Annotated in this window: 51 protein-coding genes and 1 tRNA gene (1 of these 52 cut by a window edge); 36 read left to right on the top strand and 16 right to left on the bottom strand. The window is 69.8% G+C overall.

Annotated features, from left to right (window positions below; all coding sequences use genetic code 11):
- Positions 1 to 154 precede the first annotated feature (154 nt).
- Positions 155 to 949: a creatininase family protein gene (locus tag F6X38_RS02585; protein WP_150967955.1), complete on the top strand. Its 795-nt coding sequence runs from the start codon at positions 155 to 157 to the stop codon at positions 947 to 949.
- 4 nt (positions 950 to 953) lie between these two features.
- Here F6X38_RS02585 and galE read toward each other — a convergent pair whose 3' ends face one another.
- Positions 954 to 1,943 carry a UDP-glucose 4-epimerase GalE gene (gene galE, locus F6X38_RS02580; RefSeq protein ID WP_150967954.1) on the bottom strand — a complete coding sequence of 330 codons (990 nt, stop codon included), beginning with the start codon at positions 1,941 to 1,943 and terminating at the stop codon, positions 954 to 956.
- Positions 1,944 to 2,134: 191 nt separating this feature from the next.
- Here galE and F6X38_RS02575 point away from each other — a divergent pair, with 191 nt between their 5' ends.
- Positions 2,135 to 3,541 carry a mannose-1-phosphate guanylyltransferase/mannose-6-phosphate isomerase gene (locus F6X38_RS02575; RefSeq protein ID WP_281353042.1) on the top strand — a complete coding sequence of 469 codons (1,407 nt, stop codon included), beginning with the start codon at positions 2,135 to 2,137 and terminating at the stop codon, positions 3,539 to 3,541.
- An 83-nt stretch (positions 3,542 to 3,624) separates the two neighbouring features.
- On the opposite strand, the gene F6X38_RS02570 is transcribed toward F6X38_RS02575, so the two are convergent.
- Together F6X38_RS02570 and F6X38_RS02565 are read right to left on the bottom strand one after the other, a co-directional pair.
- Complete coding sequence (locus F6X38_RS02570) at positions 3,625 to 3,903, bottom strand: hypothetical protein (RefSeq protein ID WP_150967953.1); 279 nt, start codon at positions 3,901 to 3,903, stop codon at positions 3,625 to 3,627.
- A 164-nt stretch (positions 3,904 to 4,067) separates the two neighbouring features.
- Positions 4,068 to 4,400, bottom strand: a complete 333-nt coding sequence (locus tag F6X38_RS02565) for a hypothetical protein (RefSeq protein ID WP_150967952.1) — start codon at positions 4,398 to 4,400, stop codon at positions 4,068 to 4,070.
- 199 nt (positions 4,401 to 4,599) lie between these two features.
- Here F6X38_RS02565 and F6X38_RS23610 point away from each other — a divergent pair, with 199 nt between their 5' ends.
- From F6X38_RS23610 to F6X38_RS02505, 13 genes are all read left to right on the top strand, one after another.
- Positions 4,600 to 4,743, top strand: coding sequence for a hypothetical protein (locus F6X38_RS23610; RefSeq protein ID WP_202617915.1), 144 nt, complete (start codon positions 4,600 to 4,602; stop codon positions 4,741 to 4,743).
- 315 nt (positions 4,744 to 5,058) lie between these two features.
- Positions 5,059 to 5,715, top strand: coding sequence for a cytochrome c3 family protein (locus F6X38_RS02560; RefSeq protein ID WP_150967951.1), 657 nt, complete (start codon positions 5,059 to 5,061; stop codon positions 5,713 to 5,715).
- On the top strand, positions 5,703 to 8,558 hold the full coding sequence (locus tag F6X38_RS02555; RefSeq protein WP_246191147.1) for a 4Fe-4S dicluster domain-containing protein: 2,856 nt from the start codon (positions 5,703 to 5,705) through the stop codon (positions 8,556 to 8,558). The genes F6X38_RS02560 and F6X38_RS02555 overlap by 13 nt, the downstream gene beginning before the upstream one ends.
- Positions 8,555 to 9,898, top strand: coding sequence for an NrfD/PsrC family molybdoenzyme membrane anchor subunit (gene nrfD / locus F6X38_RS02550; protein ID WP_150967950.1), 1,344 nt, complete (start codon positions 8,555 to 8,557; stop codon positions 9,896 to 9,898). The genes F6X38_RS02555 and nrfD overlap by 4 nt, the downstream gene beginning before the upstream one ends.
- Positions 9,895 to 10,422: a DUF3341 domain-containing protein gene (locus F6X38_RS02545; RefSeq protein WP_150967949.1), complete on the top strand. Its 528-nt coding sequence runs from the start codon at positions 9,895 to 9,897 to the stop codon at positions 10,420 to 10,422. Before nrfD ends, F6X38_RS02545 begins: the two co-directional genes overlap by 4 nt.
- Positions 10,419 to 10,934 carry a c-type cytochrome gene (locus F6X38_RS02540; RefSeq protein ID WP_150967948.1) on the top strand — a complete coding sequence of 172 codons (516 nt, stop codon included), beginning with the start codon at positions 10,419 to 10,421 and terminating at the stop codon, positions 10,932 to 10,934. Before F6X38_RS02545 ends, F6X38_RS02540 begins: the two co-directional genes overlap by 4 nt.
- A complete protein-coding gene (locus tag F6X38_RS02535; RefSeq protein WP_150967947.1) occupies positions 10,931 to 11,977 on the top strand; it encodes a hypothetical protein in 1,047 nt (348 codons plus the stop codon). The genes F6X38_RS02540 and F6X38_RS02535 overlap by 4 nt, the downstream gene beginning before the upstream one ends.
- Positions 11,967 to 12,473 (top strand): hypothetical protein, encoded by a 507-nt coding sequence (locus F6X38_RS02530; protein WP_150967946.1) that lies wholly within the window; start codon positions 11,967 to 11,969, stop codon positions 12,471 to 12,473. Before F6X38_RS02535 ends, F6X38_RS02530 begins: the two co-directional genes overlap by 11 nt.
- Positions 12,470 to 13,234: a thioredoxin domain-containing protein gene (locus F6X38_RS02525; protein WP_150967945.1), complete on the top strand. Its 765-nt coding sequence runs from the start codon at positions 12,470 to 12,472 to the stop codon at positions 13,232 to 13,234. The genes F6X38_RS02530 and F6X38_RS02525 overlap by 4 nt, the downstream gene beginning before the upstream one ends.
- Positions 13,231 to 14,199 (top strand): cytochrome c oxidase subunit II, encoded by a 969-nt coding sequence (coxB, locus tag F6X38_RS02520; protein ID WP_150967944.1) that lies wholly within the window; start codon positions 13,231 to 13,233, stop codon positions 14,197 to 14,199. The genes F6X38_RS02525 and coxB overlap by 4 nt, the downstream gene beginning before the upstream one ends.
- On the top strand, positions 14,196 to 15,902 hold the full coding sequence (ctaD, locus tag F6X38_RS02515; protein WP_150967943.1) for a cytochrome c oxidase subunit I: 1,707 nt from the start codon (positions 14,196 to 14,198) through the stop codon (positions 15,900 to 15,902). Before coxB ends, ctaD begins: the two co-directional genes overlap by 4 nt.
- Positions 15,899 to 16,540, top strand: a complete 642-nt coding sequence (locus F6X38_RS02510; RefSeq protein ID WP_246191146.1) for a cytochrome c oxidase subunit 3 — start codon at positions 15,899 to 15,901, stop codon at positions 16,538 to 16,540. Before ctaD ends, F6X38_RS02510 begins: the two co-directional genes overlap by 4 nt.
- On the top strand, positions 16,537 to 16,905 hold the full coding sequence (locus tag F6X38_RS02505; protein ID WP_150967942.1) for an oxidase: 369 nt from the start codon (positions 16,537 to 16,539) through the stop codon (positions 16,903 to 16,905). Before F6X38_RS02510 ends, F6X38_RS02505 begins: the two co-directional genes overlap by 4 nt.
- A 160-nt stretch (positions 16,906 to 17,065) precedes the next feature.
- Here F6X38_RS02505 and F6X38_RS02500 read toward each other — a convergent pair whose 3' ends face one another.
- From F6X38_RS02500 to F6X38_RS02470, 7 genes are all read right to left on the bottom strand, one after another.
- Positions 17,066 to 17,422, bottom strand: a complete 357-nt coding sequence (locus F6X38_RS02500) for a hypothetical protein (RefSeq protein ID WP_343033186.1) — start codon at positions 17,420 to 17,422, stop codon at positions 17,066 to 17,068.
- Positions 17,419 to 17,763: a cupin domain-containing protein gene (locus F6X38_RS02495; RefSeq protein WP_150967941.1), complete on the bottom strand. Its 345-nt coding sequence runs from the start codon at positions 17,761 to 17,763 to the stop codon at positions 17,419 to 17,421. The genes F6X38_RS02500 and F6X38_RS02495 overlap by 4 nt, the downstream gene beginning before the upstream one ends.
- Positions 17,764 to 17,767: 4 nt before the next feature.
- Positions 17,768 to 19,552 carry an ABC transporter ATP-binding protein gene (locus F6X38_RS02490; RefSeq protein ID WP_150967940.1) on the bottom strand — a complete coding sequence of 595 codons (1,785 nt, stop codon included), beginning with the start codon at positions 19,550 to 19,552 and terminating at the stop codon, positions 17,768 to 17,770.
- A gap of 51 nt (positions 19,553 to 19,603) precedes the next feature.
- Positions 19,604 to 19,864: a hypothetical protein gene (locus F6X38_RS02485; RefSeq protein WP_150967939.1), complete on the bottom strand. Its 261-nt coding sequence runs from the start codon at positions 19,862 to 19,864 to the stop codon at positions 19,604 to 19,606.
- Positions 19,865 to 19,969: 105 nt separating this feature from the next.
- Positions 19,970 to 22,213 carry a TonB-dependent siderophore receptor gene (locus F6X38_RS02480; RefSeq protein ID WP_246191145.1) on the bottom strand — a complete coding sequence of 748 codons (2,244 nt, stop codon included), beginning with the start codon at positions 22,211 to 22,213 and terminating at the stop codon, positions 19,970 to 19,972.
- Between the two features lie 697 nt (positions 22,214 to 22,910).
- Positions 22,911 to 22,986 (bottom strand) — tRNA-Ala (locus F6X38_RS02475).
- Positions 22,987 to 23,162: 176 nt separating this feature from the next.
- The gene (locus F6X38_RS02470) at positions 23,163 to 23,591 is read right to left on the bottom strand and encodes a TIGR02300 family protein (protein WP_150967937.1); all 429 of its coding nucleotides are present in this window, start codon (positions 23,589 to 23,591) and stop codon (positions 23,163 to 23,165) included.
- Between the two features lie 242 nt (positions 23,592 to 23,833).
- Between F6X38_RS02470 and aroA the strand changes: the two genes are divergently transcribed.
- From aroA to F6X38_RS02450, 4 genes are all read left to right on the top strand, one after another.
- Complete coding sequence (aroA, locus tag F6X38_RS02465) at positions 23,834 to 25,198, top strand: 3-phosphoshikimate 1-carboxyvinyltransferase (protein WP_150967936.1); 1,365 nt, start codon at positions 23,834 to 23,836, stop codon at positions 25,196 to 25,198.
- Positions 25,199 to 25,634: 436 nt separating this feature from the next.
- Entirely contained in the window at positions 25,635 to 26,312 is a 678-nt protein-coding gene (gene cmk, locus F6X38_RS02460) for a (d)CMP kinase (RefSeq protein ID WP_425482815.1), read from the top strand.
- A gap of 199 nt (positions 26,313 to 26,511) precedes the next feature.
- A complete protein-coding gene (gene rpsA, locus F6X38_RS02455) occupies positions 26,512 to 28,263 on the top strand; it encodes a 30S ribosomal protein S1 (protein ID WP_150967935.1) in 1,752 nt (583 codons plus the stop codon).
- A 142-nt stretch (positions 28,264 to 28,405) separates the two neighbouring features.
- On the top strand, positions 28,406 to 29,539 hold the full coding sequence (locus F6X38_RS02450) for a helix-turn-helix transcriptional regulator (RefSeq protein ID WP_150967934.1): 1,134 nt from the start codon (positions 28,406 to 28,408) through the stop codon (positions 29,537 to 29,539).
- A 124-nt stretch (positions 29,540 to 29,663) separates the two neighbouring features.
- On the opposite strand, the gene F6X38_RS02445 is transcribed toward F6X38_RS02450, so the two are convergent.
- Positions 29,664 to 30,419, bottom strand: a complete 756-nt coding sequence (locus F6X38_RS02445) for an SDR family NAD(P)-dependent oxidoreductase (RefSeq protein ID WP_150967933.1) — start codon at positions 30,417 to 30,419, stop codon at positions 29,664 to 29,666.
- Between the two features lie 130 nt (positions 30,420 to 30,549).
- On the opposite strand from F6X38_RS02445, the gene F6X38_RS02440 reads away from it, so the two are divergent.
- From F6X38_RS02440 to F6X38_RS02410, 7 genes are all read left to right on the top strand, one after another.
- Complete coding sequence (locus F6X38_RS02440; protein ID WP_150967932.1) at positions 30,550 to 30,804, top strand: type II toxin-antitoxin system Phd/YefM family antitoxin; 255 nt, start codon at positions 30,550 to 30,552, stop codon at positions 30,802 to 30,804.
- Positions 30,801 to 31,073, top strand: a complete 273-nt coding sequence (locus F6X38_RS02435; RefSeq protein ID WP_150967931.1) for a Txe/YoeB family addiction module toxin — start codon at positions 30,801 to 30,803, stop codon at positions 31,071 to 31,073. The genes F6X38_RS02440 and F6X38_RS02435 overlap by 4 nt, the downstream gene beginning before the upstream one ends.
- Before the next feature lie 40 nt (positions 31,074 to 31,113).
- Positions 31,114 to 33,549 carry an ATP-dependent helicase HrpB gene (gene hrpB / locus F6X38_RS02430; protein WP_150967930.1) on the top strand — a complete coding sequence of 812 codons (2,436 nt, stop codon included), beginning with the start codon at positions 31,114 to 31,116 and terminating at the stop codon, positions 33,547 to 33,549.
- Between the two features lie 119 nt (positions 33,550 to 33,668).
- Positions 33,669 to 35,081, top strand: coding sequence for an ActS/PrrB/RegB family redox-sensitive histidine kinase (locus F6X38_RS02425; protein WP_150967929.1), 1,413 nt, complete (start codon positions 33,669 to 33,671; stop codon positions 35,079 to 35,081).
- Positions 35,082 to 35,224: 143 nt separating this feature from the next.
- Positions 35,225 to 35,794 (top strand): ActR/PrrA/RegA family redox response regulator transcription factor, encoded by a 570-nt coding sequence (locus tag F6X38_RS02420; RefSeq protein WP_150967991.1) that lies wholly within the window; start codon positions 35,225 to 35,227, stop codon positions 35,792 to 35,794.
- Positions 35,795 to 35,859: 65 nt separating this feature from the next.
- Positions 35,860 to 36,576 carry an HAD hydrolase-like protein gene (locus F6X38_RS02415; protein ID WP_150967928.1) on the top strand — a complete coding sequence of 239 codons (717 nt, stop codon included), beginning with the start codon at positions 35,860 to 35,862 and terminating at the stop codon, positions 36,574 to 36,576.
- A 194-nt stretch (positions 36,577 to 36,770) separates the two neighbouring features.
- Positions 36,771 to 38,963 carry a TonB-dependent siderophore receptor gene (locus F6X38_RS02410; protein WP_246191143.1) on the top strand — a complete coding sequence of 731 codons (2,193 nt, stop codon included), beginning with the start codon at positions 36,771 to 36,773 and terminating at the stop codon, positions 38,961 to 38,963.
- Here the strand turns inward: F6X38_RS02410 and F6X38_RS02405 are convergent.
- Positions 38,951 to 40,102, bottom strand: a complete 1,152-nt coding sequence (locus F6X38_RS02405) for a Gfo/Idh/MocA family protein (protein ID WP_150967927.1) — start codon at positions 40,100 to 40,102, stop codon at positions 38,951 to 38,953. The genes F6X38_RS02410 and F6X38_RS02405 overlap by 13 nt on opposite strands.
- Before the next feature lie 131 nt (positions 40,103 to 40,233).
- On the opposite strand from F6X38_RS02405, the gene F6X38_RS02400 reads away from it, so the two are divergent.
- The 9 genes from F6X38_RS02400 to F6X38_RS02360 are packed head-to-tail and all read left to right on the top strand — an operon-like array spanning position 40,234 to position 48,747.
- Positions 40,234 to 41,568, top strand: a complete 1,335-nt coding sequence (locus F6X38_RS02400) for an ABC transporter substrate-binding protein (RefSeq protein WP_150967926.1) — start codon at positions 40,234 to 40,236, stop codon at positions 41,566 to 41,568.
- Positions 41,568 to 42,500 (top strand): carbohydrate ABC transporter permease, encoded by a 933-nt coding sequence (locus F6X38_RS02395; RefSeq protein WP_150967925.1) that lies wholly within the window; start codon positions 41,568 to 41,570, stop codon positions 42,498 to 42,500. The genes F6X38_RS02400 and F6X38_RS02395 overlap by 1 nt, the downstream gene beginning before the upstream one ends.
- Positions 42,497 to 43,330, top strand: a complete 834-nt coding sequence (locus F6X38_RS02390; protein WP_150967924.1) for a carbohydrate ABC transporter permease — start codon at positions 42,497 to 42,499, stop codon at positions 43,328 to 43,330. The genes F6X38_RS02395 and F6X38_RS02390 overlap by 4 nt, the downstream gene beginning before the upstream one ends.
- On the top strand, positions 43,327 to 44,151 hold the full coding sequence (locus F6X38_RS02385) for a sugar phosphate isomerase/epimerase family protein (protein ID WP_150967923.1): 825 nt from the start codon (positions 43,327 to 43,329) through the stop codon (positions 44,149 to 44,151). The genes F6X38_RS02390 and F6X38_RS02385 overlap by 4 nt, the downstream gene beginning before the upstream one ends.
- 6 nt (positions 44,152 to 44,157) lie before the next feature.
- Complete coding sequence (locus F6X38_RS02380; protein WP_150967922.1) at positions 44,158 to 45,234, top strand: Gfo/Idh/MocA family protein; 1,077 nt, start codon at positions 44,158 to 44,160, stop codon at positions 45,232 to 45,234.
- A complete protein-coding gene (locus F6X38_RS02375; RefSeq protein ID WP_150967921.1) occupies positions 45,235 to 46,062 on the top strand; it encodes an alpha/beta fold hydrolase in 828 nt (275 codons plus the stop codon). It begins immediately after the preceding gene.
- Positions 46,059 to 46,778 carry a ribulose-phosphate 3-epimerase gene (locus F6X38_RS02370; protein ID WP_150967920.1) on the top strand — a complete coding sequence of 240 codons (720 nt, stop codon included), beginning with the start codon at positions 46,059 to 46,061 and terminating at the stop codon, positions 46,776 to 46,778. The genes F6X38_RS02375 and F6X38_RS02370 overlap by 4 nt, the downstream gene beginning before the upstream one ends.
- Positions 46,778 to 47,728, top strand: a complete 951-nt coding sequence (locus tag F6X38_RS02365; RefSeq protein WP_150967919.1) for an ROK family protein — start codon at positions 46,778 to 46,780, stop codon at positions 47,726 to 47,728. The genes F6X38_RS02370 and F6X38_RS02365 overlap by 1 nt, the downstream gene beginning before the upstream one ends.
- Positions 47,725 to 48,747: a LacI family DNA-binding transcriptional regulator gene (locus F6X38_RS02360; RefSeq protein WP_150967918.1), complete on the top strand. Its 1,023-nt coding sequence runs from the start codon at positions 47,725 to 47,727 to the stop codon at positions 48,745 to 48,747. Before F6X38_RS02365 ends, F6X38_RS02360 begins: the two co-directional genes overlap by 4 nt.
- A gap of 169 nt (positions 48,748 to 48,916) precedes the next feature.
- Here the strand turns inward: F6X38_RS02360 and F6X38_RS02355 are convergent, their stop codons facing one another.
- The 4 genes from F6X38_RS02355 to F6X38_RS02340 all read right to left on the bottom strand — a co-directional run bounded on the left by F6X38_RS02355 (position 48,917) and on the right by F6X38_RS02340 (position 53,138).
- Complete coding sequence (locus tag F6X38_RS02355; RefSeq protein ID WP_150967917.1) at positions 48,917 to 49,984, bottom strand: ABC transporter ATP-binding protein; 1,068 nt, start codon at positions 49,982 to 49,984, stop codon at positions 48,917 to 48,919.
- A 19-nt stretch (positions 49,985 to 50,003) separates the two neighbouring features.
- The gene (locus F6X38_RS02350; protein ID WP_150967916.1) at positions 50,004 to 50,864 is read right to left on the bottom strand and encodes a carbohydrate ABC transporter permease; all 861 of its coding nucleotides are present in this window, start codon (positions 50,862 to 50,864) and stop codon (positions 50,004 to 50,006) included.
- On the bottom strand, positions 50,864 to 51,805 hold the full coding sequence (locus tag F6X38_RS02345; protein ID WP_150967915.1) for a carbohydrate ABC transporter permease: 942 nt from the start codon (positions 51,803 to 51,805) through the stop codon (positions 50,864 to 50,866). The genes F6X38_RS02350 and F6X38_RS02345 overlap by 1 nt, the downstream gene beginning before the upstream one ends.
- 70 nt (positions 51,806 to 51,875) lie before the next feature.
- Complete coding sequence (locus tag F6X38_RS02340; RefSeq protein ID WP_246191142.1) at positions 51,876 to 53,138, bottom strand: ABC transporter substrate-binding protein; 1,263 nt, start codon at positions 53,136 to 53,138, stop codon at positions 51,876 to 51,878.
- A 375-nt stretch (positions 53,139 to 53,513) separates the two neighbouring features.
- On the opposite strand from F6X38_RS02340, the gene F6X38_RS02335 reads away from it, so the two are divergent.
- On the top strand, positions 53,514 to 53,778 hold the 5' portion of the coding sequence (locus tag F6X38_RS02335; protein WP_150967913.1) for a DeoR/GlpR family DNA-binding transcription regulator. 518 nt of this gene lie beyond the right edge of the window; 265 of the gene's 783 nt are visible here — the first part of the coding sequence; it begins with the start codon at positions 53,514 to 53,516; its stop codon lies beyond the right edge, outside the window.

Raw genomic sequence — 53,778 nt, 5'->3', positions numbered from 1 at the left:
AGCCATGGCGCCCCGCCCCGCCCCGGTCCAGCAGATGAAACATACCGGCCACGGCGGCGCAGCTCCCAAACCCCAGCAAGACGATTGGGAAGAGTTCTGATAGAGCACCGCTCCGCCGCAAGGCCTCGCGGCGGAGCATGAGGGCGGCACGGGCATGACGACTTCGCGGCGGCGCGTCTGGTGGGGCGACTTCACCACAAGCGACTTCGAGAGCGCCGACCGCGATCGTACCGTCGCGCTCCTGCCCGTCGCGGCGGTGGAGCAGCACGGGCCGCATCTCGGCACGGGCACGGACGCGACCATCGCGCGCGGCATGCTGAAGACGCTGATCGGGCTGCTGCCGGACGATCTCGATCTCCGCATCCTGCCGATCCAGTCGGTCGGCAAGTCCGACGAGCACCTGAGCTTTCCCGGCACGCTCCACGTTCCCGCGACCGTCCTGATCGAGCACTGGACGGCGCTCGGCCTGTCGGTCGCGCGGGCCGGCATCGCCAAGCTGGTGATCGTCAACTCGCATGGCGGCAACGAAGAGGTGATGGGCATCGTCACGCGGAACCTGCGGGTGCGCGAGCGGATGCTGGCGGTGAAGACGTCCTGGGGCCGCTTCGGCAAGCCGGGCGGGCTCTTCTCGGACGCCGAGAACCGCTACGGCATCCACGGCGGCGACGCCGAAACCTCGCTGATCCTGCATTTCCGGCCCGAAGCGGCCGACATGGACCGCGCCGAGGATTTCGCTTCCGTCGTCGAAGCGGAGGAGGGACGCTTCGAATCCCTGCGCGCCACCGGCCCGAACGCCTATGCCTGGATGGCGGAGGACTTGAACCCCGCCGGCGTCGTCGGCGAAGCGAGCCGGGCGAGCGCGGAAAAGGGCCGGCGCCTCGCCGAGCATCAGGCGAAGGGGCTCCTCCGCCTCATCCGGGACGTCGCCGCCGCGCCGCTGCCGCGCTGACGCGTCAGGAGGCGTTCCGCTTCAGGAGGTGGCGCTCCCAGCGCAACGCGTCCGCGACGATCGAGTCCAGATCGTCGTGCTTCGGCACCCAGCCGACGCTCGTTCTGAGCTTGGTGGAATCGGCGACGACGCTCGGGCTGTCGCCCGCCCGCCGCGGCGCGACGCGGATGTCGAGCTTCGCGCCCGACACGCGCCCGACGACCTCCAGCACCTCGCGCACCGAGAAGCCGCGGCTGTAGCCGACATTGGCGACGAGGTTGCCGTTGCCCGCCCGGAGGTGATCGAGCGCCGCAAGATGCGCGCCGATGAGATCTGTGACGTGGATGTAGTCGCGCACCGCCGTGCCGTCCGGCGTCGCGTAGTCGGTGCCGAACATCTCGATGAACGGCCTTTTCCCGACCACCACCTCGTTCGCGACCTTGATGAGATGCGTCGCGCCCTTCGTGGACTGACCGGAACGCCCGTCCGGGTCGGCGCCCGCGACGTTGAAGTAGCGCAACGCCGCATAATTCAGGGGAAGGGCGGCGGAGGCGTCCTCCAGCATCATCTCGCTCATCAGCTTGGAGCGGCCGTAGGGCGACAACGGCAGGAGCCGCGCGTCCTCGCGCACCGGTTCCGAGCCCGCCTCGCCGTAGACGGCGGCGGTGGAGGAGAAGATGAAGCGGGGCACGCCGCTCGCGACCGCCGCGGCGATCAGGTCGCGCGTCCTCGCGGTGTTGTTCAGGTAGTAGCCGAGCGGATCGCGCACCGAGTCCGGCACGACGATCGAGCCGGCGAAGTGGACGATCGCGTCGACCTCGTGCTCCTTGACGAGCTTGCCGACCAGCGCGCCGTCGGCGACGTCGCCCTGGACCACGGTCGCCGCCGGCGAGATCAGCCAGTCGAAGCCGGTCGTGAAGTTGTCGAGGACCACCACGTCCTCGCCCCGGTCCACGAGGCCGAGAACCATGTGGCTTCCGATGTAGCCGCCGCCGCCCGTCACCAGAACGCTCATGCCGTCTCCATTCGCGTCAGATCCGAAACCTCGCATGCGGCAGAGCGGCGAAGGCCCGCGCCGCTCGTTAAGCGCGATCCCGCGTTTCGGCCGCGCGATTCGCGGAGGGTCTTTCCTCCGAGCCCGCTAGATGCCATGAGGTTTGCGTCGCAGCAAATCCGACGGGCGAAACAAATCCGGGAGATGGTGGTTTGATCGTTCCCCTCATCATGGCGGGCGGCGCCGGAACGCGGCTCTGGCCGGTCTCGCGAGACACGCTGCCGAAGCAGTTCATCGCACTGCTGGACGGCGGCGAATCGACGTTCCAGGCGACGGTGCGCCGGGTCTCGGGCGAAGGCTTCGACCGGCCGGTGGTGATCACCAACCAGGACTTCCGCTTCATCTGCGCCGAGCAGCTGGCGCAGGTCGGCGTCGACGCGGATATCGTGCTGGAGCCGGAACGCAAGGATTCGGCGCCGGCCGTGGCGGTCGGCGCCGTGATCGCGAGCGCCCGGCGCGAGGACGCGCTGTGCCTGGCGCTCGCCGCCGACCACCTGATCGGCGACGCCGAAGCCTTCCGCGCCGACTGCCAGACCATCGGCGAACTGGCCGCCAAGGGCCACATCATGACGCTCGGCATTCGCCCGACCGAACCCTCCACCGAATACGGCTATATCCGGCCGGGAGCCGAGCGGCTCGGCGAGAACGCCTTCCGGCTCGATCGCTTCGTCGAGAAGCCGGACCGCGCGACGGCGGAAGGTTACGTCGCCGAAGGCTACGTCTGGAACTCCGGCAACTTCGCCTTCGCGGCGCGGGTGATGCTGGACGAGTTGACGCGCTTCGCGCCGGCCGTCGTCGAGGCGGCGCGAGCGTCGGTGGCCGGCGCGGTGCGCGACCTCGACTTCATCCGCCTCGACCCGGCCAGCTTCGCCGCCTCGCCGAAAATCTCGATCGACTACGCCGTGATGGAGAAGACGAGCCGCGCCGGCGTTCTCGCCGCCGCCTTCGAATGGTCCGACATCGGCTCCTGGGGCTCGCTGCACGCGGTGAAGCCGCGCGACGAGGCCGGCAACGTCGTCGAAGGCGACGCGGCGGTGCTCGACACGCGGAACAGCCTTGTCCGCTCGGAGGGCCTCCTCACCGCCGTGGTCGGGCTCGAAGACGTCGTCGTGGTGACGACGCAGGACGCGGTGCTCGTCGCCGACCGCACGAAGGCTGGCGCGGTGAAGGACCTCGTCGCCCGGATGAAGGCGGAGAAGCGGCCGCAGGCGAGCGAGCACCTGCGCATTTTCCGCCCTTGGGGCTGGTACCAGCGCATCGACATCGGGCCGCGCTTCCAGGTGAAGCACATCACCGTGCGTCCCGGCGCGACCCTGTCGCTGCAGCGCCACCATCATCGCGCCGAGCATTGGGTGGTGGTGCACGGCACGGCGGAGGTCACGATCGACGGCACCGTCAAGCTCTACCACGAGAACGAGGCCGCCTATCTGCCGATCGGCTGCACCCACCGCATGCACAATCCCGGCAAGATCGACCTCAAGATCATCGAGGTGCAGGTCGGCTCCTATACCGGCGAGGACGACATCGTCCGCATCGAGGACGTCTACGCGCGGCAGTAGGCGTCCAGGGCAGGGCGCTCAGGAACAATCGATGGAGGAAACGACCGAGCGGTTTTCCTCCGCCGGTCGTCGGGATCGAGCTGTCAGACTTCGCCTGCGCGGTCGGGGATGCGTATCGTCGAACCGAGCCGGACCCGGCAGGCGGCAAGCGCGAGCGCCGCGAAATAGCCGAACTGCATCGAGCCGAGCGCCAGCGTCCCGTTCACCAGACCGTGGTGGAAGCCGGTACCGAGCTTGAACACCAGCACCGTCTCGGCGGCGGAAAGGATCGCGACCGCGAGAACGAAGGAAGCCGCGTTCGCGAGAAAGAACATCGCGAAACCGCAGGCGAAGAAAATGCAGAGCACCGTCGACAAAAGCATCGGACGCGCCGCCTCCCGGACCGCGCCGTCCCATCCGACGAGTCCCGGGCTGTTCTTATTCCAATTCGAATCGAAAACGTAGAGAAAAGTAGCGTTTACAACTTTTTGTTGCGAATATGTGACGCGGACGTGAAGTAACGGCGCAGCCGACCCTCGGTTGCGCGTCAGGCGGCGAAACGCGCGAGGCTGATCCTGCGCTTCTGCGGCTGCGACGATCCGACGTCGAAAGGTTCGGCGCTCTGCGCCTGTCGGGAAAGGATGAGGCCGGCCGAGCCGCCGACGGATTCCAGCGAGCGCTCGCTGCAATGGCGACCGACCTCTAGGCCGAGCGATCGCATGTGGCAGCGGCCGAAGCAGTAGAGCGCCAAAGCCGCACGCTGCGCCTCGGGAAGCGCCAGCACCGTTTCGGCGACCTTCGCCTCGTCGGAGCGCAGGAGCAGCGCCAGGATTTCCAGCGGTACGGGAGATCTGGCTTCGTTGAAATCGGCGCGATACATGGGCGGACCTCGCGATCGGTTGCGACGGGATGGCCGGAACATCGCTTCCGAGCCTGAAGCCGCGCTGACGGCTGGGACGTCAGGTGTTCACGTTCGCGTGTTCACGCCGATCCGCGACATCGGGAGCGATCCAGCGCCGTTGAAGCCCCACTGACGGATGGCAGGTGCATCCGTCGAAACGCGAGCGCGGAGGAACGGCATGGCCGAGAAGAAGGGCAGGGGCAGCGAAACCGCCAAGCGCGCGAATGCGAAGGCGAGCGGCGAGGGGAAGAGTAACCCGCGCAAATCCTCGGCCGCGCAGGCGGAACTCGGCAAGAAGGGCGGCAAGTCCAAAGGTTCGTGAGGAGCGGCCGCCAGCCACGTCCCTGAGGATGCGTCGATGGCGGCCGACTGGCGCGGGTTCGTTTCGAGCCCGGCTACGCAGTTTAGATCGATTCTTGTTTCTTCTCGGCTTCGTGCCAATTGCCTGACGGCCGGACCCGAGCGCATGCTCTCGGCCGACCGGCGGATGGGACGTGCCGGGGGGAACGCCATGAATCACCGCAACCGCCGTGCTACCGCCGACGCTCCGTCCCGCCGCCCGGCGCACGCCGCCCCGCGCGGCGGCAAGGCATGGCCTGCTGTCCACTGCTGATACGCCGCCCGGCGACGCCCGCTCATGGCGCAGATCTTCCGGCCGGGAGCGACGACCTATGCCCGCATGGCGCTGGTCGCGATCCCGCTCGTGCCGGCCGCGCTGGTGGTCTTCGCCTATCTGCTCATGGGCTCGCCCTACGTCACGGGACAATACGAGACGCTGGACCAGAACCCGCCCTTCAGCCACGAGCACCACGCGCGCCAGCTCGGCATCGGCTGCCCGATGTGCCACGGCCAGGCCGAGAAGACCGCCTATGCCGGGATGCCGGCGACGCATGTCTGCATGAGCTGCCATTCGCAGATCTGGACCAACGCGGCGATGCTGGCGCCGGTGCGCGAAAGCTACGCGCACGACGAGCCGCTGAGCTGGAAGCGCGTCCACAACCTGCCGGACTACGTCTATTTCAACCACTCCGTCCACGTGAACAACGGCGTCGGCTGCTCGTCCTGCCACGGCAATGTCGAGGCGATGCCCCTGATGCGGCAGGCCGCGCCCCTGACCATGGGCTGGTGCCTCGACTGTCACAAGGCGCCCGAGAAGCACCTGCGGCCGCAGGCGACGATCTACGACTTCGACTGGTCGCCGCTGGCGGATCAGGAGAGCCGGGGGCGGGCGCTCGTCGCCGCGCACGGCATCGACGTCGCGCATCTCGTCAACTGCTCCGTGTGCCACCGTTGAGCCCGCCGCCCATCCCGGACGTATCCGGCGCGGCCCCGCTCAACCGGCGGGAGGCGCTGCGGCTCGTCGCGCTGGCGCTGGCGGTGGGCGCTACCGGTTGCAAGCCGGCCGAGGACATCGTGCCGGCGGTGCGCTCGAACGGCCTCGCCGCCGGCGAGCCGCTCCGTTTCGCGACCTCGCTGCCGCTCGGCGGCTACGGGCGGGGCATGCTGGCGACTTCGGTCGAGGGCCGGCCGATCAAGGTGTCCGGCAACCCGCTGCACCCGGCGAGCCTCGGCAGCACCGATCTCTTCGCGGAGGCCGACATCCTCGGCCTCTACGACCCCGACCGCTCGCGCACCCCGACGCGGAACGGCCTGATCGCGAACTGGGACGGGTTCCTGGCCGAGCTCGGGCCCCGCCGCGCGGCACTGGCGGCAAGGCGCGGGGAGGGGTTGGCGATCCTTGCCGGACGCATTACCTCGCCGACGCTCCGCCGCCAGTTCGACGCGCTCCACACCGCCTGGCCCGCCATGCGGCTCTACCGGCACGAGCCGGTCGACGACGCGAACGGGCGGGCCGGCTCGAAGCTCGCCTTCGGCCGGCCGCTCGACGTCCTGCCCGATCTCGCTCGCGCCGACGTGGTGCTGTGCCTCGGGGCCGACCCGCACGGGGCCGGACCTGCGCAGCTCCGCAACGCGGCCGGCTTCGCGAAGCGGCGAACGGTGCGCGAGGGAACCGGCGCGATGCAGCGCCTCTATGTCGCCGAAAGTGCGGCAAGCCTCACCGGCCTCGCCGCCGACCACCGGCTCCCGCTCGCCCCCGCGGCGCTCCTCGACTTCGCGGCGGGCCTCGCCGCCCGGTTCGGCGGACCCGCGACGGAACGGCCGGTGGATGGGCGCTTCCTCGACGCGCTGGCCGCCGATCTCCGGGGCGCGGGCGCGAAGGCACTCGTGCTCGTCGGCGAGGAGCAGCCGCCCGAACTCCATGCCCTCGGCCACTGGCTGAACGCGGCGCTCGGCGCCTTCGGCTCGACGCTCGACCTCGTCGAGCCGGCGGACGCGCCGAGCGACGGCGATCTCGGCGCGCTGGCGGCGGAACTCGCGGCCGGGCGCGTCGACACGCTCCTGATCCTCGGGACCAATCCCGCCTACGACGGCCCGAGCGATCTGGGCTTCGCCGACCTTATCGGCAAAGCCGCCTTCACCGTCCATCTCGGCACCCATCGCGACGAGACCGGCGCGCTATGCCGCTGGCATCTGGCCGAAACGCATCCGCTGGAGGGCTGGAGCGACCTTCGAGCCGTCGACGGCACGGCCGGTATCGTCCAGCCGCTGATCCAGCCGCTCTACGCGAGCGTCGGCGCGCACGAACTCCTGGCGGCGCTCGCCGGTGACGGCGGGGCGAAGCCCTACGACCTCGTGCGGCAGACCTGGAGCCCCGGCGTGCCGGCGGCGGAATTCGAGGACTGGTGGCTGGGGGTCGTCGAGGACGGCGTGGTGCCCGGCAGCGCGGCCGCGCCGGTCGCACCGCCGCGCCAGCCGACCCTCTCGGCGCCGCCGGCATCGGGCGGCGGCGGACTGGCGCTGGTGCTGCGGCCCGATCCGACGATCTACGACGGGCGCTACGGCAACAACGCCTGGGCGCAGGAATGCCCGAAGCCGGTGACGCACGAGACCTGGGGCAACGCGCTGCACCTCCACCCGGACGACGCCGCACGCCTCGGCATCGCCGCCGACGACGCCGTGCGGATCGAGGCGGGCGGCCCGAGCGTCGAAGCGCCCGTCGTCCTCGATCGCCGCCAGGCGGAAGGGGCGGCGTCGCTGACGCTCGGCTACGGCCGCACCCGGCCCGGCGCGATCGGCATCGGCCTTGGCGCGAACGCTTACGCGCTCCGCCGCACCGACGCGCTCTGGACGCTGCCGGACGTGCGCCTGACCGCCGTCGGCAAGGCCGAGCCGATGCCGTTGACGCAAGCGACGCTCGACGAGGACGGGCGCGATCTCGCGCCGGAAATGCGGCTCGCCGATCTGGCGGCGGGCGTGCGGCTGAAGCCGAAGGCGGCCGAGCCGGCCGCGACCTTCTACGCCGCGCAGCCGCACGAAGCGCCCTACGGCGACGGCAGCGAGCCGCGCGCCTGGGCGATGGTGATCGATACGACGCTCTGCATCGGCTGCAATGCTTGCGTCGTCGCCTGCCAGGCGGAGAACAACGTGCCGGTGGTCGGCCCCGACGAGATCCGCGCCGGACGGACGATGCACTGGCTGAGGATCGACGCCTACGAGAAGGACGACGGGGCGGGCGCGGTGTTCCAGCCGGTGCCTTGCATGCATTGCGAGAAGGCGCCCTGCGAGCCGGTCTGCCCGGTCGGCGCGTCCGTCCACGACGACGAGGGGCTGAACGTCCAGGTCTACAACCGCTGTGTCGGCACGCGGTTCTGCCAGGCGAACTGCCCCTACAAGGTGCGCCGCTTCAACTTCTTCGGCTACGCGAACGGGCAGGAATACTCGAATCTCGGCAATCCGCCGCTTGCCGCGCGCTTCAATCCGGACGTCACCGTGCGCGGGCGCGGCGTCATGGAGAAATGCACCTACTGCGTCCAACGCATTGCCGGCGCGCGGCAGCGGGCGGAAGCGGAAGGGCGGCCGATGCGCGACGGCGACGCGGTGACGGCCTGCCAGTCCGCCTGCCCGACGAGCGCGATCCGCTTCGGCAACCTCGCGGCGGCAGGGGCCGAGGTCGCGAAGCTGCGCGAGGAGCCGCAGCACTACGCGCTCCTCGAAGAACTCGGCACCAAGCCGCGCACCACCTATCTCGCCAAGGTCCGCAACCCGAATCCGGCGCTGGAAGGGGAGCGGTCGTGAGTAGTGCTGCCGCGCTCCTGCCGCCCGGCGCTTCCTACGCCTCGGTCACCCGCACCATCGCCGACCCGGTGCTCGAGCGCCCGGCCGGGCGCGGCTGGTGGATCGCCTTCCTCGCTGGCCTCGCCCTCACCGCCCTGATGCTCGCGGTCCTGTTCTGGCTGTTCTTCGAAGGGATCGGCATCTTCGGCAACAATACCAGCGTCGTCTGGGCCTTCCCGATCGCGAACTACGTCTGGTGGATCGGCATCGGCAATGCGGGGACGCTGATCTCCTGCATGCTGCTCCTCACCCGCCAGAAATGGCGCTCCTCGGTGAACCGCTTCGCCGAGGCGATGACGCTCTTCGCCGCCGCCATCGCCGGCCTCTTCCCCATCCTCCATCTCGGCCGGCCGTACTACGCCTACTGGCTGGCGCCCTATCCCAACACGATGGGCGCCTGGCCGCAGTGGAAGAGCCCGCTCGTTTGGGACTTCTTCGCGATCCTCTCCTACCTGATCTTCTCGGCCCTCTTCTGGTACACGGGCGCGATCCCCGACTTCGCGACGCTCCGCGACCGGGCGACGACGCGCCGGGCGCAGGTGTTCTACGGGGTCCTCGCGCTCGGCTGGCGGGGCTCCGCCCGCCACTGGCGGCGCTACGACAGCTTCTACCGCACCATGGCGGCGCTCGGCGTGCCGCTGGTCTGCTCGGTGCACAGCGTCGTCGGCATGGATTTCGCGGCGGGCGCGATGCCCGGCTGGGCGGAGTCGATCTTCCCGCCCTACTTCGTCGTCGGCGCGATGTTCTCCGGCTTCGCCATGGTGGTGGTCCTCGCCGTCGCGGTGCGCGCCTACCTGCGCGATACCGGCCTCGTCACGCTGGCGCATCTCGACGCGATGGCGAAGATCCTCCTCGCCGGCTCGATCGTCATGGGCCTGTCCTACGGCACCGAGAACTACCAAGCCTGGATCCTCGGCGACGAGGCGGAGCGCACCCTTGCCGCCTTCGAGTTCACCGGCGCTTACGCGCCGCTCTACTGGCTGCAACTCGCCACCACCGTTCTCGTGCCGCAGCTCTTCTGGTGGCCGGCCGCGCGGCGGAGCGTGCCGGCGTTGCTCCTCGTCGCCGTCGCGATCAATGTCGGGATGTATCTCGAACGCATCCTCCTGATCATCAACACGCTGTCGCGCTCGCATCTGCCGTCGATGTGGCGCACCTACGCCCCGACCGTCTGGGACTGGCTGCTGCTCCTCGGCTCGCTCGGCTTCTTCGTCCTCCTGTTCGCCTGCTTCCTGCGCCTCATGCCATCGGTCTCGATGCACGAGATGCGCCAGCTCGTCGCCGAAGGGGATGCGCGATGAGCGAGCGCCTCCTCGCCGAGTTCGCCTCGCCGGAGAAGCTCGTGGCGGCGGCGCGCCAGACGCGAGAAGCCTCGACGTTCCGCGTGGTCGACGCCTATTCGCCCTTCGCGGTGGAGGGTCTCGGCGAGGAGATCGAGGACGTCGGCCCGATCCGCATCCGCCGCCCGATGCTCGCGGGGGGCATCGCCGGCGCGCTCCTCGGCATCGTCCTGCAATGGTATTCGGCGACGGAAATCCTGCGCGTGCCGGCGGGCGGGCGCTCGCTCGCGAGCTGGCCGGACTTCCTGTTCGCGACCTTCGAGCTCACCGTCTTCGGCGCGGCGGTCGCCGGCTTCGTGTCGCTTCTCGCCGGCTGCGGCCTGCCGCGCCTCCATCACCCGTTGTTCGAGCTGCCCGGCTTCGAGCGCGCGACGCAGGACCGCTTCTTCCTCGAAGTCGAGGCGGCGGGGGAGGCGGATTCCGCCGCGGCGCGCACCTGGCTCAGCGGCCTCGGCGCCCTGTCTGTCGCATCGGTGCCGCGATGAGAGGCGCGGCGCTGCTGCTCCTCGCGCTCGCCGGCTGCTCGGGCCAGGAGATGGCCGACCAGCCGTCGCTGAAGCGGGACGAGGCGAACGCCATCTGGGGCACGGCGAGCGCGACGCGGCCGCTGCCGGAGGGCGTCGTCCTGCGCGGCACGAAGGCGCGGCTGGCGGCGGTCGCCACGCCGCCGCCGGTGACGGCTGAGCTGATGGCGCTCGGTCAACGCCGCTTTGCGGAAATCTGCGCGCCCTGCCACGGGCTTGCCGGCGACGGCGACGGCATCGTGGTCGAGCGCGGCTTCTCGCCCCCGCCTTCCTATCACTCGGCCCGCCTGCGCGCCGCCGACGCGAAGCACTTCGTCGACGTGATCGGCAACGGCTACGGCGCGATGTACAGCTACGGCGACCGCGTGCCGCCGGAGGAGCGCTGGGCGATCACCGCCTATATCCGCGCCCTGCAGCTTTCGCGCCAAGCGACGCTGGCGGATGCGCCGGAAGCCGCGGAGCGCATCCGGTGAGCCGCCGCCTCGCCCTCGACCGACGCTGGCTCGGCCTCCTCGCCGCCGGGCTGCTGCTCCTTATCGCGATCTTCGACGCGCACGCCGCAGCGCGGGGCCTCCTTGCCGGCTTCCTCCTGCTCGTCGCCGTGCCGGCGGGGTCGATGCTGCTCTTCCTCATCCACCGCCTGACGGGCGGGCGCTGGGGCGCGGCGCTCGAACCCGTGCTCCGACCGGCGGCGGCGCTGCTTCCGGCCGTCGCGCTTCTGATGGTGCCGGTCCTGCTGCTGCCGCACCTCGTCTATCCTTGGGCGGCCGATCCCTCGACCATCCGCCACGCCGACGTCGCCGCGCTCTACTTCAACGCCCCGAGCTTCGCGCTGCGTAGCGTCGCTGCGTTGGGCGTGTGGGGCTTCTTCGCCAGTCTCGTAGCCTTCCGGCCGGCGCGGCTGACGGTGCCGCTCGCCGGCGTCGGCCTCGCCCTGTTCGGCCTGACGGTGAGCTTCGCGGCCGTCGACTTCGTGATCGCGCTCGACCCGCGCTTCAAGTCGACCGCCTTCGCCATGAGCCTGTCGGTCTCCTTCCTCCTCGCCGGCGCGGGCTTCGCGGCGGCGACCGGTGCGCCGAGCCAAGCGCGGGCCGACCTCGCCAAGCTCCTCGCGGCCCTCGCGCTCGGCCTTCTCTATCTCGACCTCATGCAGTTCCTCGTCGCCTATGACGGCAACCTGCCGGATCAGGCCGCCTGGTACCTTCGCCGCGCGACGCCGCTCGGAGTCGCGACGCTCGGCCTCGCCTCCATCGGTGCGGTCGCCGCGCCCTTCCTCGCGGTGATGCGGTCGGGCTGGCGCGGCTCGGCCGCTATCCAGCGCGCGGTCGGCTTCGCCGTCCTCGCCGGCACCGCGCTCCGCACCCTCTGGTGGACGGTGCCGGAACTGGCACCGTCGCCGCTGTTCTGGCTCGCCGTCGCGCTGACGCCGCTCGTCGTCGCCGGCCTCGCCGCGTGGATCGCCTTCGCCATGAATCGGGGCGTCGGAGTGGAGCGGAGGGTCGCGCATGGCGCGTGAGGCGACCCTCGGACTCCGCCGCCTGCGTTCTTTCCTCGCCGCGCCGTTCCGCGCCATGCGCCGCCTTTGGCGCGCCGAGCGGCCGGACGAGGACCATGTGGAGCCGCCCGACGTCGCGGTCGGACGGGTGGTCGCGATCCTCCTCGGCTGGGGCGTCTTCGTTGCCGCGGCGCTCGCCGGCTTCGGCTGGTTCACCTTGAGCCAGGTCGATATCCGCTCGCCCGCCGAGCGCGTCGGCATCCTGCCGGCTCCGCGGCTGCAGGTCGACCCCGCCGCCGACTACGACCGCCTGACCGCGATGCAGCGCAAGCGCCTCGCGGACTATGCCTGGGCGGACCGCGCAAAGGGCACCGTCGAGATTCCGGTCGATCGGGCGATGGCGATCCTCGTCGGGCGCGGCGAGCGGGCCTTCGCGCCGCTGGCGCCCCCGCCATCGGCTCCGGACGCCCGCGCGCAGGCCGTCGACGCTGCGACGAAGGCGGGGGCGGCACGATGATCCGGCCGCTTCTCTTCGCTCTTGCGCTCATCGCCGCACCTGCCGCGAACGCCGCGCTCGCGCCGAAGGACCTCGGCGAAGTCGCGCTGGCGCCGGCCGCCGGGGCGCGGCTGCCGCTGGATGCGAAAGTCGCGGAGGACGGGCACGAAACCACGCTCGGCCGTGTCCTCGCGCGCCATCCGGCTTCCGTGTTCCTCTTCGCCGACTACACCTGCGCCAGCGTCTGCGGTGCGGAGCTCGCCATCGCCGCCGCCTCGCTCGCCGATCCGAAGCTCGCCGATCTCCGCGCCGGGCTGGTGGTCGTCGGCCTCGACCCGAAGGACGGCCCGGATGCCGCCCGCCGCATGCGGGACGCCGCGCTCGGGGAGCAGGCGGCCGGGGCGAGCTTCCTCACCGCGGAACAGGCCACTGTCGACACGCTGACGGAGGCCGGCGGCTACCACTACCGCTACGATCCGGCGACCGACCAGTTCGCCCATCCGGCCGCCGTGCTGGCGGTGGCAGAGGACGGGCGGATCGGGCGGGCGCTCGCCGGCCTGTCGCTGATGCCCGCGACGCTGCGGCCCGCGCTGGTGGAAGCGGGCGAGGGACGCGTCGGCGGCCTCGTGGAGCGCGTCGTCCTGCGCTGCTACGGCTTCGACCCCGCGACCGGCCTCTACACGGCCGACGCCAAGCTCTGGCTGCGGCTCGCCGGCGGCCTGACCGTCCTGAGCCTCTGCCTCGCCATCCTCGCCCTGTCCCGGCGGAGCCGAACGACATGAGCGGCGCCGGCGAGTCGATCTTCTGGCTGCCGGCCGCGACAGCGCAGGGGCGCGGCGTCGACGTCCTGTTCCTGGCGCTCCTCGCCTTGTCGGGGATCATCTTCCTTGTCGTCCTCGTGCTCCTCGTCACTTTCGCCACCCGGTATCGGCACGGCTCGAACGCGCCGCGCGGCGAACTGCCCTCGCTCGCCCGGCGCGAGTTCGAGATCGGCTGGACGGCGGCGACCTTCTTCCTGTTCGTCTTCCTGTTCTGGTGGGCGGGCTCGTCGGAGCTCGCCGGCTACAGCCCGCCGCAGGAGGCAATGGAGATCCACGTCACCGCCAAGCAGTGGATGTTCAAGACGCAGCACCCTTCCGGCCCGCGCGAGATCGACGCCCTGCACGTGCCGGTCGATACGCCGGTCAGGCTGGTGATGACCTCCGAGGACGTGATCCATTCCTTCTGGGTGCCGGCCTTCCGCCTGAAGCGCGACATCATCCCCGGCCGGCTGACGCAGATCTGGTTCCAGGCCGACCGGACGGGAAGCTTCCACCTGTTCTGCGCCGAGCTCTGCGGCACCGACCATTCGGAGATGACCGGCACGGTGACGGTGATGAGCCAGGGCGACTATGCCGAATGGATTCGCGCCCAACCGCAGGGCGACGATCTCGGCGAGGAGGGGCGGAAGCTCTTCGTCTCCCTTGGCTGTGCCGGCTGCCATGCCGGCAGCGCCGCCGTGAAGGCACCCGGCCTCGACGGCATCTGGGGCCGCGAGGTGCCGCTCGCCAACGGCAGCCGCGTGATGGTGGACGAGCGCTACGTCCGCGATTCGATCCTGCAGCCGCGCCGCGAGGTGGCGGCCGGCTTCGAGCCGATCATGCCGAGCTTCGCGGGCGTCGTCTCGGAGGACGAACTGACGCGGCTCGTCAGCTATATCCGCCTCGCCGGGACATCGAACGACATCGGGGGGACCGCTTCGCAATGACCGACGCGACCGCCTTCCATCCGGCCTCGCGCCGGGGACCCCTCGGCGAAGCGCGACCGGGCGAGAGCTATCTCTCGGCAGGGCAGACGCTCCGCTCCTGGCTGCTGACGCAGGACCACAAGCGCATCGCGCTCCTCTATTTCGGCGCGATCACCTTCTTCTTCTTCGTCGGCGGGGCCGCGGCGACGCTGATGCGGCTGGAACTGATCTCGCCGGAAGGCCGCTTCTTCTCCAACGACAGCTACAACCGCCTGTTCACGCTGCACGGCGTGGTGATGGTCTGGTTCTTCCTCGTGCCCTCGATCCCGACCACCTTCGGCAATTTCCTCCTGCCCCTGATGATCGGAGCGAAGGACCTCGCCTTCCCGAAGCTGAACCTCTTCTCCTGGTACCTCAACATCCTCGGCGGCCTGTTCGTGCTCGCCTGCCTGATCCTTGGGGGCGTCGACACCGGCTGGACCTTCTACGCGCCGTTCTCGTCGCTGTTCTCGAACGGCTACGTGGTGCTGGCCGCGATGGCGGTGTTCATGTCGGGCTTCTCGACCATCGCGACCGGGGTGAACTTCATCGTCACCGTCCACGTGCTCCGCGCGCCCGGCATGACCTGGATGCGCCTGCCGCTCTTCGTCTGGACGATGTACGCGACCTCGCTCGTCATCGTGCTCGCGACCCCGGTCCTCGCGATCGCGCTGCTTCTGATCATGGCCGAGCGGCTGTTCGGGCTGCCGATCTTCGATCCGGCGAACGGCGGCGACCCGGTGCTGTTCCAGCACCTCTTCTGGTTCTACAGCCATCCGGCCGTCTACATCATGATCCTGCCGGCCTTCGGGGTGATCTCCGAGCTGATCTCCTGCTTCGCCCGCCGGCGCGTCTTCGGCTACACTGCGATGGTCTACGCCATCCTCTCCATCGCCGTCGTCGGCTTCTTCGTCTGGGGCCACCACATGTTCGTCGCCGGCATGTCGCCGGTGGCGGCGATCGTCTTCTCGTTCCTCTCCTTCGTGGTCGCGGTTCCGAGCGCCATCAAGGTGTTCAACTGGACCTTCACGCTCTACCGGGGCCAGGTCTATTTCGAGGCGCCGATGCTCTACGCGCTCGGCTTCATCGGCCTCTTCGTCATCGGCGGCCTGTCGGGCCTCTTCACCGCCTCGCTGCCGATCGACGTCCACGTCACCGACAGTTACTTCGTCGTCGCCCACTTCCACTACATCATGGTCGGCGGGGCGGTGTCGGCCTTCTTCGGGGCGCTGCACTTCTGGTGGCCGAAGATCACGGGCCGCATGGCGCCGGACGGCTGGGCGCGCTTCTCCGCGATCCTCATGTATTTCGGCTTCAACTTCACCTTCTTCCCGCAGTTCCTGATGGGCTATCTCGGGATGAACCGGCGCTACCACCACTACGCGCCGGAGTTCCAGATCTACCACGTCACCTCGTCGGCGGGCGCGGCGGTGCTGGCGGCGGCCTATCTCCTGCCGATGTTCTATCTCACCTGGTCGCTGCGCTACGGGCAGCGCGCCGAGCCGAACCCCTGGGGTGCGACGGGGCTCGAATGGCAGACTTCCTCGCCGCCGCCGAAGGAGAATTTCGAGCGCCAGCCGATCGTGCGGGAAAAGGCCTACGTCTATCACCCGGAGGAGACCGCGCCGCTGCAGGAGGCGCCGGACCGCCGCAGCCCGCACCGGCCGCAGGGGCTCGGCTCGTGACCGCCGAGGCCGCCCGCGCCGGCCCGAACGAGCCGTTCGAGACTTATCGCCTCCAGCGCTTCTCGGCCGTCTTCGGCATGTGGACGTTCCTGGCGAGCGAGATGCTGTTCTTCGGCGGCCTCTTCCTCGCCTTCGCGATCTATCGCTTCACCCACGCGCCCGAGATGGCGGCGGTGGCGCGCGAGACCAACCTCGTCTACGGCACCGTCAACGCCGCGATCCTTCACGTCTCCAGCGTCGCGATGGCGCTGGCGGAAAAGGCGGGCGAGCGCGGCCTGCGGGACCGGGCGGCCGGGCTCCTCGCGCTCACCGCCGCGCTTGGCCTCGCCTTCCTGGCGGTGAAGGGCTTCGAATATGCCGAGGACCTCGACAGGCACCTGTTGCCCGGACCGGACTTCGCGCTCGGCCGGGGGCCGGCGCAACTGTTCTGGGGCTTCTACTGGGCGATGACCGGCATCCACGCCATCCACCTGACGATCGGGATCGCGGCGGTGGCGCTCTTCGCCTGGCGGGTCAGGCGGGATGCGTTTCCCTTCCGGCCGAGCGCCGGCCTCGCGGCGCTCGGCCTCTACTGGCACCTGATCGACGTCGTCTGGATCGTGCTCTACCCGATGCTCTATCTCGGCGGCCGGTCGTGAGCCGCGGAGGCGAGGACTCATCCTTCTGGACGGGCGAGCTTCTGGTCGGTGCCGGCCTGTTCGTGCTGCTCGGCGCGGCCTTCGCCGCGGCCCATCTGCCGCTCGGCGCCGCGCAGACGCCGCTGATCGCCGCGTTCGTCACGCTCGAAGCGCTTCTCGTCGGCGTCTTCTCGATGAAGCTCCGGCGCGCCCCGGCGCTGGTGCTTCTCGCCGCGATGGCCGGACTCGTCTTCGTCGCGGCGCTCTTCACGATGACGCTGACCGACTATCCGTTCCGGCAGGCGGGCGAGCGCGGGCGGACGTTTCCGGACGCGGAAAAGCCGGACGCGCCGCCCACCGCCGGCTCCGGCCTGCCGGATCGTTGAGGGCGGCGCACGAAAAAGCCCGCCGAAAGGTCCGGCGGGCTTGGGATCGACTTCGGTTCGACGACCGGTTCTCAGTGCAGGTAGCCGAGGAACCAGATGATCAGGATCACCGGCAGCGGGATGCCGATCAGCCACAACAATCCGCCTTTGAGCATGGCGCCTACTCCTTACAGGGCAGCGGGATTTCGCTGCCTGAAGAACGATCGGCATGGGCGGACGTTCCTTCGCCGCCCGGGGCGTCGGGCCGATAGGCGAGCACGAAGGCTACCACCTTTTCCGCCGGCATCTCGCACGGCTTCAGCAGCGGGCGCCCATCGGCGAGACGGTAGAGGTTGGCGCTGATCCGGTCGGTGCCGCCGAGCTCCTCGGCGAAGAGCCAGCGGCGCCGGCCGTCCGGCGACGCGTTGAGCGTCACGCCGTAGCGCCGCCCCTCGAACGTGCCCTCGCCGTGGCCGGGCGGCAGGGCGGCGAGCCGCTCGAGGAAGGCCACCATCTCCCGCGAAGGGTTCGGCCTCAACGGCCGACGAAGTCCTCGCGCATCGGCGTGAAGACGTCGACGAGGACGCCCGCCTCCAATGCCGTGACGCCGTGCACGGCGTCGGGTGGCACGAGGAAGCTGTCGCCGGGGCCGAGCCGCTCCGTGCGGCCGGAAATCGTAACGTCGAAGCGCCCGCTCTCCACCAGCGAGCATTGGACGTGAGGGTGGCTGTGCGCAGGGCCGACGGCCCCCGCCTCGAACCGCACCCGCACCATCATGGCGCGCTCGCCATAGGTCAGGATCTTTCGCGCCACCCCCTCACCGGTCGGCTCCCAGGCGAGATCCGCGTCGCGCGCGAAGGGCTCGTCGTGTCGCTGCATGGTTCTACCTCCTCCCACCCGAACCGGCCGCGGCCGCGTCCGGTTGCAACTCCATCCCACCGCCGGCTTCCCAGACGATCTCCTGCGCCGCGATCAGCCGGCGATAGGCGCCGCCGTCGCGCCTCATCAGCGCGGCGTGGCTGCCGGTCTCGGCGATCCGCCCGTCCGCGATCACCGCGATGCGGGTCGCGTGGCGGATGGTCGACAGGCGGTGCGCGATGACCAGCGTGGTGCGCCCTTCCGACAACTCGGCGAGCGAGCGCTGGATCATGCGCTCGGTCTCGGTGTCGAGCGCCGAGGTCGCCTCGTCGAGGATCAGGACGGCCGGGTCCTTCAGGAACATCCGGGCGATCGACAGGCGCTGCTTCTGCCCGCCGGAGAGTTTCACGCCCCGCTCGCCGACCACCGTGTCGAGCCCCTGCGGCAGCGCGGCGACCGTGTCCTCGAGATGCGCGCGGCGGAGCGCCTCGACGATCTCGGCTTCCGAAGCGTCGAGGCGGCCGTAGGCGATGTTCTCGCGCACCGTGCCGCCGAACAGGAACACGTCCTGGCTGACGACGCCGATATGGCGGCGCATCTCGGCGAGCCGCATCCGCCGGACATCCGTGCCGTCGATCAGGATCGCGCCGCCGGAGGCGTCGTAGAAGCGCGGCACCAGCGACAGGAGCGTCGTCTTGCCCGCGCCCGACGGGCCGACGAAGGCGACGGTCTCGCCAGGCTCGATGGCGAGATCGACGCCGTTCAGCACCGGGCGGCCCGTCCGGTAGCCGAAGCGGACGTTTCGGAACTCGATCGCGCCGCGGAGCGCCGGCACGGCGACCGCGTCCGGCGCGTCGGCGATGTCCGGCTCGACCGCCAGGAAGTCGAGATAGCGGCGGAAGCCGGCGATGCCCTTCGGATAGGTTTCCAGCACCGCCGCGATCTTCTCGACCGGGCGGAAGAAGACGTTGACGAGGAGGAGGAAGCCGACGAAGCCGCCGGTGGAAAGGTCGCCGCGCATCACGAACCAGGTGCCGGCCAGCATCACCACCACCTGCGTCAGGCGCATCGACAGGTAGTTCAGTCCCTGGCTCCAGGCCATGATCCGGTAGGCGTCGAGCTTCGTCGCCCGGTAGCCGCGGTTGCTCGCGTCGAACAGCGCGCGCTCGTGGTCCTCGTTGGCGAAGCTCTTCACCACCCGGATGCCGCCGACATTCTCCTCGATCCGGGCGTTGAAGTCGCCGACCCGGCCGTAGATCGCCTGCCAGGTCTTCGTCATGCGGTTGCCGTAGCGCGCCGTCAGCCAGGTGCCGACCGGCACGATCACCGCGGTGATCAGCGCCAGCTCGGTATGGACGCTCAGCATCAGCGCGAAGGCGCCGAGAAAGGTCATCACCGCGATGAACAGGTCCTCCGGCCCGTGATGCGCGACCTCGCCGATCTCTTCGAGATCCTTGGTCAGCCGCCCGACGAGGTGGCCGGTCTTCTGCTCGTCGAAGAAGCCGAAGGAGAGCTTCTGCAGGTGGTCGAAGGCGCGCCGGCGCATCTCGGTCTCGATGTTGATGCCGAGCATGTGACCCCAATAGGTCACGACGGCCATCAGGCCGGTGTTGAGGACGTAGATTGCGAGGAGGCCGAGCGAGGCGAGGACGATCAGCCCCCAGTCGCCGCCGGGGAGGAGCCGGTCGATGAACAGCTTCACTGCGATCGGGAAGCCGAGTTCGAGGACGCCGCCGACCACCGCGCAGCCGAAGTCGACGAGGAACAGGCCGCGCCAGGGCGCGTAGTAGGAGAAGAAGCGGGCGAGCATGCGGACTTGCCTTTGCGGGGAGTGCCCCGGCCCGTCAACCGGCGGGGGTTTCTACCAGTAGCCGCCGTAGCGGCCGACCCCGATGCCGAAGCCGCCGTCGAAGGCGCGGTCGCCGTAGAGGCGGGCGCGCCGGTCGGCGTTCCGGTCGAGGTCGAGGCGTTGCAGGCATTCGGCGAACGCGGCGGTGCGCGGCCGGAAGCCGTAGCTCCGGCAGGTCGTTTCGTCGGCGGCACGCCGCTCGGCGGGGCTCATCGAGACGCAGCCGGCCAGAAGCAGCGACGAGGCGATGGCGAGAAGGACGGATCTGCGCATCGGATTCCCTGCGGATGGGAGGAGTGCCGAAGGCTTAGATAGGAAGCCCCCGACCTTTAGCCCGCGATCGGCGGCGCGTCCGGGCCGGACGCGCCGCGCCTTCCGTCACCAGCGGATCGTCGCCTTGCCGGTGATGCGGCGGCCTTCGGCGTAGAAGCAGCCGAAGGTGCGGTTGCCGCAGGAGGCGACGTAGTCCTTGTCGAAAAGGTTCGAGGCGTTCACCGCGACCTCGTACTTGTCCCTTTTGTAGGAAAGCACCGCGTCGACCACGGTCGCGTCGTCGACCTTGAAGGTGTTGGCGTCGTCGCCGAAGCTTGCGCCGATGTAGCGCACGCCGAGGCCCGCCCCGAGCCCGTCGAAGATCGACTCGTTGCGGATCGTGTAGTCGGCCCAGGCCGAGAAGGTGTTGTGCGGCACCGTGGTGACGAGGTTGCCCTCGAAGCCGCCGACCTCGTCGGGCAGATCCTCGGTGATCTTCAGGTCGAGATAGGTATAGGCGAGCCGCATGTTGAGGTTGTCGGTGACGCTGGCGACGCCCTCCAGCTCGAAGCCGCGCGAGCGCACCCGGCCCGTCTGCTCGACCAGCGAGCGGCTGGTCGCCGCGTCGAAGCCGAAGCGGATGGCGTTGTCCTGCCGGATGTCGAAGACGGAGGCCGTCACGGTCGCGTCCCAGCCGGGCGGCTGGTACTTCACGCCCGCCTCGTAGAGCCGCCCTTCCTCCGGTTCGAACAGGCCGTTCGTGGTGCTGACGTCGAGCGGCGGCAGGAAGCTTTCCGAATAGGTGACGTAGGGCGCGATGCCGTTGTCGAAGTTGTAGATCGCGCCGACGCGGCCGGTGAAGGCGTCCGAATTCTTCTCGGCGTCGACCGCGGTCAGGAAGTCGCTGTCGGGCCGCGAGAGTTCGGTCTTCGCCCAGTCGTAGCGGCCGCTGAGCGTCACCGACAGCCGGTCGAGCTTGATCTGGTCCTGCAGGTAGAGACCCGTCTGGTCCTGGGTGACGTCGTTGTCGTAGTAGACGCCGCCGAAGGTCACCGGGCTGCCGTAGGCCGGATCGAACACGTCGAGCGGCGCTGCATTGTAGATGTCGACGTAGTCCGAATAGCCGGTCCAGCGATAGTCGACGCCGCCGAGCACCGTGTGCTTCAGGATGCCGGTGTCGAACTCGGCCTGCGCTTGGTTGTCGACCGAGACGGTGTCGAGGTCGGTCGAGCCGGTGCCGGCGCCCCGGAACAGGAGACCGGCCGCCTCGTCGGCCCAGCCCGAGCCGTAGAGGCTCGCCTCGTCGTGGTCGAGGAAGGAGTAGCGTGCGTTCTGGCGAACCGTGAAGACCTCGTTGAAGCGGTGCTCGAACTGATAGCCGACGCCGCCGAGATCCGTGTCGTAGTCGTTGAAGTCGGGCTCGCCGATGAAGCGGCTCCGGCTGATCTTCCGGCCGTTGCTGTCGAATACGCTGCCGCTGGCCGGCAGGAACTGCAGGCTGAAGCCGGCGCGGTCGCGTTGGTAGTTTCCCTGCACCGTCAGCGAGGTGTCGGCGTCGGGTTCCCACTTGATCGCCGGCGCGATGAACAGCCGGTCGTCCTTGACGAAATCGACCTGGTTCTCGGACGAGCGGGCGACGCCGGTCAGCCGGTAACCCCACGGGCTGTCCTTGCCGAGCGGCCCCGAAATGTCGAAGCGGCCTTCGATCTGCCCGAAGCTGCCGCCGACCACCTCGACCTCGCGGTAGGGAGCGATCGTCGGCTTCTTCGTGACGTAGTTGATCAGGCCGCCCGGGCCGTTCTGGCCGTAGAGCACCGAGGAGGGGCCCTTCAGGATCTCGATCCGCTCCGCGCCGTAGGGGTCGAGGCCGAGAAAGTTGATCACGGACGACGAAGGCAGGCGCAGCCCGTCGAGGAAAGTCGAGTTGGCGGTGGCGTCGAAGCCGCGGATGCGGAAACCGCCGAAGCGCGTGTCGGCGCCGCCCGTATACTCCGAGGTGACGCCCGCGGTGTAGCGGGTCGCGGCGCGGATCGTGCGGAGTTCCTGCCGCTCGATCTGCTCGTCGGTGACGACGGTGACCGACTGCGGCGTCTCGTTCAGCGGGGTATTGGTCTTGGTCGCGCCGCCGCTGCGCCTGGCGACGAAGCCCTTCTGCTCGTTGGTCTGGCCCGCTCCGGTGTCGCCCGACGCCGGTCGGCTGCCCGTCCGCCCGTCGGCGTCGGTCTGGACGGTGACCGTGTCGAGATCGATCACGTCCTGCGCGCGCGACGGGGCCGGAAACCATGCGGCCGAGGTGGCGAGAGCCGCGGCGGCCAGGATCGTGAGCGGCCGTTTGCGCCCTTGCGCGGATACGGTCTGGATCGTGGTCACCGGTTGCTCTCCATTTCCATGCGTTAAGTTGACTTCTTTAATCATGTTAAGCGGCATGGAAAGGCCCGAGACGGCACCCCGGCAGCATGGCGGCGGCAATGTGGCAGCAGCGACACGCTCCCCTTCGGCAAAAGCTGGCGACCAGGGGTTTTTGCTGTCCCGGGCGGTACGCAGCGGGGATAGGATAGGAGTGGTTCGAGATCGAACGGTGCGAGCGCTGCTCAAGCACCGCTTCGGCGGACCGCCAGCCATGTCCGGTAGGCGAACAGGAGCGCCGGCATGGCGACGACCTGCTCCGGCGGCGCGTGAAAGGCCGCACGACTCGGGCGTAGCAGAACGATCGCGGCGCTCGGAAGGAAGGCCTGATCCGGCACGAAGGCCGCGAGCGGATCGCGCCACGCCCGCCCGAGCAGCGATGCGGCGACGGTACGGGCCCGCTTCGATGGAACGGCGAACCGGCTCGGGGTGGGAACGCATCGCGAGGTTGGGAAAGCGTTGGGGAAACGCCATCCGAACGTCAGCGCGCCTGACCTCGCGCGTCACCCGCCACATCGTCCGAATCCAGCAAATCCAAGTCAGATAAAGCGATGGACCTGAATTCCCGGTACATCGCACAGGTACCCAATCGGCTATGCACGCCGAAGCAATCGGCCGCCAACTGATTGCAAAAACTAGATATTTGAAGGTGGTATGAGGTTGGTGGAGCCAAGCGGGATCGAACCGCTGACCTCTACAATGCCATTGTAGCGCTCTCCCAGCTGAGCTATGGCCCCGACCTTGTCGCAAGGACGATCCGCAAGGGACCGTTCTCGTCGCGGGGCCGAACGCCTGGGAAGGCTCGGCTTCTCCCGCTGCGGGCGTCTCTTAGCGAAGCGCCCCCGCGATGGCAAGCCGCAAAAACGCGGCGTTTTGCGAAGCCGGCGCTCCTGTCGCGCCGGCGCTCCCCGCATCAGTCCTCGTCGTCTTCGCGCGAGCCGATGATGTCGGTCATGTCGTCGTCTTCGTCCTCGTCCTCCTCGAGGAACGTGTCGTCGTCGCCTTCGTCGACGTCCGCCTCGTCGTCGTCGACATCCACGTCCGCGTCGTTCTTGGCGGAGGTGTCCTCGTCGTCCTCGACATCCGAAAGCGAAACGGTCTCCGCCGCCTCCTCGTCGGCGGTCTCCACGACCTCCGTCTCGGCCTCTTCGTCCTCCTCGCGGGGCGCGCTCCGGCCACCGCCGCTGCCGCCGCCGCGCGAGGGAGAAGCGCTCGCCTCGAAGAACGACAGCGGGTAGGACGTGCCGGTATAGGGCGAGACGATCGGATCCTTGTTCAGGTCGTAGAACTTCCGGCCCGTTTCGGGGCAGATGCGCTTGGTGCCGAGCTCGGATTTGCTCATTCTGGCCTCGTGCGGGGTCGTCTTGCCCGTTCGGCTGAGGCGCCGGACGGGAGCGCGGATGGGGCGCCGCTGTTGAATTCGGGCAGGTCCCATAGGGCCTAGCACCCGGCTTGTCAAAGCGGCGGGAGGCAAGCTTCGCCGCCCTGGATGACGCGGGCCCCGCGCTCTGCTAACCCGTCGCGCGCCCGGGGTCGCGCGAGCGCTCCGGCAGGTGGTCGAGCGGTCCGGGAGTTCAGACGACGATGGCGCATGGAAACGCTGGGCTCCGGCCGATGCGCGCGGCGAAGGGCGGGGCCCTCACCGGCCGGGCGCGGGTGCCGGGCGACAAGTCGATCTCGCACCGCGCCTTCCTGTTCGGCGGGCTGGCCAGCGGCCGCACCCGCGTGTCGGGCCTCCTCGAAGGCGAGGACGTGCTCGCGACCGGCCGGGCGATGCGGGCGATGGGCGCCCGGATCGAGCGCGAAGGGACAAGCTGGATCGTCGACGGCGTCGGGAACGGCTGCCTGCTGGAGCCCGATGCGCCGCTCGACTTCGGCAATGCGGGCACGGGCGCGCGCCTCACCATGGGCCTCGTCGGCCCTTACGATTTCGGCGCGACCTTCGTCGGCGACGCCTCGCTGTCGCGCCGGCCGATGGGCCGGGTGCTCGATCCCTTGCGGCAAATGGGCGTCCAAGTGGCGGCGCGCACCGGCGACCGCCTGCCGCTCACCGTGCGCGGACCGCGCGTCGCCGCCCCCATCGAATACCGCGTGCCGATGGCATCGGCGCAGGTGAAGTCGGCGGTGCTCCTCGCCGGCTTGAACGCGCCGGGCGTCACTACGGTGGTCGAAGCGGTGATGACGCGCGACCACACCGAGAAGATGCTGGAAGGCTTCGGCGCGACGGTCGCGGTGGAAACGGATGCCGCCGGCGTGCGCACCATCCGCGTCGAAGGGCAGGGGACGCTGCGCGGCGTCGCGGACTTCACGGTGCCGGGCGATCCGTCCTCGGCGGCCTTCCTCGTGGTGGCGGCGCTGGTCGCGCCCGGCTCGGACGTCGTGGTCGAGAACGTCCTGATGAACCCGACGCGCACAGGGCTCCTGCGGACCCTCGAGGAGATGGGCGCGCGGATCGAGATCCTGAACCGGAGGCTGTCGGGCGGCGAGGACGTCGCCGATCTCCATGTCCGCCATTCCGAACTGCGCGGCGTCGCCGTCCCGCCGGAGCGCGCGCCGTCCATGATCGACGAATATCCGGTGCTGGCGGTCGCGGCGAGCTTCGCCGAGGGGCGGACGCTGATGCAGGGGCTCGAAGAGCTGCGCGTCAAGGAAAGCGACCGCCTCGCCGCCGTCGCCGCGGGCCTCCTCGCCAACGGCGTTTCGCACGAGGAAGGGCAAGACTCGCTCCTCGTCACCGGTCGGCCGGACGGGAAGGGGATCGGCGGCGGCACGGTCGCGACGCATCTCGACCACCGCATCGCGATGAGCTTCCTCGTCATGGGCCTCGCAGCGGAAAAGCCGATCGCGGTGGACGACGCCACCATGATCGCGACGAGCTTCCCGGAATTCGTCTCGCTGATGACCGGCTTCGGCGCCGATCTCGCCGACCTCGAGCCCGAGGCGGCTTGAGCCGGAATCCGAGGCGATGAGCGGCGCGCTCGCGGCGCTGCTGGCGCTCCTGTTCTTCGCGCCGCTCGCCTTCGTCTACGGCCGGCGCGTCGCGGCCGGGATCGGGCGGCAAGCGCGGGCGCGCGGGCGCTCGCCGCTTGCCGTCGGCCTGCCGAAGCTCGCCGTGCCGCTCGTCCTCCTCTTCGCCATGCTCTGGCGGCTCGCCGCGCACGGCACCTCGCTGGAGCCGCGGGTCGTCGCCACCGGCTGGCGCAGCCTCGACGCCTTGCTCGCCGTCGTCGACATGGTCGGCGGCGCCGCGGCGATCCTGTTCTTCCTGACGATCCCCTTCGCCATGGGCCGCGTCTTCGGCGTCGCGGCCGCAGCGTTCGGGGCTTTCGGCGAAGCGGCGGGCTTGCCTGAATCGACCGGCCGGGGCAATCGGTCGTGGCGCGACATGCGTGACAGTTTCAGGGAAGAGAGCAGCGTCATGGCGCAAAGGTTCACGGTCGCCATCGACGGGCCGGCGGCGGCCGGCAAGGGCACGCTCGCGAAACTCATCGCGGCGCATTACGGCCTGCCGCATCTCGATACCGGCCTGCTCTACCGGGCGGTCGGCCGGAAAGCCGCCGATCTCGGGCTCGATCTCGACGACCCGGATGCGGCCGGCGCGGTCGCCCGTTCGCTGACGCCGAGCGCCCTCGACGACGGCTCGCTTCGCGGCCGCGAGGCCGGGGAACTGGCGAGCCGCGTCGCGGTGCATCCGTCCGTCCGCTCGGCGCTGGAAACCTTCCAGCGCGACTTCGCCGGACAGCCGGCGGGGGCCGTCCTCGACGGGCGCGACATCGGCACCGTGATCGCGCCGGACGCGGAGGTAAAGATCTTCGTCACCGCCAGCCCGGAAGTTCGGGCCCGCCGCCGTACCGACGAACTCGCCGCCAAGGGCCGCGCCCCGGACTACGAACGCATCCTCGCCGAGGTGCGCGAGCGCGATCTCCGGGACGCCGGCCGGGCGACTGCGCCGCTGAAGCCGGCGGCGGACGCGCACTTGCTCGACACCAGCGAAATGGCTATAGACGCCGCGTTCCTGGCGGCCCGCGAACTGATCGACGGTTTTCTGGCGCGCCGGGGGTAGGAAGACGAGGGCGGTTCCCGGGTCGGGAGCGCGCCCTTTTCGGCTATGGCGTTTCGCCCGGCCGATCGGGAACACGAACCGCCGACGGCCGGTCCATCGCGCCGATCGGGGCCGCGCCCGGCGAGGGCGCGCCGCTCCGAGCCCGTTCCGGATGCCGGATGGGCGGACCAGTTCGAAGGCGCAACGCAACGCGAACCGGATGGCGCGCCGCTCCTCGACCGAGGAGCTTCAAGGAGAACGAATGTCAAATCTGAACCCGTCGCGCGACGATTTCGCGGCCCTGCTCGAAGCGTCCTATCAGGATCATGACGTCGCCGAAGGCGCGGTGGTCAAGGGCGTCGTCGTCGCGATCGAGAAGGACATGGCCGTCATCGACGCCGGCCTGAAGGTCGAAGGCCGCGTCGCCCTCAAGGAATTCGGCGGCCGCGGCCGCGAGGGCGAGTTGAAGGTCGGCGACACGGTGGAAGTCTATGTCGAGCGCATCGAGAACGCGCTCGGCGAGGCGGTGCTGAGCCGCGACAAGGCCCGCCGCGAGGAGTCTTGGGTCAACCTCGAGGTCAAGTTCAACGCCAACGAGAAGGTCGAGGGCACGATCTTCAACCAGGTCAAGGGCGGCTTCACCGTCGACCTCGACGGGGCCGTGGCGTTCCTGCCGCGCTCACAGGTCGACATCCGCCCGATCCGCGACGTGACGCCGCTGATGAACACGCCGCAGCCGTTCCAGATCCTGAAGATGGACAAGCGCCGCGGCAACATCGTCGTGTCGCGCCGCACGGTGCTGGAAGAGTCGCGCGCCGAGCAGCGCTCCGAGATCGTTCAGAACCTCGAAGAGGGCCAGATCGTCGACGGCGTCGTCAAGAACATCACCGACTACGGTGCGTTCGTCGACCTCGGCGGCATCGACGGCCTGCTCCACGTCACCGACATGGCGTGGCGCCGCGTCAACCATCCGACCGAGATCCTGCAGATCGGCCAGACGGTGAAGGTGCAGATCATCCGCATCAACCAGGAAACCCACCGCATCTCGCTCGGCATGAAGCAGCTCGAGGCGGATCCCTGGCAGGATATCGGCGCGAAGTTCCCGGTCGAGACCAAGGTCGTCGGGCGCGTCACCAACATCACCGACTACGGCGCCTTCGTGGAGCTGGAGCCGGGCATCGAGGGCCTCATCCACGTCTCGGAGATGTCCTGGACGAAGAAGAACGTCCATCCCGGCAAGATCCTCTCGACCACGCAGGAGGTCGAGGTGGTGGTGCTGGAAGTCGATCCGGTCAAGCGCCGCATCTCGCTCGGCCTCAAGCAGACGCTGCGCAATCCGTGGGAAGTCTTCGCCGAGAACCACCCGGTCGGCACGGTCGTCGAGGGCGAGGTCAAGAACAAGACCGAGTTCGGCCTCTTCGTCGGCCTCGACGGCGACGTCGACGGCATGGTGCACCTGTCGGACCTCGACTGGAACCGTCCGGGCGAGCAGGTCATCGACGACTTCAACAAGGGCGACGTCGTCAAGGCGCAGGTGCTCGACGTCGACGTCGAGAAGGAGCGCATCTCGCTCGGCATCAAGCAGGTCGGCACCGAAGCCGCGGCCGAAGCCGCCGGTGGTGCGGCGGGCGACCTGCGGCGCGGCGCGGCCGTCACCGGCGAAGTCACGGCGGTGAACGACGGCGGAATCGAGGTGAAGATCGTCGACACCGACTACACCGCCTTCATCCGCCGCAACGACCTCGCTCGCGACCGCGACGAGCAGCGCCCCGAGCGCTTCTCGGTCGGCCAGAAGGTCGACGCCCGCGTCACGCAGTTCGATAAGAAGACGCGTCGTCTCGGCCTGTCGATCAAGGCGCTGCAGATCGCCGAGGAGAAGGAAGCGGTCGCCCAGTACGGCTCGTCCGATTCGGGTGCCTCGCTCGGCGACATCCTCGGCGCCGCCCTCAAGGGCCGCGGCGACGACGAATAAGCCTCGCGCGTTCCGTTCGGAACGTTCGAAGCCCGCGGGGAGCGATCGCCGCGGGCTTTTTCATGTCCGCGCTCTGCAGCCGCTAAATGGTTGACGAAATGTCGCACCTTTTGCTTACTGAGCGAAAGATGGACGGAAAGTCATGGAGCCGGCTGGAGACATCATCGAGGCGATCTACGCCGCCGCAGGCCGGCAGGGCACGTGGGACGAGGCGATCCGCGCGCTCGCCGCGCATCTGCGGGCGGCGAACGGCGCGCTCTACGCCGAGAACCTGCCGGGCGACACCGGCCCGCTTTCCCTCGACGACTTCGCCGTCGAATTCGGCTACGATCGGCGCGATCTCCTCGACTATGCCGAGCACTACTGCCGTTGCAACCCGTTCAGCCTCTATGCGGAGCACATGCTCTACGGCGAGCCCGCGACGGACGACGAACTCGACGCGATGCGCATTCCCCGTTTCCGTTTCGAGGAAAGCGAGTTCTATCGCGACTGGGCGCGCCCGCAGGGCGTGCGCCATATCCTCGGACAATATGTCGAGGACGTCGACCGGCGGCGGCTAACGGTCGCCTTCTGGCGGCCGGCGGATGCAGGACCCTACGACCCGGCCGAGCGCATGATGCTCGGCGGAGCAGTGAAGCACGTGCGGCGCGCGATCGCGCTCGACGCGCGCCTGCGCCTCGCGGAGGCCGAAATCAAGGCGCTGCTCGACCGCAGCAGGCTCGCGGTCCTGACGCTCGGCCGCAACGGGCGCATCCGCCAGACCAACGCGGCGGCGGACGCGCTCCTTGCGAACGGCGCCGGCCTGCTCGCCCGCAGCGGCCGGTTGCGGACGGCCGTGCCGGCGGATCAGGCCGCGCTCGACCGGCTCGTCGCCTGCATCTTCGATCCTCGCCGGCTCGTCTGGGCCGAGAACGCCCGCCTGCCCGTCCGTCGCACCGACGGCGGGGCGCCGTTCGTGGTGCGCATCGCCGCCTGCGCGCAGGGCATCGGCCCGTTCGCGGCGGACCGGACCGCGTCGGCCGTTCTGACGGTGGAGGGGCTCGACGTGGACGGGGCGAAACTTCGCGAGCGGCTGGCGCGGCGCTTCGCCATGACACCCGCGCAGACCCGGCTCGCACTGGTCTTGCGCTCCGGCCACACCCTCGCGGCGGCGGCGGCCGAACTCGGCATCTCCTACGAGACCGCGCGCTCGCACCTGAAAGCCGTGTTTGCATGCACCGATACGCGCCGACAGGCCGAACTCGTGCTCCTCCTGCGGGAAATCGAAGACCGCTGAACGCCGACGGTCCTGATCGCTCGCCGTGTCCGCAAAGCAAAAGGCTCACCCGGACGGGTGACTTTTCCGACCTTCCGCTACGGAACTAAATAGCTGGCTAACGGAACGGAACGGGAACGAGCCGTCAGACGTGCTGGCCGCCGTTGATGTGGATTTCCGAGCCGGTGACGTAGCTCGCCTGATCGGAACACAGGAAGTAGATGATGTCCGCCACTTCGCCGGTCTTGCCGAGCCGGCGGAGCGGGATGTTCTCCACCATCTTCTCGGTGCCGGGCGACAGGATCGCGGTGTCGATCTCGCCGGGCGCGATGGCGTTGACGCGGATGCCGCTCGGGCCGAAGTCGGCCGCCATCTCGCGGGTGAGCGAGGCGAGCGCCGCCTTCGACGTGGCATAGGCCGTGCCGGCGAAGGGGTGGACGCGCCCGCCCGCGATCGAGGTGACGTTGACGATCGAGCCCTTGGCCGCCGTCAGTTCGCGCATCAGCCCGCGCGCCAGCATGATCGAGGCGAAGAAGTTCACCTGGAACACGTCGCGCCAGAGGTGCATCGAGGTCTGGATCGAGTCGAGCCGCGTGCCGCCGCTTCCCTTCGGTGAGATCGCCGCGTTGTTGACCAGCGCGTGAAGCTGCGAGCCGTTCGCCTCCAGCCGCCGGCGGATTTCGGAGATCGCGAAGCCGACGTCCTCCGGGTCCGCGAGGTCGACCTTGATGTGGTCCTCCGGGCCGGCCGGCCAGGGGCAGTCCTCGGCGAAGGCCTGCCGCGAACAGGTGATCACGCGCCAGCCCTCGCGCGAGAAGCGTTTGACGGTCGCGTGACCGATGCCGCGCGAGGCGCCCGTCAGCACCAGCGCCCTCCGCGTGTCCGTCGCCTCGCTCGGCATCGCCGCTCTCCTTCGCACCCCGCTACTCGGCCGCAACCGATGCCACGGAAAGCGCCGAGGCGAAAGCGGCGACCGGCTTGTCGCTCGCGTCCGAGGCGCGTACATTGACGCGTACATAAAGGGAGCGGGCATGAGCCACGTCAACTTCACCGAGCTTCGGGCGAACATGGCTTCGCACTTCGATCGGGTCGAAGCCGACCGGATCGAACTCGTCGTCACGCGCCAGAACCATGAACCGCTTGTCGTGATGACGCTCGCGGAGCTGGAAAGCCTGAAGGAGACACTGCATCTCCTGGGCTCGCCCGCGAATGCCGATCACTTGCGACGCTCGATCGCCTCGTTCGAGGAGGGACGCCTCGAGGAGCATGATCTCATCCAGCCATGAGGGTGATGTTCACGCCGGAAGGCTGGGCGGATTATCTGTCGTGGCAGGAAGCCGACCCCGCCGTGCTGAAGCGGATCAACGAACTGATCGCCGGCGCGCGGCGGGCGCCCTTCACCGGTATCGGCAAGCCGGAGCCGCTGCGAAGCGAACTGGCCGGCTGGTGGTCGCGGCGCATCGACCGCGAGCACCGCCTCGTCTATCGCGTGGAAGGCAAGGACGCGGCGCAGACGTTGATCGTCGCCGCGTGCCGGTTCCGCTACTCCCGATAGCCTCCGTGCCGCACCGGAATCGTCCGAAGGTTCTTCGTTCTTGATCTCCCTGCCGAACCTTCCCGTCTCCGACGTGCTGGACGAGCTGGCGCGGGCGCTGGCGGATCGCGGGGCGGCCGTGCTCGTCGCGCCGCCCGGTGCCGGCAAGACGACGCTGGTGCCGCTCCATCTTCTCGGCGCGTCCTTCGCTACGGCCAAGATCGTCCTCGTCGAGCCACGCCGGCTCGCCGCCCGCGCGGCGGCGCGGCGCATGGCCGAGCTTCTCGGCGAGGACGTCGGCGGAACGGTCGGCTGGCGCATGCGGCTCGACACGCGCGTTTCGGCGCGGACGCGGATCGAGGTGGTGACGGAGGGCGTCTTCACCCGGATGATCCTCGCCGATCCGGAGCTCACGGGCATCTCGGCGGTGATCCTCGACGAGTTCCACGAGCGCTCGCTCGACGCCGACCTGTCGCTGGCTCTGGCGCTCGACGTGCGCGGCGCGCTGCGCGAGGATTTGCGGCTCCTCGTCATGTCGGCGACGCTGGACGGCGCGCGGGTGGCGGCACTCCTCGGCGATGCGCCGGTGGTCGCCAGCCTCGGCCGCTCCTTCCCGGTCGCGGTCCGCTACCGCGAGCGGCCGGCCGCCGTCGCGGTCGAGGACGCGATGGCCGAGGCGATCCGCGGGGTGCTGGCGAGCGAGGAGGGCAGCGTCCTCGCCTTCCTGCCCGGCCAGCGGGAGATCGAACGCGCCGCGGAGCGCCTCGCATCCCTCGCCTCGCCGACCCTGGCGATCATGCCGCTCTTCGGCGCGATGGAGGGCGCCGCCCAGGACCGCGCCATCCGCCCGGCGCCGGCGGGAACGCGCAAGGTGGTGCTCGCAACCTCGATCGCCGAGACCTCGATCACCATCGACGGCGTCGGCGTGGTGGTGGATTCGGGGCTGCGCCGCGCGCCCGTCTTCGAGCCGGCGACCGGCCTGTCGCGCCTGGAAACGGTGCGCGTCAGCCAGGCGGGCGCCGACCAGCGGGCGGGCCGTGCCGGGCGCACGGGCCCGGGCGTCGCGCTGCGCCTCTGGCGCGAGGAGCAGACGGCGGCGATGGCCGCATTCGACGTGCCGGAAATCCTGTCGAGCGACCTTTCCGGCCTCGTGCTCGACTGCGCCGCCTGGGGCGTCGCCGACCCGCGCGATCTCGCCTTTCTCGACCCGCCGCCGGAAGCCGCGCTCGTTGAGGCGCGGGCGCTGCTTCGCGATCTCGGCGCGCTCGGCGAGGATGGGCGGCTGACCGGAGAGGGCGAGGCGATGCGGGCGCTGGCCCTGCCGCCGCGGCTCGCCCGCATGGTGACGGGCGCGCCGTCGGGGGCGCGTCTCACCGCGGCGCGCCTCGCCGTGCTTCTGACCGAGCGCGGCCTCGGCGGCACGGATGTCGACCTCGCCGAGCGCCTGCGCCGGTTCGAGTGGGAAACCGGGGGCCGCAACAAGCCGGCGGACGCCCTGGCGCGACGCCTCGCGGGGCCGGGCGCGGGGAACTTGCCGGAGGAGGCCGGCGCGCTGCTGGCGCTGGGCTTCCCGGATCGCGTCGCGGCGGCGCGGGGAGCGCGTGGTTCGTTCGTCCTCGCCAACGGCCGGGGCGGCACGGTCGACCCGATCTCGCCGCTGGCCGGCGAACCGTTCCTCGTGGTCGCCGAACTGCAGGGCGCCGCGCGTGCCGCGCGCATCCTCTCGGCCGCCGCCGTTTCACGTGAAACATTGGAGCGGGTCCTCGCGAGCCGCGTCGTGTCGGAAACGGCGACGGCCTTCGACGCGGCGAGCGGCGAGGTGCGGGCGCGAGTGCTGCGGCGCATCGGCCGCGCCGTGCTAGCGGAGCGTCCGGTCGCCGTGCCGGCGGGCGAGGGCGGCGCGGCGCTGGCGGCGGCGATCCGCGAGCGGGGGCTGGACGTCCTGCCGTTCGACCGCAAGACGGCCGACCTCCGCCGCCGTCTCGGCTTCCTGCGGGAAACGCTCTGCGAGCCCTGGCCGGACGTCTCGGACGCGGCGCTCGTCGCCGGCCTCGCCGACTGGCTGCTGCCTTTCGCGCCGAATGCCACCCGCCTCGCCGAACTTTCCGGCGACGTCCTGTTCGAAGCGCTGCGGGCGCTCGTGCCGGCCGATCTCGCCCGGCGGCTCGACGAGTTCGCGCCGACGCATTTCGACGCCCCCACCGGCTCCCGGCTGCCGATCCGCTACGAGGCCGAGGGGCCCGTCCTCGCCGTGCGGGTGCAGGAGCTGTTCGGCCTGAAGCGCCATCCGGCGCTCGCCGGCGGGCGGCTGCCGCTGATCCTGGAGCTTCTTTCGCCGGCGCATCGGCCGATCCAGATCACCCGCGACCTGCCCGGTTTCTGGGCCGGCTCGTGGCGCGACGTGCGCGCCGACCTGCGCGGTCGCTATCCGAAGCACCCCTGGCCGGAAGACCCGGCGAACGCCGAGGCGACGGCGCGGGCGAAGCCGCGCGCCTGACCCGCGATTTTCCGCGTTGGTGCGGCGCGTTGCCCTGCCGCGGGCGCGGCGCTGTCCGAAAGCCGCTCCATGCTCTAGAACGCATTGAAATATCGTCGTTTTGGTTGAGTAGCCGCGCCATGGAACAGACCGCCAATCCGGGCTTCGGGCTCCGGCTCCCCGCCTTCGCGACGGGGGTGCGGGACAGCCAGCGGCTGCGCCTCGCGACCCTGACGCGCCTGCGCTGGCTGTCGGTCGCCGGCCAGACCGCGGCCTGCGCCTTCGTCGCCTGGGGGCTCTGGTGGCCCTATCCGGTGTTCTGGTGCCTCGGGCTCATCGCGGTTTCCGCCAGCCTGAACGTCGTGCTCGGCCTGATCACGCCGAAGAGCCGCCGCCTGTCGCCGGGCGCCGCGGCCGCGATCCTCACCTTCGACATCGTGCAGCCGGCGATGCTGATGTTCATCACCGGCGGCCTGCACAACCCGTTCTCCGTGTTCATCATGGTGCCGGCGGTCATCGCCTCGGCGACGCAGCCGCCGCTGACCACGGTGGCGCTCGGCAGCCTCGCGGTCGCCTGCGTCACGGTTCTCGCCTTCTGGCACCTGCCGCTGCCCTGGCTGCCGACGGGCGGCTTCGTCCTGCCGACGGCCTATATCGGCGGGCTCTGGTTCGCGATCGTGACGACGCTCGTCTTCGCGGCGATCTACGTCTACCGCGTCGCGGCGGAAGGGCGGACCTTCGCCGACGCGCTGACCGCCACCGAGCTCGTCCTCCAGCGCGAGCAGCACCTCAACGCGCTCGACGGCCTAGCCGCGGCCGCCGCCCACGAGCTCGGCTCGCCGCTCGCGACGATCTCCCTCGTCGCCAAGGAGATGGGCCGCACCGTGCCGGCGGACGATCCGCAGCGCGAGGACGTCGAACTCCTGATCCAGCAGAGCGACCGCTGCCGCGACATCCTTGCGCGGCTGTCGACCCTGTCCACCTCGTCCGAGGAGCACATGGCGCGGCTGCCGGCCACCTCGCTGGTCGAGGAGGTGGTGATGCCGCATCGCAATTTCGGCATCGCCATCGAGGTCGTCGCGAAGCGCGACGGGGTGGCGGAGCCGGTGATGCGCCGCAACGCCGCCGTCTCCCACGGGCTCGGCAACATCGTCGAGAACGCCGTCGACTTCGCCAGGACCGAGGTGCGGGTCGAGGTCTCCTGGGGCGAGAACGACATCCGCATCCGCGTGATGGACGACGGTCCGGGCTTCCCGCCGGAGGTGATCGATCGGATCGGCGATCCCTACATGGCCAATCGCGGCACACGGGGGCGCAACGGCGGTGGCGGCCTCGGCCTCGGCCTGTTCATCGCGAAGACGCTGCTGGAACGCTCCGGCGCGCGGCTGGAATTCGCCAACCGGCCGGGCGGGGACAGCGGCGCGATGGCGACGGTGATCTGGTCGCGCACCGCCTTCGCGGCGCAGGCTCCCGACAATCACGACGAAAGCCTTTCGGCCGACTCCTTGGACATGCGTGGTTGGCTCCATAGAACGCAACCGGAACAGGGTTGAAAACGGGGCGGCCGGAGGCCATTTTGACGAAGCATTAACGAACATCCGGCGCGCGGCTCGTATCCGCCGCAACCTCCTCCGGTCGGGCGCTCGCGCGCCGACCGTCACCGGCGCCGGCCTACCGGGAGATGACGCCCATGCTTATGGAGAACGAGGTCGCGGCCCCACCGCGTTCGAACCTGCCCGCCGGCGACCGCTCGCTGCTGCTCGTCGACGACGACAAGCCGTTCCTTCAGCGTCTTGGCCGCGCGCTCGAGCAGCGCGGCTTCAACGTCACGACGGCCGACAGCGTCGCGGAAGGCGTCGCCGCCATCCGCGCCGGCGCGCCGGCCTATGCCGTAGTTGACATGCGGCTTGGCGACGGCAACGGCCTCGACGTGCTCGAAGCCCTGCGGCGCGTGCGCGACGACGCCCGCATGATCGTCCTCACCGGCTACGGCAACATCGCCACGGCGGTGACGGCGGTGAAGCTCGGTGCGATCGACTATCTGGCGAAGCCCGCCGACGCCGACGAGGTGATCGGAGCGCTGCTGCACGAGCCGGGCGACAAGGCCGAGCCGCCGGAGAATCCGATGTCGGCCGACCGGGTACGCTGGGAGCATATCCAGCGGGTCTACGAGCTTTGCGAGCGCAACGTTTCGGAGACCGCGCGCCGCCTGTCGATGCATCGCCGGACGTTGCAGCGAATCCTCGCCAAGCGGGCTCCGCGCTGACCGGCGCGGCTCCCGGGCGTCCGACCGATTGACGGGGCGGTGCGCCGCACGCATTGACTGGGCGCATGGATAGCCATGCCGCGCCGCGTCTCGCGATCTTCGACTTCGACGGGACGCTCGCCGACTCCCTTCCCTGGTTCGTCGGCGTCCTCGACGAGGTGGCCGAGCGCCACGGCTTCCGCAAGGTCGACGAAGCGCTGGCGCTGCGCCTGCGGACCCTCGACACCACCGGTGTTCTGAAGGAACTCGGCATCCCGCTCTGGAAGGTGCCGGCGATCGCGCGGGACCTCCGCGCCCGGAAGATGGCGGCAATGCCGCCCGTGCCGATCTTCGCCGGCACACGCGAGATGCTGGAAGCGCTTCGCCGGCGGGGAATCGTGATCGGCATCGTCTCTTCCGATTCGGAAGGCAGCGTGCGCCGCACCCTCGGGTCCGAGCTGGCGCATCTCGTCTCGCACTACAACTGTTCCGCCTCGATCTTCGGCAAGGCCTCGAAGCTTCGCCAGGTCGCCTCCGCCGCCCGCATTCCGCCGAGCGCCGCCGTCTATGTCGGCGACGAGACGCGCGACGCCGAAGCCGCCGCGAAGGCCGCGATGCGCTTCGGCGCCGTCACCTGGGGGTATTCGACGCGCGACGTCCTCTTCGCCTATCGTCCGGCCTACCTGTTCGACCGGATCGAGGACATTCCCGCCATCCTGCCGTCGAGGCGCGCCGAAGCGGCGGCACTGCTGCAGAAGCCGGCGCTGGAGCGGCTGCAGCCCAACCCGGAAGAGACGGCCTGAACACGCGGGCCGGCGGGCCCGAAAGCTTGCAACCGTTCCAAATCCTGTTGCCTCGAAGCCGCATGGGACCGTTCGCCTGCCGGCACGGCAATTCTTGGTGCGCCTGAATTGTTGACTCGAATTATCATGTTTCAATACCGCTGATCGGGTCACAGGCAGTCACGGGCTGCCGGCTTGTCCGATCGGAGGTTCGAATGTCGTCGCGTTCCGTCTTGCCGTCGCCGATGCGGATCGTTCGGCTTCTGGCTGCGGTCTTCGTCGTCGCCGGCGCTTCCGCTGCCAAGGCGCAGGACGGCGTCGTCGACCTCGACGCCGTCACCGTCCGCACCTCTGGCGGGGCGGGCGGGGAAGCGGCTGGCGGGCCCGGCGACGGCGAGCCGGCCGCAGCCGGCACTTCGGCGAGCGACTTTCGCGCGAAGGGCTATGTCGCGGACACCGTGCCGACCGCAACGAAGACCGATACGCCGATCGTGCGCGTCCCGCAGTCGGTCTCGGTGGTGACCGAGGAGCAGCTCGACGACCGCAACGTCCAGACGCTGCAGGAGGCGGTGAACTACACGCCGGGCGTCCGGGTCGGCGCCTTCGGGCTCGATCCGCGCTTCGACGCCTTCTATATCCGCGGGCTCGACGCGACCTACACCGGCATCTTCCGCGACGGGTTGCGCGAGTTCAACTTCGGCTTCGCGACTTTCGACATCGAGCCCTACGGCCTTGCCGGCATCTCGATCCTGAAAGGTCCGGCGGCCGGGCTCTACGGCTCGTCGAACGCCGGCGGCATCGTGGACCTTCGCACCAAGCGCCCGACCGTCGCGCCCTTCCGCGAAATCGAGGCGCAGGTCGGCACGAACGATCGCTACCAGGCGAACTTCGACGCGTCCGGCCCCTTGGGCAACTCGACGTCCGCCTTCTACCGGTTGACGGGCGTCGCGCGGAAGTCCGACACCGACTATCCATTCGCCGACGACGACCGGCTGTCGATCGCGCCGGCCTTTACCTACGCGCCCGACGCCGACACGTCGCTGACGGTGCTCGGCGAGCTGCAGCGCACGAAGAGCGGCGGCTCGGTCGCCTACTACAACGAGAACAACCGCGTCACCGACCTGCCCTTCGCCGATCCCGACTTCAACGACCTCGACCAGCACCAGGGCCGGATCGGCTTCGAGTTCGAGCAGCGCCTCAACGAGACCTTCGTCTTCCGCCAGAAGGCGCGCTATCAGGCGGTCGACGACGTCGACGCCGAGTACGTCTTCTTCGCCGGCGCGCCGGTGGACGACATCATCCAGCGCGGCACCGGCACGGTTCGCCAGACGTTGAAGGGCGTCGTCTCGGACAGCCAGATGGAGGCCAGGTTCGACACGGGCGCACTGAAGCATACCGTGCTCGGCGGCGTCGACGTTTCCTATGCCGAGTTCACCGACCGGCAGGGCTTCGGGTCAGCACCGCCGATCTCGTTCTCCGACCCGGTCTACGGCGCAGCGATCGACCGGCCGCCTTTCTCGACCGCGACAAATCAGGACCAGACCCAGGTCGGCCTCTACCTGCAGGATGAAGTGCGGCTCGATCGCTTCACCCTGACGCTCGGCGGCCGCAAGGACTGGGTGGAATCGAACACCCGCAACGGCACGCCGGACGAGCTCGGCGACGAGGAACGGCAGAAGGACGACGCCTTCTCGGGGCGCGTGGGCTTGAGCTACCTCTTCGACTTCGGCCTTGCGCCTTACGTCAGCTACTCGACCTCGTTCTCGCCGGTGATCGGCACCACCGAGGACGGCGAGGCCTTCGTGCCGACAGAGGCGCGGCAGTGGGAGGCGGGCGTCAAATACGACGTGCCGGACCTCGACGCCCTCCTGACGGCAGCCGTGTTCGATATCCGGCAGAAGAACGGCGTCGTGGTGGTCCCGAGCGAGGACCTTTCCACCAACATCTCCGTGCAGCGCGGCGAGATCCGCTCGCGCGGGATCGAACTGGAGGCGACCGCGAGCATCACCGACAGCTTCGACCTCACCGCCTCCTACGCCTATCAGGAAGTGACGGTGGAGGACGGCGCGCCGGAGACGATCGGCCGCGACGTCTCCTCGCAACCGCGCCATACCTTCGCGATCTGGGGCGACTACACGATCCGCAGCGGCGTCGCGGAAGGGCTCGGCTTCGGCGCGGGCGTGCGCGCCTCCTCGTCCAGCTACGGCGACGACGCCAACATCTTCAAGAACGAGGCCCGCGCCTTCGTCGATGCCGCCGTCCACTACGACGTGCCACGCGTCGAGGGGCTGCGCTTCCAGGTGAACGCCACGAACATCTTCGAGGAGGACGCGCAGGTCTGCACCTCCGGCTTCTGCTACAAGGAGCCGGAGCGCAGCGTCATCGGCTCGGTGCGCTACCGCTTCTGATCGCTCGCCAGCAACGAGGCGGCTTCGGCTTCGCCCAAGAGGTCGGGCCGCTCCGCACCGGACTCCAGCCGCACCGCCTCGCCGGTCTCGCCGGAGCGGAGGGTCGCCTCCATGATCTCGAGGACGTGGAGCGCCAGCGCGCCGGACGCGCGCGGGCTTCGGTTCTCACGGATCGAGCGCACGAGATCGGCGACGCCGAGCATCCGGTAGTTGGCACGGGTCGGCCGGTCGCCGAACGGCCAGTTGATCGCGCCGAAGAGTTCGCCCTCGCTCTCGAAATTTTCCCACTCCTCGCCGCGCCGCGACAAGGACACCGTGCCGCCGAACGTGTCGGGGTCGGGGAGGCTGAGCGAGCCTTGCGTGCCGTGCAGTTCGATCGGCTGGTTCGAATGCCGGAACACGTCCCATGACGCGCCGAAGGTGACGAGCGCGCCGGACGCGAACTGGAGCAGCGACAGCGCGGTGGTCGGAGTGCCGACCGGAAAGGTCGTGTCCTTGAACGGCCCTTCGGCGGTGATCAGCCGTTCCGCCTGGCCGCTGCCGGTGATTGCCGTGACGCGCGAAACCGAGCCGAGAAGGTTGACCAGCGTCGTCAGGTAGTACGGGCCCATGTCGAGCACCGGCCCGCCGCCCGGCTGGTAGTAGAATTGCGGGTTCGGGTGCCAGTGCTCCATGCCACGCCCGAACATGAAGGCGGTGCCGGCGACCGGCCGGCCGATCGCGCCCTCGTCCACGAGGCGGCGGGCGCGCCGCCCGGCCGCGCCGAGGAAGGTATCCGGCGCCGAGCCGAGCTTCAGCCCTCGCGCCTCGGCTTCCGCGACCAGCCGGCGGCCTTCCGCCGCGGTGATGCCGAGCGGCTTCTCGGTGAAGACGTGCTTGCCGGCGGTGAGCGCCGACATCGTCACGTCGAAATGCGCGGCGGGAACCGTCAGGTTGAGGACGAGGTTGATGCCGGGGTCGCGCAACAGCTCGTCGACGCCCATCGCCCGGACGCCGTATTCGCCGGCCCTGAGGCGCGCGGCCTCAATCGACAGGTCGGCGCAGCCGCGCAGCTCCACCTCCCCGAACAGGCCGGCGTTGCGCATGTAGGTCATCGCGATGTTGCCGCATCCGACGACGCCGAGCCCGAGCTTTTCCATCGATCCTGCCGCTCCTCCCGCGATCGTCACCGACCATAGACGGGTCGAAGCTTGACGCGCGACAACTTTCTGTCGAACCTGCGCCAAGGTTGCGGGAGGAGGAAGCCCGGCAGCCATCGGGAGGAAGAGCGATGACGACATCGGGAAAGCAGGCCGGCGGCAGCGCCGGCACGACCGGCCATGTCACCCTGGCCGACCGCAGGCAGTTTCTTCTGGGCAGCGCCGCGCTCGGCCTCGGGGCCGCCGCCGGTCTCGCGCCCCGCCGCGCCCGGGCGCAGTCGCGGGCCGAGATCACCTTCGCCAGCGCCGCCTTCTTCGGCTCCGAGACCTTCGGCGACCTCTCCAACGCCTACAACGAGAGCCAGGACAAGGTGAAGGTAACCTACCTGAACCTGCCGCCGCCGAGCTCCTCGACGGAAGTGTACCAAGGCCTCGTTCAGCAGCTCGCGCGCCGCACCGGCACGCCGGACGTGTTCAGCCAGGACGTGATCTGGATCGCCGGCTTCGCCGCCGCCGGCTGGGCGCTGCCGCTCGACGAGTACTTTCCGGCCGACAAGCGCGCCGACTACTTTCCCGGCACGGTCGAGGCCTGCACCTATGACGGCAAGCTGACGGCGCTGCCCTGGTTCCTCGACACCGGGATGTTCTACTACCGGAAGGACGTGCTGGAGAAGCACGGCGGCAAGGTGCCGACCACCTGGGACGAGATGGCGACGATCGCCGCGGAGGCGCAGAAGGCCGGCGACGTGAAGTTCGGCTACCTCTGGCAGGGCAAGCAGGCCGAGGTGCTGGTCTGCGACGCGGTGGAGGCGATCAGCTCGGCCGGCGGCTCGATCCTCAGCGCCGACGGCAAGTCGGCGACCCTCAATTCGGAAGCCGGCGTCAAGGCGATCCAGTTCCTGCACGACACGATCAACAAGACGAAGATCTCGCCGTCCGACGTCCTGTCCTGGGACGAGGAGCCGTCCCGCCAGCCCTTCACCGGCGGCCAGGCGATGTTCATGCGCAACTGGTCCTACGTCTTCCCGATCGCGCAGGACCCGAAAGCCTCGCAGGTGGTGGACAAGGTCGGCGTCGCGCCGCTCCCGGCTTTCCAAGGCGGCAAGTCGTCGGCTTGCCTCGGCGGTTACCAGCTCGGCGTCAACGCCAATTCCAAGCAGCGGGAGGCGGCGGTCGACTTCCTGACCTGGCTGTCCTCGGTGGAGACGCAGCAGCGGATCGCCTTGAACTTCGGTCTCGGCCCGACGCGGGCCAACCTCTACGACGACGCGAAGATCAAGGCGGCGAACCCGTTCATGGCGGGGCTGAAGCCGGTGTTCCAGGGCGCGACGCCGCGGCCCGTCACGCCGCAATACGCCAAGGTCACGCTGGCGCTGCAGTCCGGCCTGTCGAAGGCGCTGCAGTCCGGCGACGTGAAGGCCGAGCTCGACGCGACCGCCGAGCGCGTCGACGCGGCGCTCGGCTGATGAGCCAAGCGGGCGTCCTCGCGCCGGCGCGGAGGATCGGGGCGGGGGGTGTGCGGCTGCGCACCCTCCAGCCCTGGCTCCTGCTGCTGCCGGCCTTCGTCGCGCTCGCCGCCGTGACGCTCTACCCGATCCTCAACGGCATCCGCCTGTCCTTCACCAACACTTCGCTGATCACGCTGGAGGAGGACTATGTCGGCGTCGCGAACTATCGCGAGCTCTGGGCCGACCCGCAGTTCTGGAACGCCTGGACCCATACGCTATGGTTCACCTTCGCCTCGACGGCGCTGGAGACGCTGATCGGGCTCGGCATGGCGCTGATCCTGTTCGAGAGCTTCGCCGGCCGGGGCATCGTGCGCGCCGCGATGCTGGTGCCCTGGGCGATGCCGACCGTCGTGACGTCCAAGATGTTCGGCTGGCTGTTCGACGGGCAGCACGGCATCGTCAACTGGCTGCTGCTGCAGGCCGGCATCCTCGACGCCAGGGTGAACTGGTACGGCTCGCCGGACACGGCGCTCGCCACCATCGTCATCGCCGACGTCTGGAAGACGACGCCGTTCATGGCGCTCCTCCTCCTCGCCGGCCTCCAGACCATCCCGCGCTCGCTTACCGAGGCCGCCGAGATGGACGGGGCGCGGGCGTGGTCGATCTTCTGGCACGTTCGCCTGCCGCTTCTCATGCCGACGCTCCTGATCGCCGGCCTGTTCCGGGCGCTCGATGCCTTCCGCATCTTCGACCTCGTCTACGTCCTCACCGGCGGCGGCCCGGCCGATTCCACCGAGACGCTGTCGACGCTCGCCTACAAGGTCCTGTTCTCGACGCTCTCCTTCGGCGCCGGCTCGGCGATCTCCACCGCGATGTTCGTGACGGAAGGCCTGATCGCGCTGGTCTTCTGCCTCTTCCTCGTCCGGCAGATCAGGAGGGCGGGCACGTGAGGCGGCAGCCCCCGCTCCAGCGCGGCTGCTTGAGGTTCGGCGCGCTGCTGATCCTGTTCTGGTCGGCCGCGCCCTTCGTCTGGCAATTCTCGACCTCGTTCCAGCTCGATCGGGCGCTGACCGCGGAGGTGCCGACGCTGATCCCGGACCCGTTCACGCTGGAGCACTACTGGAACGCCTTCGTCGGCAAGGAACTTCACCGCTACGTCTGGAACTCCTTCGTCGTGTCGCTGCTGACGACGCTGTCCTGCCTGGTGGTCGGCTCGCTCGCCGCCTTCGCCCTGTCGCGCTTCGACGTGAAGGGGCGGTTCGGCATCCTCGTCGTGATCCTCTCGGTATCGATGTTCCCGCAGATCGCCATCGTCGGCCCGCTCTACCTCGTCGCGGCCGATCTCGGCCTGCTCGACACCTATGCGGGCCTCGTCATCGTCTACCTCGCGCTCGGCCTGCCGCTGGTGACCTGGGTGCTGTTCGGCTATTTCGAGACGATCCCGCGCGAGATCGACGAGGCGGCGCGGATGGACGGCGTCGGCGTCCTCGGCCTTCTCTGGCGGATCATCCTGCCGATGTCGCTGCCGAGCCTCGTCACCACCGGGCTCCTCGCCTTCATCACCGCCTGGAACGAGTTCCTGTTCGCGCTTGCCTTCACCTCGACCATCGAGCACCAGACGATCCCGGTCGGCATCGCGAACTTCACCAACCAGTACTACGTGCCCTGGGGCGACATCGCGGCGGCCTCCGCCGTGGTGACGGTGCCGCTGATCCTGCTCGTGCTGTTCTTCCAGCGGCACATCATCGAAGGACTGACGCAAGGGGGCGTCAAGGAATGAGCGTTGCGCACGGTCTCAAGGTCGGCTGCCAGACCTTTACCTGGGAGATGCTGGGGAGCGGCTGGCAGGGCGGTCCGGACGACCTTCTGGAAGCGATCGCCGCCGGCGGCTATGCCGGCATCGAGATCACCGACACGATGATCGGGCCCTACGCCGACCGGCCGGACGCGTTCGCCGCCGCCCTGGAGCGCCATGGCCTGACGCTCGTGTCCTTCGCCTTCGGCTCCGAGAGCGGGTTCACCGAGCGGGACCGGATCGCGGCGGACCTCGAAGCCGCGCGCCGCTGGATCGGTTTCGCAGCGCGGTTTCCCGGCGCGCTCGTCTCGATGGGCTCGGCGACGGTGATGTCGCCCGGCGACCGCGGCGAGAAGTTCACTGTGGCGGCCGAGGTCTACAACCGCGCCGCCGCGCTCGGAGAGGAGGCGGGCGTCGCGGTCGCCGTCCATCCGAGCTCGCACCACGACACGCTGCTCTTCGACCGCGCCGACTACGACCAACTCTTCGCGTTCCTCGATCCGGACCTCGTCGGCTGGGTGCCGGACACCGGCCACATCCTGCGCGGCCATCCGGACATTCTCGACACGCTGCGCGCGCACCGCGACCGCATCCGCTACCTGCACCTGAAGGACGTCGACGCCTCCGGCACCTGGGCGATGCTGGGGGAGGGCGTCTGCGACGTGCCGGCCGTGATCGACATCGTCGCGGCAAGCCCCCGCTTCGACGGCTGGCTGGTGCTGGAGGAGGAGTCGGAGGAGGCGGGCCGCGATCCGGCGGCGGCGGTGAAGCGCAACCGCGAAACCATGCGCCGCTTCGGAGTCTGAAGACCCATGATCGCCAAGGAAGAGCGTCGTTTGCGGGTCGGCGTCCTAGGGGCCGGGCCGATCGCGCAGTTCGCGCATCTGGAATCCTGCGTGAAGGCGCGGAACGCCGACCTTTACGCCATCTGCGACGCCGCGCCCGACCTCCTCGCCCGGATGGGCGCGACCTACGAGCCACGCAAGCTCTACGCCGATTACGACGCGATGCTCGCCGACCCGGAACTCGACGCCGTGATCGTCGCCACCTCCGACGCCTACCACGTGCCGATGTCGGTGAAGGCGCTGGAGGCCGGCAAGCACGTCCTTTGCGAGAAGCCGATCGGCACCTCGGTCGAGGAGGGCGAGGCGCTGGCGGAGGCCGTGAAGCGGTCGGGGAAGCTCCTGCAGGTCGGGCACATGAAGCGCTTCGATCCGGCGCTGGAGGCGGTGCGCGACTTCGTCCGGGACGAGATGGGCGAGGTCCTGGCGCTGAAGGCCTGGTACTGCGACTCGACCCACCGCTACACCAATACCGACGCCGTGCAGCCGCTGCCCGTCACCTCGAAACAGGCGAGGAAGCCGGCCGGCAACCCGAAGGCGGACCTCCGGCAGTATTTCATGCTGGCGCACGGCTCGCACCTCGTCGACACGGCGCGCTTCCTTTGCGGCCCGATCGTCGCGGTCCGGGCGCGCCTCCGGGAGAAGTTCGGGGCCTATTGCTGGTTCGTCGAGACGGAGTTCGCCAGCGGCGCGCTCGGCCATCTGGACCTGACGGTGGCGGTGCGGATGGACTGGTTCGAGGGCTTCCAGCTCTACGGCGAACACGGCTCGGTGCTGGCGAAGACATTCAACCCCTGGTACTTCCGCGCCTCCGAAGTCGAGATCTTCCACGAGCGGACCGCGACGACGCATAAGCCGCTCGGGGCCGACGGCCATTTCTTCCGCCGCCAGCTCGAAGGCCTCGCCGATGCCGCCCTTCACGGCCAGCCTATGCGCGGCGCGGATGTCGAGGACGGGCTCGCCTCGATCCGCGCCATGGTCGCGATCGCCCGCTCGGTCGAGCGGGGCGAGCGGGTCGAACTCGCTGCCGTGTCGGGCGCGGTCTGAATGAGCGGCAGCCGTTTCCTTCGCGACGGCGCGCGGCTGCGCCTCCACGACACTGGCGGCAGCGGGAGGTCGATCGTCTTCCAGCACGGGCTCGGCGGTAACGAGGCGCAGGTCCGCCAAAACTTTCCCGACGATAGCGGCTGGCGGCGCGTCACGCTCGATTGCCGCGCGCAAGGGCTGTCGGAAGCCGGCGAGACGCGCCCCTTCCGCCTCGCCATGTTCGCGGACGATGTGCTGGCGGCCGCCGACGCGGCGGGGCTCGATCGGTTCGCGGCCGGCGGCATCTCCACCGGCGCGGCGATCGCCCTGATGCTCGCCCACCGCTGCCCCGAGCGCGTTTCGGCGCTGATCCTTGTTCGCCCGTCCTGGGCCTTCGAGCCCGCGCCGGCGAACATGGCGCCGTTCGTGGAGGTCGCGCAGCTTCTCCGCACCCACGGCCCCGCCGAGGGCCGTCGCCTGTTCGAAGCCTCTCCCACTGCCGAGATGCTGCGCCGCGAGGGGCCGGACAACCTGAAGTCGCTGCTCGGCCTGTTCGAGCGCGACGACACCGCCGTCACCGCCGACCTTCTCGAAGGCATCGCGACCGACGGGCCCGGCGTGTCGCGCAAGGCGGCCGCCGAACTGCGGATGCCAACGCTCGTCGTCGGCAACGCGCTCGACCACGTGCATCCGCCGGCTTATGCGACGGAGATCGCCGTGACGATTCCACAAGCGATTCATGTGCATGCAGCATCGAAGGCGCTCGACGCCGCCGCGCATTTCGCCGAGGTGAAGGCCGCGATTCGCGCCTTCCTCGCCGGCCTCGATCCCGACAGGAGTTCCCCGTGACGACACGCCGTCCTTCCGCCGCCGCCGTGGCGGCGCTGCCGCGCGACCGGCTGCTCGCCGAGTTCTCGCTCTGGTCGGCCGACCTCGCCAACCTCGAATCCGAGGTGAAGCGCGTCGACGCGCATGTCGACCTCTACCATGTCGACGTCGCGGACGGCCGCTTCGCGCCGTCCTTCCTGTTCTTCCCGGACCAGGTGGCGCGCATCCGGAAGCTCACGGACAAGGCGATCCACGTGCATCTGATGGTGGAGGCCGACATCGTCGAGGCGCAGGCGGAGCAGTTCGTGGAAGCCGGCGCGGACCTCGTCTCGGTCCATGCCGAGAACGGCGAGGCGGGCCTTCGCGCCCTCGCCCGCGCTACGGCGGCCGGCGCGGCGGCGGGCGTCGTGCTCCGGCTGGAAACGCCGGTCGAGGCGGTCCGGTCGTTTCTCGACATGGTGTCCTTCGTGACGCTGCTCGGCACCGCCATCGGCGTGAAAGGGCAGGGGCTTTCCGATGAGGCCTGCCCTCGCCTGCAGGCGGCGCGGCGCATCCTGAAGGAAGCCGGACGCGAGGACGCGATCCGGCTCGCCGCCGACGGCGGCATCCGGCACGAGACCGTGCCGCGGCTGCGCGCGAGCGGCGCGGAAACGGTGGTGATGGGCTCCCTCGCCTTCGCCGACTCCGATCTGTCCGCCCGCATCGGCTGGCTGCGTGGCCTCGCGGTCGACGCCTGATGCGGACGGCGCTCGCGATCGACCTCGGCGGCACGGAACTGCGCGCCGGCCTCGTCGACGGCGAGGGCCGGGTCCTCGTCTCACGTGACGAGCCGACCGCGGCGCAGGCCGGACCGGCCGTGGTGATCGAGCAGATCGCCCGGCTCTGCGACGCGGTGCTGGGCGAATTGCCGGACGCCCGTCCCGTCGGCGCCGGGCTCGCCGCGCCGGGGCCGCTCGATCCGGTCACCGGCGTGACGCTCGATCCGACGACGCTCAGCGGCTGGGACGAGGTGCCGGTGGCGCAGCTCCTTGGCCAACGGATCGGCCTGCCGGTGAAGCTGGAGAACGACGCCAACGCCGCGGCGCTCGGCGAATGGCGCTTCGGCGCGGCGCGCGGCTTCTCGTCCTTCGTCTTCGTCACGATCTCGACCGGCATCGGCGGAGGCGTCGTTTCCGAAGGCCGCCTCCTGCACGGCCATCGCGGCCTCGCGACCGAGATCGGACACATGACGATCGCCGATCCGGCCGTGACGCCCGGCTGGTTCGGCACGCCCGGCATCTGGGAATCGCTCGCCTCCGGCTCGGCGCTGGGCCTGCGCGCCACCGCCGAGACGCTTCCCGGCGACGGCTCGATGCTGCGCAGCCTCGCGGGCGCGGGTCCGATCACCGGCCGGCACGTCGTCGACGCGGCGCGCAGCGGCGACCCGCTCGGCGCGCGGCTCCTCGCCGACGAGGCGCGCTGGCTCGGCCTTGGCTTCGTCAACCTCCTGCACCTCTTCTCGCCGGAAGCGATCGTCGTCGGCGGCGGCATCGCCAACGGCCTCGACCTGATGCGGGACGCGATCGAGACCCTCATCGCCGAGCGCGCCATGCCGGCCTACCGGGGGGCGCGGATCGTTCCCGCCGCGCTCGGCCGTCATGCCGGCCTCGTCGGCGCCGCGAGCCTCGTCCTCTCGGCCGACCGATGAGGCCGAAGCACCGCAACATGGAGGAGTTCGCGCAGGCGAGCGGCGTGTCGCGGCCGACGCTGTCGAAGTATTTCGACGATCCCGCGAGCGTCCGGCCCGCGACCAGGGCCCGGATCGAGGCGGCGCTGCGCGCCTCCGACTACCGGCCGAACCCCTTCGCGCGGAACCTCAACCGCAAGCGCACGAAGACGGTCGGCGTCGTCGTGCCCTCGATCATCGACCCGCACTATTCGGGCCTCGTCAGCCGGATCGAGACGCTCTGCGTCGAGGCCGGCTACTGGCCGCTCGTGATCTCCTGCCACGGCTCGGCCGAGCTCGAGGCGCGCGCCTTCGACGCCGTCCTGTCGCAGAAGGTGGCGGGTGCGCTCGTCGCCCCGCTCGGCGCGCCGGCGAATGCGCGGCTGGCGGAGGAGCTCGGCCGCGAGGTGCCGCTCGTCTCGTTCGACAACGTGGGCGAAGCCGACGCGCCCTTCGTCGGCAACGACAACCGGCAGAGCGTCGCGACGATCGTCGACTACCTCTGCCGCGCCGGCGAGCCGCCCGCCTTCTTCGACATGCCGGCGGTGAACCGCAACGCCGCCGAGCGCCGCGCCGCCTATGCCGATACGATGGCGCGCCTCGGGCACGAGCCGGTCTTCCTCGGCTCCCGCGAGGGCCTGTCCTGGGACTTCGAGCGGCACGGCTTCGAGGAGATGGAGAAGCTCCTGACCGCCGGCCGCCGCCCGCCGCGCACGATCCTCTGCGCCAACGACCGCGTCGCCTTCGGCGCGATGGCGGCGGCCCATGCGCGGGGCTTGCGGATCGGCCGCGGCCGGGAGGCGGACCTCGCGCTCGCCGGCCACGACGACCATCCGCTCAGCCGCTACAGCTGCCCGGCGCTCACCACCATGGCGCAGGACACCGGCGCCATCGCGACACGCTCGACGGCGATGCTGTTCGCGCTGATCGACGGCGGGCTCGACTCGGCCGAGCGCCGCGCCATCGTCGAGGCGCGGCTCGTCATGCGCCGCTCCGCCTGACGATTTGGAGCACCTGACGAAAGCTCGCGGGGTCGGCTGACCAGGTCTTTCCGCCGTCCGCTTCGTTGCCGATCCTCGCCGATGCTGCCGGCATCGACTGCGTTCGGCGCCTCGCGGGCCGGCGGAAATCCCTTGGCCATCCTCCGCCCGGAGCTTTCGTCAGGTGCTCCTAGAGTCGCTCGCCGCTTTCCGGGTCGAAGAAGTGCAGCCCCTCCGGCCGCGCGGCGAGGCGCAGGCGGTCACCGGATCGCAGCGGCAACCGCTCGCGCAGCACCATGCAGAGGCGTTCCGTCGGCGGCAGGACGGGCGACTGGAGCATCACGATCGTCTCCGAGCCGGTCGGCTCGACCACTTCGACCGTGGCGTCGATGCCGCGGTCCGCCACCGTCAGGTGCTCCGGGCGGATGCCGCAGGTCACCGGGCCGTCGCCACCCTGCCGCGGTGCGGCGGACCCGAGCGGCAGCCGGTCGCCGTTCGCGAGCGTCACCTCGCCGTTCTCGACGCGGGCCTCCAGCAGGTTCATCGCCGGCGAGCCGATGAAGCCCGCGACGAAGCGCGTCGCCGGCCGGTCGTAAAGCGTCAGCGGGTCACCCATCTGCTCGATCAGGCCGTCGCGCATGACGACGACCTTGTCGCCCATCGTCATCGCCTCGACCTGATCGTGCGTCACGTAGATCGTCGTGGTGCGGTGGCGCTGGTGCAGGGCCTTGATCTCAGAGCGCACCTGGACGCGCAGCTTCGCGTCGAGGTTCGACAAGGGCTCGTCGAACAGGAAGAGCTGCGGCGCGCGCACGATCGCCCGGCCCATCGCGACGCGCTGGCGCTGGCCGCCGGAGAGTTGGCGCGGGTAGCGGTCGAGAAGGTGCTGGAGGCCGAGCGTCTTCGCGATCTCCTCGACGCGGGCATCGATCGCGCCGCCGCCCATGCGCTGCAGCTTCAAGGAGAAAGCCATGTTGGCGCGCACCGTCAGGTGCGGATAGAGCGCGTAGTTCTGGAACACCATCGCCAGGTCGCGCTCGCGCGGCGGAAGATCGTTGACGACGCGCCCGCCGATCCTGAGCTCGCCGCCGGTGATGTCCTCCAGTCCGGCGATCATCCGGAGCAGCGTGGACTTGCCGCAGCCGGACGGCCCGACGAGCACGACGAACTCGCCGTCGGCGATGTCGACGTCGATGCCGTGCAGGACGGCCAGCTTGTTGTAGGCCTTCTTCAGGCCGCGGATCTCGACGGTCGCCATGGGAAGGGTTCCGGGCGCTTCACTTGCCCGCGCCGGCCATCAGGCCGCGCATGAGGAAGCGGTTGAGGAAAAGCACGATCAGGGCCGGCGGCACCATGGCGACGACGCCGGCGGCGTTGATGAGGCCGTAGTCGATGTTGTTCTTGGTGGCGAATTCCGGGATCAGGACGGTCAGCGGCTTCGTCGCCATGGTGGGCGAGAAGATCAGCGGCACGGCGAACTGGCCCCAGGCGCCGAGGAAGGTCAGGATCGCGGCCGCGACGAGGCCGGGCGCGGCGAGCGGCAGGACGATGCGCACGAAGGTGTAGAGCCGGCCGGCGCCGTCGACATAGGCCGCTTCCTCGAGCGACAGCGGCAGCGATTCGTAGACGCTGCGCATCAGCCACATGGCGAGCGGCAGGAAGGCGGAGACGTAGATCAGGACGACGCCGGTATAGGTGTCGATCAGCCGGGCGGCGACCATCAGGCGGTAGAGCGGGATCAGCACCGTGTAGCCCGGCACGGCGATCGTCGCGACGATGGCGATGAACACGAACTGCCGCCCCGGAAACCGCATCCTGACCGCCGCATAGGCGGCGAAGGCCGCGACCGCGACGGTGAGGACCGTCGCGCCGAGCGAGGTGACGAGGCTGTTGACGAGCGCCCGGCTGAAATCGTGCCAGACCGTGTTGCCGGCGTCCGCCGCGAAGAGGCCGCCGAAGAGCTTGCCGTAGCTCGCGAACGACAGGGTGGGCGGCACGAGGTTGACCGGCTGCGCGGTGAGATCGATCGGCCGCATCAGGCTGGTGGCGAGCGCCCAGTAGACGGGGCCGAGCGACCAGAAGAGCAGCGCCAGGCAGCCGAGGGCGAGACCGAGGCGGCGTGAGGCGAGGCCACGCATCAGTCGTACCTCGTTTCGCGGTAGATCCGCCTGACGTAGAGGGCGGAGACCGCGACCGAAACGAGCATCACGGTGATCGACATCGCCATGCCGTAGGAGAAGCGCAGGTTCTGGAAGGCGGTGATGTAGATCTGTCCCTGGATCGGCCGCGTCGTGGCGCTGGCGCCGTTCAGGATCCAGGCCTCGTCGAAGAGGTTGAAGGCGGTGATCGTCGACTGCGTGAGGGCGATGCCGAGCGCGCCGGAGATCAAGGGCAGCGTGATCGTGCGGAACGAATGCCAGGGCGTCGAGCCGTCGACCTTCGCCGCCTCGTAGAGCTCGTTCGGCACGCTCTGCAGCGCGGCGAGGAGGATCACCGCGTTCAGCGGCATCATCCGCCAGACATGGACGAGGGTGACGAGCACGAGCGCCGTCCCCTGGCTGTTCATCCAGACGCGCCCGGTCTCCTCCAGGAGACCGAGCTGGACGAGGAGCCCGTTCAGGAGGCCGTAGCGCGGATTGTAGATCCAGGCCCAGACGATGGCGTTGACCACGGGCGGCAGGGCCCAGGGCAGGATCACCGCGGCCAGCATCCAGCGCCGGCCGATCCTCAGCGCGTTGAGGAGCAGCGCCGCCGCGAGACCGGCGGCGAGTTCGAGCGCCACCGCGAGGACGACGTAGATCCAGGTGTTCCACCACGCGGCGCGGACGGCGGGATCGGCGAACATCTGCGTGTAGTTGCGAAGGCCGATGAAGGGTTCGCCCGGCAGCATCGGGTTCACCCGGTGGAAGCTGTCCCACAGCGACACCAGCGCCGGCGCGAAGACCAGCGCGGTCATCAGGAGGATCACCGGCAGCGACAGGGCGATGCCGAGCGCGGCGTCGCCGAGGATCGCGCGGCGGAGCCGAAGCGAAGCCGAGCCGGCTCGCTGCGGCCCGGCGGCCTCGATGGAAACAGCCATGAAGGGTCTCGTCGCGGGATGCGGGCGGTCGGGGGCCTACGGCGGCGGCGGCCGCCGCGGGCTGCGCTCGTCAGTTCTCGGTCTTGGCGGCGTCGGCGGCCTCGGCAATGGCCTTCGCGGCCTGGTCGACGGTGATCTCGCCCTTCACCAGCTGGTTGATCGCGCCGGCCGTGCCGTTGGAGAAGGCCGGATACCAGGCGGGCGTGCCGTCGGCGAACAGGGGGCCGACGCCCTTCAACTGGGCGAGGATCGCGTCGCCGCTGAGGAGCTTGCCGTCCTTGTTCAGCATCTCGATCGCCGCGGTGCGCGTCGGCATGGTGCCGCTCTGGGCGTAGGAGGCGATCTGGGCGTCGGGCTCCGCGACGAAGGCGATGAAGGCCGCCGCGGCGTCCTGCTCGCCGGAGGTCTTCGGGATCGCGAGGGCCTCGGGCAGGCCGAACGAACGCGTCTGGCCGGAAACGGTCGGCACCACGCCGCCGGCCGCCTGGCCGGCCACCTTGGATTTCGCCGGGTCGTTGACGTCGGGCAGGAGGCCCGGACCGTCCGACAGCGTGAACGTCGCGTCGCCGCGCTTGAAGGCCTCGCGGACTTCCGGGTTGCCGTAGGCGGTGGAGGCGGGGTCGATCAGCCCGTCGTCCACCGCCTGCTTGATGAAGGCGAGCGCCTTGTAGCCGGGCGACTGCGGATCGGTGAAGGCGGGTTTGCCCTCGGCGTCGAAGATGTCGCCGCCGAACATCATCGTCGTCAGGAACCAGGCGGTCGAGGTCGCCTCGCCGACCGACAGCGGCCAGCCGAGCGGATGCTGGGCGACGCCCTTCTCCTGCAGCGCCTTGCCGGCGGCGACGAGCTCGTCGAGCGTCTGCGGCGGCTTGGCGATGCCGGCCCTGGCGAGCTGGTCCTTGTTGTAGATCATCAGCTTGAAGTCGGCGTTGTAGGGCGCGCCGACCGTCGCGCCGTCGTACTTGAAGATCGGGGCGAGCGGCATGTCGTCGAGGCCGGCCTTCGCCAGCGGCTCGTCCAGCGGCGACAGCCAGCCGGCCGCGCCGAACTGCCCGACCCAGCTCCAGTCGAGCTCGATCACGTCGGCCGGCGCGCTGCCGGCGACGAGCGCGGTGACGATGCGGTTGCGGAGCTGGTCCCAGGCCAGCGTCTGCTGGTCGACCTTCGCGCCGGTCTCGTCCTGGAAGCGCGAGATCACCTCCGCCGGATAGCCGGGTGCCGGCAGGAGCACGGTGATCGACTTGCCGGCGAGCGGCTTGCCGTCCTGCGCCTCGGCGGCGCCGGGCAGTGTCGCCGCGGAAAGGAGCGCCGCGCCGCCGAGGAGGGTGGACATCAGGGTCCGTCGCGAAACGAACGAGCCATGCGATCTCATGCGATGTCCTTTCCCGTTGGTTGCGCCGCTGCCGCCGGGCCGCCCGCGGGCGCTTCGGACGGGCGGTCCAGTCGAGCGTCAGGAGCGCGTATCCGCTGCTGATCGGGGCATCCTTCTTCCAAAAACGCTCATCGTCAATATCGATCCTGACTTTTTGAAGCCGTCTCATGATCGATTGCGCGCGGCGATCCGAGAGCACAAGCGCAAAGTGCGCGCCTGCGCAGGCGTCTGCCGTTCCGCAAGGCGGTTCAAGGAAGCGCAAGACCGATCATCGGAATGATTGACTTTGACGCGAGGTCGTGTCCAATCGCACCTCGAACGACCGTGTAGACTCCCATGAAGCTCGACCGGCTGACCGCGATCCGCAGCCACCTCTATACGCACGGCCCGACCTCGATCGGCGATCTCGCCACGGCCGTCGGAGCCTCGCTGGCGACGGTCAGGCGCGACCTGCAGTCGCTGGAGGAGTCCGGCGTCGTCGACCGGGTCCACGGCGGCGCGAAGATCGCCGAGGGCTCGACCGTCGAGGTCGATTTCGGCACCCGCGAGCACCGCAGCCTCGCCGCCAAGCGCGCCATCGCGGTGGCGGCCTATTCGCTGC

Source organism: Plantimonas leprariae, assembly GCF_008802405.1.
Taxonomy (GTDB): domain Bacteria; phylum Pseudomonadota; class Alphaproteobacteria; order Rhizobiales; family Rhizobiaceae; genus Plantimonas; species Plantimonas leprariae.
Note: the sequence above shows the minus strand (reverse complement) of the source record. Positions and strands in the feature narration are given on the sequence as shown.

Excerpts from the sequence above, each read along its gene's own strand:
- F6X38_RS02585 (WP_150967955.1), top strand. The coding sequence starts at position 155 with ATGACGACTTCGCGGCGGCGCGTCTGGTGGGGCGACTTCACCACAAGC.
- galE (WP_150967954.1), bottom strand. The coding sequence starts at position 1,943 with ATGAGCGTTCTGGTGACGGGCGGCGGCGGCTACATCGGAAGCCACATG.
- F6X38_RS02450 (WP_150967934.1), top strand. The coding sequence starts at position 28,406 with ATGGAGCCGGCTGGAGACATCATCGAGGCGATCTACGCCGCCGCAGGC.
- F6X38_RS02530 (WP_150967946.1), top strand. The coding sequence starts at position 11,967 with ATGGCGCGTGAGGCGACCCTCGGACTCCGCCGCCTGCGTTCTTTCCTC.
- F6X38_RS02360 (WP_150967918.1), top strand. The coding sequence starts at position 47,725 with ATGAGGCCGAAGCACCGCAACATGGAGGAGTTCGCGCAGGCGAGCGGC.
- F6X38_RS02495 (WP_150967941.1), bottom strand. The coding sequence starts at position 17,763 with ATGCAGCGACACGACGAGCCCTTCGCGCGCGACGCGGATCTCGCCTGG.
- F6X38_RS02560 (WP_150967951.1), top strand. The coding sequence starts at position 5,059 with ATGGCGCAGATCTTCCGGCCGGGAGCGACGACCTATGCCCGCATGGCG.
- F6X38_RS02490 (WP_150967940.1), bottom strand. The coding sequence starts at position 19,552 with ATGCTCGCCCGCTTCTTCTCCTACTACGCGCCCTGGCGCGGCCTGTTC.
- coxB (WP_150967944.1), top strand. The coding sequence starts at position 13,231 with ATGAGCGGCGCCGGCGAGTCGATCTTCTGGCTGCCGGCCGCGACAGCG.
- cmk (WP_425482815.1), top strand. The coding sequence starts at position 25,635 with ATGCGTGACAGTTTCAGGGAAGAGAGCAGCGTCATGGCGCAAAGGTTC.
- F6X38_RS02445 (WP_150967933.1), bottom strand. The coding sequence starts at position 30,419 with ATGCCGAGCGAGGCGACGGACACGCGGAGGGCGCTGGTGCTGACGGGC.
- F6X38_RS02435 (WP_150967931.1), top strand. The coding sequence starts at position 30,801 with ATGAGGGTGATGTTCACGCCGGAAGGCTGGGCGGATTATCTGTCGTGG.
- F6X38_RS02415 (WP_150967928.1), top strand. The coding sequence starts at position 35,860 with ATGGATAGCCATGCCGCGCCGCGTCTCGCGATCTTCGACTTCGACGGG.
- F6X38_RS02485 (WP_150967939.1), bottom strand. The coding sequence starts at position 19,864 with ATGCGCAGATCCGTCCTTCTCGCCATCGCCTCGTCGCTGCTTCTGGCC.
- F6X38_RS02525 (WP_150967945.1), top strand. The coding sequence starts at position 12,470 with ATGATCCGGCCGCTTCTCTTCGCTCTTGCGCTCATCGCCGCACCTGCC.
- F6X38_RS02400 (WP_150967926.1), top strand. The coding sequence starts at position 40,234 with ATGACGACATCGGGAAAGCAGGCCGGCGGCAGCGCCGGCACGACCGGC.
- F6X38_RS02420 (WP_150967991.1), top strand. The coding sequence starts at position 35,225 with ATGGAGAACGAGGTCGCGGCCCCACCGCGTTCGAACCTGCCCGCCGGC.
- F6X38_RS02340 (WP_246191142.1), bottom strand. The coding sequence starts at position 53,138 with ATGTCCACCCTCCTCGGCGGCGCGGCGCTCCTTTCCGCGGCGACACTG.
- F6X38_RS23610 (WP_202617915.1), top strand. The coding sequence starts at position 4,600 with ATGGCCGAGAAGAAGGGCAGGGGCAGCGAAACCGCCAAGCGCGCGAAT.
- F6X38_RS02365 (WP_150967919.1), top strand. The coding sequence starts at position 46,778 with ATGCGGACGGCGCTCGCGATCGACCTCGGCGGCACGGAACTGCGCGCC.
- F6X38_RS02350 (WP_150967916.1), bottom strand. The coding sequence starts at position 50,864 with ATGCGTGGCCTCGCCTCACGCCGCCTCGGTCTCGCCCTCGGCTGCCTG.
- F6X38_RS02425 (WP_150967929.1), top strand. The coding sequence starts at position 33,669 with ATGGAACAGACCGCCAATCCGGGCTTCGGGCTCCGGCTCCCCGCCTTC.
- F6X38_RS02380 (WP_150967922.1), top strand. The coding sequence starts at position 44,158 with ATGATCGCCAAGGAAGAGCGTCGTTTGCGGGTCGGCGTCCTAGGGGCC.
- F6X38_RS02375 (WP_150967921.1), top strand. The coding sequence starts at position 45,235 with ATGAGCGGCAGCCGTTTCCTTCGCGACGGCGCGCGGCTGCGCCTCCAC.
- F6X38_RS02570 (WP_150967953.1), bottom strand. The coding sequence starts at position 3,903 with ATGCTTTTGTCGACGGTGCTCTGCATTTTCTTCGCCTGCGGTTTCGCG.
- F6X38_RS02355 (WP_150967917.1), bottom strand. The coding sequence starts at position 49,984 with ATGGCGACCGTCGAGATCCGCGGCCTGAAGAAGGCCTACAACAAGCTG.
- F6X38_RS02440 (WP_150967932.1), top strand. The coding sequence starts at position 30,550 with ATGAGCCACGTCAACTTCACCGAGCTTCGGGCGAACATGGCTTCGCAC.
- F6X38_RS02540 (WP_150967948.1), top strand. The coding sequence starts at position 10,419 with ATGAGAGGCGCGGCGCTGCTGCTCCTCGCGCTCGCCGGCTGCTCGGGC.
- F6X38_RS02470 (WP_150967937.1), bottom strand. The coding sequence starts at position 23,591 with ATGAGCAAATCCGAGCTCGGCACCAAGCGCATCTGCCCCGAAACGGGC.
- F6X38_RS02385 (WP_150967923.1), top strand. The coding sequence starts at position 43,327 with ATGAGCGTTGCGCACGGTCTCAAGGTCGGCTGCCAGACCTTTACCTGG.
- F6X38_RS02410 (WP_246191143.1), top strand. The coding sequence starts at position 36,771 with ATGTCGTCGCGTTCCGTCTTGCCGTCGCCGATGCGGATCGTTCGGCTT.
- F6X38_RS02345 (WP_150967915.1), bottom strand. The coding sequence starts at position 51,805 with ATGGCTGTTTCCATCGAGGCCGCCGGGCCGCAGCGAGCCGGCTCGGCT.
- F6X38_RS02395 (WP_150967925.1), top strand. The coding sequence starts at position 41,568 with ATGAGCCAAGCGGGCGTCCTCGCGCCGGCGCGGAGGATCGGGGCGGGG.
- F6X38_RS02565 (WP_150967952.1), bottom strand. The coding sequence starts at position 4,400 with ATGTATCGCGCCGATTTCAACGAAGCCAGATCTCCCGTACCGCTGGAA.
- F6X38_RS02545 (WP_150967949.1), top strand. The coding sequence starts at position 9,895 with ATGAGCGAGCGCCTCCTCGCCGAGTTCGCCTCGCCGGAGAAGCTCGTG.
- ctaD (WP_150967943.1), top strand. The coding sequence starts at position 14,196 with ATGACCGACGCGACCGCCTTCCATCCGGCCTCGCGCCGGGGACCCCTC.
- rpsA (WP_150967935.1), top strand. The coding sequence starts at position 26,512 with ATGGCGCGCCGCTCCTCGACCGAGGAGCTTCAAGGAGAACGAATGTCA.
- aroA (WP_150967936.1), top strand. The coding sequence starts at position 23,834 with ATGGCGCATGGAAACGCTGGGCTCCGGCCGATGCGCGCGGCGAAGGGC.
- F6X38_RS02405 (WP_150967927.1), bottom strand. The coding sequence starts at position 40,102 with ATGGAAAAGCTCGGGCTCGGCGTCGTCGGATGCGGCAACATCGCGATG.